The organism is Chamaesiphon sp. (assembly GCF_041737865.1).
GTDB lineage: Bacteria > Cyanobacteriota > Cyanobacteriia > Cyanobacteriales > Chamaesiphonaceae > Chamaesiphon.
Window position 1 is genome coordinate 1 of the sequence record NZ_JBGSQZ010000309.1, and the last position, 57,671, is coordinate 57,671.

Here is a 57,671-nt window from a genome sequence, read left to right on the forward strand (position 1 = left end):
CTGCGTAAGGTTCGATCTGTGTGGAGCGTGGTGCGGCATTCACTTTATTCTAGATTTTATTTCGAGTTTTTGGGCTAGGATGTAGTCTGAATAGATGTTCTGTTGATTTATCACTACCATAATTACGATCGCAATTACGGTGATGATAAATTGCTAACTTGCGATCCTCCTCGGCAATCGGGAAGATCGATGACTTCTAATTCGCCAACTTGACGCACGACTTTCCAGTGGGTGAGATCGCCTTCGCGCCAAAAGTCTAAGTCTACTTGGGCATCGCCGACGTGGATATTGGTAAGTTGTAGGTCTGGCAACCAGCTTGGTAGCATTGGTTGGACTTGTAATCGTCGATTTGGGGCATCAGCTTGTAATCCCAACATCGTGCTAATCAGCCAGGGCATCGATCCGGCTGCCCATGCTTGGGGGATGTTGGCATCGACGTAGGGAACGGGAAAGTTTTCTGGCGATCTCGCGATGCCGCCGAATAGTTCGGGCATCTGGTTGGATTGAAATGAACTAGCTGCTGCAAAAATTCCTTCGGCAATCTGGTTGGCTTCGGTGTGGTAGCCATATTGTTTGAGTCCGGCGGCGATGAATGAGTTGTCGTGCGCCCAAACACTGCCTGTGTGGTAGCCGATCGGGTCGTAGGCGGGATGTTTGGCTGAAAGTGTCCGAATTCCCCAACCGCACCATAAGTCGGGCTGAAACAATCGTTGCACCATTTGGTGTGCCCGCTCTGGGGGGACGATCCCCGACCAGAGCAACTGTCCAGCATTGGAAGCGATCGATCGAATCTGCTGTTTATTACTATCTAATCCCAGACAATAAAAACCCTCATCCTCCATCCAGAATCGATCGTTGAATCTGACGTAGAGCTGCTCGGTTTGCTGGCGGAGCGATCGAGCGCGGTCTGACTCGCCCAGCACATCGTAGAGATCTGCTGCCCTCAACCAAGCGTCATAGACCTGTCCTTGAGTCTCACACAGGGCAATCGGCGCATTCACGATCGTCCCATCTGCCGCCCGAATTGCATCTCCCGAATCTTTCCACCCTTGATTTTGGATACCATTTTTTGAGCGGCTGCAATACTCGACAAAACCATCGCCGTCGAAGTCGCCATATTTATCGATCCAGTGCAGTGCTTTTGCTAGCGGTTTACTACAGTCATCGAGCAGTTGCCGATCGCCCGTCCAATTATAGGTTTCAGCTAGAGTAATAATCCATAATAGAGTGGTATCGATCGCGCCGTAATAAGGTGCCGAAGGGATTCGATCGAGTTGTGCGAGTTCTCCCCGCCGCAGTTCGTGCAAAATCTTGCCAGGTTCAGCATCTTGCCAATCATTAAATTCGGCTGACTGTAATTGGGCTAATTTCAGCAGTGTCCCCTGGGCGAGATTTGGTGCGACAGACATCGTTTGCAGACTAGTAATCAATGGATCTCGCCCAAATATAGCGACAAACCAGGGAATGCCAGCGGCTGGAATCCAGACTGTGTTACCACCGCCATCGACTGGAATTCTCAATGCGGCTAGATCGGTTAGGGCTTGGTAATAGGTTTGCTCGACTTCCCGATTGGAAGAGCGTAGATGAGTTGCCACTTCTAGATAGCTAGCCATCTGTTCGCCTGCTGGAGTCGCATCGGTCTCCGCATCGGTATGTTTTGGCACTAGTTCTTCGCCATCTACCAAGGCGATATAGTTGATGCAGGTATGCCAGCTCTCACCAGGATCGAGGGCAATATCGAACACCAATCGACCATTAGAATAGCGCGGGGGCGAACTTGCGCCTTTGGATTGAATCCGCAGACCCCTACTAAACGAACCATTGCAGTAGGTATTTGTGAGCAGATCGTTTGCCCAAGTTGTCTCCATCCGACCTTCTGTATAAAATTCTTGGGCTTTAACCCGCGAAACATCCACAAAGTCCGAACGAATTGCCAGCATTAACTGAATTTCGACGCGTTCTTGATGATGATTGGTGACACTGATATCCTCGTGCATTCCACCCATAATGTCGCGCCTCAGACTGACTAGCAGTTTTTTGGCTGGTACGATCCCATGCGCTGTCAACAATTTGGGACTAGTAAACTCATACCGCGCCACTCGATGAGAGATCGCACTAGAAGTGAGTAGAGTCAGTGGTTTCCTGTCGATCGAGAGTCCGTAGTAAGAAATCAGGCGGGTATCGCGGACAAAAAATCCTTGAGCGCGGAGATCGTCGATCGAGCCATCCGCAGCCGTCAATAGAAACGAACCGCCATCATTAATCGTGATTTGTCCCGTTACCAGTGCAACTTTTGCCGACATGAATATTTGCTCCGTGTTACTGTTCGGCGTTAGTCACTTGACGGGCGGCTGGTAAGCCGTACCAAGGCAGAAAGGGATATTCGTGATGCTCCCAGTGATAACCAAAGTGATAGCAGGTTAAGAATGATAAAATCGGGTGATAATTGCTGCTGCTGGCGTTGTGAGAATTTGCCGCGATTTCGGCATCACTTGTGGAGCCACGATGTGGTAGATAAGTGCCAAATACAAATAACTGCATCGAGCTAAATACGATCGGGAAGATCCAAAACAAAAATAGGTTGGCGATCGGTACGTGAAATTTTAAATTAAGGGTATGAAATACCACCCCGATCCCAAAAAACAAGACGATCCGTTGTCTATTGTCTAGGTATCCGATCATGAATTTTAGATACCAGCGAAAGATACTGGAGTGAATGCCATCATGAAAGTCTGGATCGCCTACCCGCCCTGGCTGCTGATGGTGCTGCCCATGATTGAGAGCGAGTTTCTGATAAGGTAGTAACGCGTAAAGCATCAGCGCAAATTGTCCGATCCGTTGATTCCATCGTCGATTTCCTGGAACTACTACTCCGTGGATGGCATCATGGGCGACGATAAATAATCCCGTCTGGATAAACGTGCGCCCGACAATTGCCACTAAAATGAGCAAGGGTGTCAACTTGGTAATATCTGTAAATAAGAGGGATATCCAGCTACCGAGCCAGAGTACCACGATGATTGACGCAACTAGTAGTCCTGTTAATGGCTGCGATTTTGGTTCATGCTGCACGCAATTCTGTCTCGCTAAGTAATACCATTGTCTCTGCACCTACTCTACCAAAACTTGGTTCATCGCCCATTGGCATCTCCACCAGATACTTCCATGTTCCAGTTTCGAGTTTCAAATTTCGCACGATTCCTTCTCCACCCACAAATCTGACGCGTTGAGCTGGCTGAAATCTATGTACCTCGATCGCTATTGCAGTCATGGATGAAGACTTTCCAATTTACTTTTGATACCCTTAATTAAAGCAGAAACTCTAGGATATATTCTGTATCTTTCTATGTAAATAAATATAATATTATCTATAACTTTTGATAGAGGTAGTTCAAATTGGACTGCACGTCTTGCAGTGTTGGCGTTAGCCTTGCCTTTAGCATAGCGAATCCGTTGGTGCTTGCATAGACGCCCAGCATGTCAACTGGTGACTAATTTCTCATACGCATCACTCAACCGTAACGCAGATCGATCGAGTAATTTTTGTTCCTCAGCATTTAGTGGTAACAATAATGGACGTTCGATCCCCCGTTTGCCGATAATGCACGGTAAACCCAAGACAATACTTCGATCGATCTGATATCCAGGATGGGGTCTGACTGATACGGTAAAAATCTTGTTGGCGTCGCGCCAGATCGCATCGACGATCTGAGTCACTACCGTGGCAACACCATAGCTAGTATGACCTTTACGTTGTAAAATTTCGTAACCGCGTCTGCGGGTAGCTTCGGTGTAGCCTTGTTTGAGCGATTCGAGCGTTATTTCTGGAGTGAGAAAGGCGGTGAGGGGAATAGCCCCGATCGTCACGCTCGACCACACAATTAGTTCGCTGTCGCCATGTTCGCCAATTATATACCCTCGAACGTCTTGTCGATCGACATCAAATTGCTTACCGAGTTGATAGCATAGTCGAGCGGTATCGAGTACAGTTCCCGCGCCGATAATCCGGTGTTCTGGACGCAGGGATTCTTCAATGGCGATCCGCGTCAACACATCCACCGGATTGCTAACGATAATGACAATCGCTGTCGGTGCGACTCGATCGAGTTCCTGCATCACCGCCCGTAAGATCTCCGCGTTGCGCCCCAGCATCTCCAGTCGATCTTCCCCAGCTTGATTGGGTGCGCCAACCGTCACCACAATTAGATCCGAGTCCGCCAAATCCGCATAACGATCCGTAGGCACTACATCAAGATCGGCACAAAGCGGGATCGCATCTTCGATATCCCATGCTTCACCCTCAGCTTTGGACAAGGTGCGATCGAATAAAACGATCGTCACCCCGATCCTCAGTAGCATCAGCCCATACGCAAGCGTTGCACCAACATTACCCGCACCAACGATCCCAATTTTTGCCGCTTTTAGACTCATCAAATATTTCCCAATCAACAAAGAGTAGAGATTTCAATCCCAATCCTAAAACCTCAATTATCAATTAATTTAATAGCGTCCTCTAGGTTAATTGCTGTCTGGGTTCGACACCTGGATTGACGATTTGCGCCAATTCTTCATTCGACTCTTGGCTTAATGCCGCTTGAAGTTCTGTTGGTGTTAAGTCATACCCGTGCTCTTTGGCGATTTTGCTACAAGCCTCGACATCGCCTTTTACTGCTGTAAGTTTCGCCTTCAAACTCGGATCTTGTTTAATGGCATTTTGAAATTGAGTTGCTTTTTCGTTAGTCATAATTTTTTTCGGTTGTATATATTGAATCGATCGACTAGTCATACTCCCTGACCTCTCAAAAAATAGACAATCTCGATCTGTCATGTCGGTCGTCTATTCACCATCCACTATCCACCATCCACCCCTACACTGGATGTCTAATTTGTCACTAAAAAGAGAGTAGATAACTTAAACCCGATCGAACACCATCCACTCTTGAACGTTTGCAGCTTTGAGAATCGACTCAGCTCGATCGATATCGATGGCGGTACCTTTAATTACTACCAGGTAATTTCCTTGTGCCGATAGATCGGTGTAATGTGAGGCTTGCTCCTCGGATAAAGTAATCCCGATCTCGTTACTGAGCAACCCACCCGACACCACCCCATAAAAGGCTCCAGCAGCCATACCGAGCAAAACGACCGCCCCACTAAAAGCGGGAAACGCCAAGGTCGTCAGCCCAGCAACTACGCCACCAGCCGCACCTCCCACTGCCCCCGCGCCCACAGCTCCATGCCCAATCCGATCGATCGGTTTGTCACGGGTTAAATCTGCTGGAGATTCTACAACTGGATCTTGCAATTTGCCTACTGTCACATTGCCATCGGCGTGGGGATCGACAATTGAGACATTGTTCATGGAAAACCCATTCGCTTGGAGTTGACTCATGGCTGACTCGATTTGCTGAAGTTCTGGAAACATGCCCACTGCATTTTTACGTGCTGATGCCATCGCTGCTTTCTTAGATTAGGAGTCAATTTCTTATCCTAAAACTAAAGGTTTTGTATTTTATCTGTCAAAGTGAAGATAATCTTTAATCGACCCATATGCCTTTATAGAACACCTTTGAGATCTTTTCAGGGGGAATCGATCCACTTCAAATACTTCATTAGACAGATACGATCGTCAAACTAGCTCTTTAAAATCTAGAAGTTGCCGATGTTCCATCCCGCTATAGCCTTTAGTGACAAACAAAACATCTCCATTTGGCAACCAACATCGAGCAATTACACAACTAGCGATCTAGAGATATCCATCATGGACATTAGCAGACGAGATTTACTCAAGACGACTGCAACTTCAGGATTAATTGCTGGGGCGATCGCTTCGGAGGGACTTTTCAAACACCTGCTAGCTCAGGAAGAACCAGTCGAGCCATCGCTGGTAGCAGATTCATTATTAGCTAGTACCCCTGCCAGCACCAAAAAGGGTGAAATGCTCTATCGGCTGCTAGGAAGCACTGGACAGCAAGTTTCGGCGATCGGTTTGGGTGGTTTCCATATCGGTAAAATCAGAGAGGAGCAGGACAGCATCAAGCTAATTCGGGCGGCACTCGATCGAGGCATCAATTTCATGGATAACTCTTGGGACTACCATAATGGTCGCAGCGAACGTTGGATGGGAGCAGCTCTCAAGGGCGGTTATCGTCAAAAAGCTTTTTTGATGACCAAGATTGATGGTCGCACCAAAGGAGCCGCAATGATGCAAATCGACGAATCCTTGAAAGCATTACAAACCGATTATATCGATCTAATGCAACATCATGAGATACTACGGTTTGAAGACCCCGATCTCATTTTTGCCCCTGGAGGAGCAATGGAAGCAGTCGTCGCCGCTCAGAAAGCTGGAAAAATTCGCTACATCGGCTTTACAGGTCATAAAAACCCCTTAGTTCACCTCCAAATGCTCCAGGTGGCGGCTCAAAACAACTTTCGCTTCGATACGGTACAAATGCCGCTCAATGTCATGGATGCTCATTTTCGCAGCTTTGAGAAGCAAGTCTTACCCATACTTGTCAAAAACCAGATCGGCGTGCTGGGGATGAAATCGATGGGCGACCCATATATTCTCAGAAGCAACACCGTCACGCCGATCGAATGTCTTCATTATGGGCTAAATCTACCCACTTCGACCACGATCGCTGGGATCGATAGCATCCAACTGCTCGACCAAGCATTTGAGGCAGTACGTACCTTCAAACCCATGACTCCAGCCCAAGTGACTGCCCTGCTCGATCGAACTCGAACAGCGGCTGTCAACGGCAAGTACGAACTTTACAAAACCACCAGTCAGTTTGACACTACAGCTCAGAATCCAGCACTTATGGGCTAATCGAGCTACTCCTTTCCCACCCAAGGAATAGACATTTGTAACTCACCATTCACCATTCACCATTCACACTAAATGTCTAATTTGTAACTAAAAAGTGGAGTCAGAGCTGCTATTTCTGCGATCGCTCTTGCTCTGAGGTTGTTAGCGACCAGGATCGATCGGTAGATATATCTAAAATTGATTGGTGATAATCGCTCAAGCTTTCCCGATGTCCGACACTCAAAAATGTCATGCCAGAATCACGAAGCTGTTGATATAACTGTTTTTCGTTCTGAGCATCTAGGGCACTAGTTGCCTCATCCAAAACTGCATAACGAGGTTTATTAATTAATAATCTCGCGAAAATCAACCGTTGTTGTTCGCCCAAAGATAATACCTGCGCCCAATTTTGTTCGGTATCAAATCCGCCATGTTGTCGTTCTAAATCTGGTAAATTTACCTGAATCAAAATTTTACTCAAATAAGTATCTTCAATTGATTCGTCCATGTGTGGATACAGCAATTGATCCCGCAATGTTCCCAAGACCATATAAGGTCGTTGGGGTAAAAACAGCATTTGTGCCAATGGCGGGCGAATAATTTTGCCCGAACCTGCATCCCACAATCCAACGATCGCTCTGAGTAAAGAACTTTTCCCACAACCGCTCGGCCCTCTGATCAATAAGCCTTCACCTGTTGATAGCTCGACAGATAAATCTTTAATTAAAGTTCGTTCGCGGTTGGGTGTTTGCAGCGTCATGTGTGCCAACTCTAGCCGCTGTGCTGTCAGCGGTTCATCACTACCGATCGCTTCAGTCTCGATCGTCGTTGGTGTACCTTCCGCATTCACAACCGGAGCTTGGAGATCTAAAGACTCCAGAAAACTAGACAAACGTTCGACACCCGCACCAAAAGTAGTTAGAGATTGAAACCGCGCCACAATGAGATTGAGCGAGAAAAAGATCCGAATGAAAGCTCCTTGAGCTTCTGTAACTTTACCAACTTCTAATTCACCTGCGAAAATACCAGGTGCGACTACAATTGCAGGGAGAATAAAGGGAATAAATTCGTAGGCATTAGTTAAAATATTGAGATTTAATTCCCAAAATATTAAGCGTTTGAAGTTATCAAAAACTTCTGCAAACCTGCCTTTAATCCGATCGGCTTCGTATTGCTCTCCTTGATAAAAGGCGATCGCTTCGGCATTTTCTCGCACTCGTACCAAACTAAACCGGAAGTCAGCTTCTGTTTTCAGCCGCTCGAAATTCAGCCGCATTAACGGCTGTCCGAATACCCCCACCGTCGTGAGGGTACCAATAACCGCATAAATGACCAGAAACAAGATCAAAGGTTGGGAGATGCCCCACAATACGCTTGTAAACGCTACTATTGCCAGCAGCGAATCGACTACCGCCAGCAAGAGTGTCAGCGATTCGTGAGTAAAACTTTTGATATCTTCAGCAATCCGCTGATCGGGATTGTCGATATTGGCTTCGGCATAATTGAGATTGTAAAAGGCTCGATTCTGAAAGTAGCGATCGATCAGATTGCCAGTCAGCCATTGTCGCCACTCTACACCCAACCGATCGCGCAAATACACATAGCCAGCATAAAGGGGTGCATAAACAACTAATGTCCCCGTAAAGATGAGGATTGTTTGCCAGAATCTAGCTTCATCATGGGCAGAAAGAGCGGAGATCAGTACGCCTCGCTTGTTGTTGAGCAGTACACTCAATCCGGTGTATCCCAATGATAGTAAGATTACTGCTAATAATAGTCCCCGCGCCCTCCATTTATCCTCGCTCGACCAGTAGGATTTGGCGATCGACCAAAACTGTCTGAAGATGACTAAATTAAATCTTTGCATTGCTTTTGTCACTTACAGCCGCGATTATTTCTTGCATTGTACCGATTATCGATCGACTGCATCATCGATCGCTGGTTAGAAAAATTCGCCCTCTAACACAATAGACCTCTTGGGAAAGTCGGAGGTTAACTGTGATTAGAGGGTAGAGGGTAGAGGGTAGAGGGTAGTAAGGGGTAGGGGTAGGGATTCGCGTCCGCCTTTGTTCAATTACTTTCACAGGAGGTCTATTGCGATCGATTGGATCGTCAGCCCGATCCAATCGATGTGGCGGTTGCTACTGTAGAATAGTCTTCGACACAATTCTGGTTTTTTTCTTGTCTGCTTCCGAGAGATCTTCTCCGCCTTGAAGGATGGTGGCGTTGGATTGGAGCACGGTAGCAGCATTAGTGTCACCCATTTGGAGTGCAGTTTTAGCAGCAGTTTGGAGCAGAGTGGCTGCACCAGCGCGATCTCCTTGTTGGAGCTTTTGCTCGGCGAGTTGGGTTTGACGATATTTGGCTAGTGCGAGTGTCTGTTGTTGGACTTTGCTTTCAACTTGTGGTTGTGGATTGCGGGTGACAGTCACATTCACAGCTTGCGGTGGCGTCAGGAGATTGGTTAAACCTTTGGCAGGGTTGTCATAGCGGATTTGGAGAGTCGCGATCGCTTGTTCGCCTTCAGCTAGTTGTCCGATATAGGTATTTACCAGAATTACCCGAGACAGCCCCTTCATCAAGTCACCGAGGCGGACGATGTGAAGATTACCATCATCCTCGACAGCTAGTTCGATGGTATCGGGCGCAACTTGAGCGACTGGTTTGAGTTCGGCGAGTCGGACTTTGGGTTTTAATTCTAGTTGGAGATAAGCATTTGTCAATCCGACTGACTGCATCCGATTGAAGATCCGTCCAAATTCACTGACGGCTTGAGCTGCTTCGGCAATGTAGGCGAGGGTACCTGCGGCAGTATCGGCGATTTGTTCGAGGATATTCTGGTTCCAGTTTTCACCAAAGCCCAGGGTATTGAGGGTGATATTACTCTCGGTGGCAAATCCAGCTAATTTAATACATCGAGCGTCATCACCGTGTTCGTTTTCCCCATCGGTGAGGATAAATCCATGCGATACCCGATCCTTTCTACCTTCGAGTAGCTGGGTGATGCCCAATTTGATCCCAGCATCGATCGCAGTACCGCCAGCCGCTTGCAGTTTGTCAATCCGTGCAAAAATATCTGTAGGATCGGTGACTTGTTGACATGGGACAACAACTTCTGCCTGATGATCGAAAGCGACGATCGATAATCGATCTTCAGGTTTCAACCCGTTAATCAATTCCCGCGCCGCTTGTTTGACAGTACTCAGCGGTGTCCCTTTCATCGAGCCGCTATGGTCTAAAATCAGACATAAATTTAATGGTAATTGACGATCTTCAGGCTCCGCCAGGGCTGATACTTCGATCGATAGCTGACGTTGGGTGCTACCTTGGCTGATATCTACCTGCGGATCGCTGATTACAGTTTCGAGCGCAACTTGCATCGGATTCAACTCCTCAATGGTGAATGGTGGATGGTGGATGGTGAATGGTGAATGGTGAATAGTCAATGGAAAAACAGAGTTGGTGGTTAAATTTTGGGGATTTTGGATTTTATCTTTATTCAACTACATCCACACCTGAGTTGTATTAAACCTTATCCACCATTCACTGTCTTGAAAAGGTGCTCTACTTGGGGAGACCCCAAGACCGCACTTTTCGCCATTCACCATCCACTAATTTACAGTCCCTCCAGTGGTACACCCAAAAACTTTGCTAAATCTGCACCTTGGGTTTCTAGCTCAGTCAGTGAAATCGGTTCGCCGATACGAGTGAGGGGGATTTCCCGACGACCTTTGATTCGGACGTAGAGGGTACGGCGAGGGCTGAGTCCATCTTTGATATCGACTCTGACTGCTTGAGCGTCAGCCAGATCGCTCTTGAGTTCGATCCGACGATTTTTGCCTGGAAAACCATTCCGAAAAATCGTAATCTCGCCAGCCTCTCGATCGAACTTATTATAGCCGCCGCCGATATCGAGACTGATTGCCACCCACAGATAAGTGGCGAGCAGAGTACCAGCGACACCATAGAAAGTCAGTGCGATCCCTTGAGGAATGAATGAGAGGACGATCGGATTGCTGACAGGTAGCAAGTTAACTTTGAAATAGCTAGAGAGTCCAGCCAGTAGAAATCCAATCCCACCAATGGAGACGACTACCGCCCAAAAAAAGTTACTAAAACGGCGCGAACCCAATACTGGTTGGGATAAAACTGTCCGATTTTCGGTGACTGCTGTAGTAGACATTTTAAATAAATTAGTTTTGCTATCCGTCGTTTGCGCTGCCTGTGCCAAGCACAATTGCGAGTATCTCTACCTACTATTACCGATCGATCGGCAACTCGATCGAATTTACCCGCAATTTTTACGCTTCTTCATTTATCCCAAGGTAGGGACGATTCATCAATTGCCCCTACCTTGGCACACAATAGTCTAGACTCTTTCCCAGCGAAACTGCCGATCGGCTGCGGTAATTGGGACATCATTGATACTGGCAAACCGTCGCATCATCAGCCCATTGGGAGCAAATTCCCAGTTCTCATTACCATAAGCCCGATACCATTCACCAGCCTCATTGTGGTACTCATACTCAAACCGCACCGCAATCTTATCATCCATAAAACACCAAAGTTCTTTTTTGAGGCGGTAGTCCAGTTCTTTTGCCCACTTACGAGTCAGAAACTCTCTAATATTGGTGCGTCCGCTCAAAAATTCCGAGCGATTCCGCCACTCTGAGTCTTCGGTATAAGCTAATGCTACGCGTGCTGGATCGCGACTATTCCAGGCATCCTCAGCCGCCTGTACTTTAGCTGTAGCGGTTTCTAGGGTAAATGGTGGCAACGGTGGTTTAGTTTCCATCGGTTTGTTTTGGGGTAGGATTATCTGTGGTGGTGTTTTGGGAGCTATTTTCGAGCGGAGAGGCGATCGCAGTCTAGACTGAGAATGGCTTATTTCTGGAACCAATTGTGGCTAAAATTACTAAAAATCTGATTAAAGTTGATTCGCTAGAGTGGTGCTATCGGGAATTACCAGTCAGCGGGGAACAGCCGCAAACAGTCATCCTCCTGCATGGATTACCCGCTCAAAGTTTGATGTGGCGGGGCTTAATGCCATCATTAGCCGAACAGGGCATCAGGACAATTGCCCCAGATTGGATTGGCTTTGGGAATTCTTGTAAGCCAGAAAACCGAGATTTTGCCTACACTCCAGATGCCTTTGTAGCAGCTTTTGCTAGGATGGTCGATAGTTTGAGTATCGATCGCTTTTCGTTAGTCATTCAGGGCTTTTTAGGCACTGTAGGCATCCAATATGCGATCCGTTATCCCGATCGCATAGACAAGTTAGTAATTCTCAATGCACCGCTGACGACTGGTGCCAAGCTACCTTGGAAGTTAACACAATTGGGATTGCCGATCGCGGGAGAAATGTTAGTTCAAGATCCACTCTCAGTCGAGCGAACATTAGAAGCTGGCTCTAAATCGGCGATCGAGGATGAGTATCTGGAGATCTATCGTAAACCATATCTCAAAAGTTCTGCACCTGGTCGATCGTTATTGGCGACTATTCGCAATCTCAGACTAGCCCAATCCCTAACTGAAATTACGATGGGACTGCCACAATTAGATCTACCAATCCAAATTATCTGGGGAATCAATGACCCTTGGCTCGATCTCGCGCAAGCCCAAGCGAGTGTTAAATCCTTAAAGCAAGGTGAGTTGGTCACTTTATCAACCGCTGCACATTATCCTCAAGAACACTGTTATGCTGAGATTAAGGCATCACTATTGCCATTTTTGCACCGTCGTCAAAATTAGTAAATGTTCGGGGTTTGACGCTATTGGATTGGATTTCAATCCAAAATCCAAAATTATCTCAGTCAGGAACCAAGTATCGATGGTATATGGTACTGTCAATGAGAGTCGATAGTTTATCGCTACTAATTTTACACGCTCACTGCTATGTCTGACCTGCCTTTCACCCTGGATCAGTTACGGATTCTCAAGGCAATTGCTGCGGAGGGAAGTTTTAAGCGCGCCGCTGATAGTTTATATGTGTCTCAACCTGCGGTCAGTTTACAGGTACAGAATCTCGAACGTCAATTAGATGTGCCACTGTTCGATCGCGGTGGAAGACGAGCGCAACTGACGGAAGCCGGACACTTATTGCTCAGTTATGGCGAAAAGATTATCACACTTTGTCAAGAAACCTGTCGCGCGATCGAGGATCTGCAAAATCTTCAAGGTGGTAGTCTCATTGTCGGTGCGTCTCAGACTACAGGTACCTATTTACTCCCTCGGATGATCGGCGTATTTCGGCAAAAGTATCCCGATGTATCAGTTCAGTTGCACGTTCATTCTACGCGCAGAACGGCTTGGAGTGTGGCAAACGGACAGGTAGATCTAGCAATTATCGGTGGAGAGGTTCCGGCGGAGTTACAAGAATCTCTAGATATTTTACCCTATGCTGAGGATGAATTTGCCCTAATTCTACCCACCAACCATAGTTTTGCCCAGATGAAGAGTATCCCCAAAGAGGATCTCTACAAGCTCCAGTTTATTTCACTAGATTCCCAATCTACAATCAGAAAAGCGATCGATCGAGTCTTAACCAGATGTGGGATCGATCCCAACCGCTTGAAAATTGAGATGGAACTCAATTCGATCGAAGCGATTAAAAATGCCGTACAAGCAGGTTTAGGTGCAGCTTTTGTCTCTTCATCAGCGATCGAAAGAGAGATCGAAAATGGTACCTTACGGCGTGTCTATATCGACGGTGTAGCGATCGATCGAATGCTGTCTGTGATCGTCAATCCCAACCGTTATCGTTCTAAAGCTGCCGAAGCTTTTGCTCAAGAAATCTTGCCTGATTTTACTACATATGCTTGGGATGCAGGTAAACTTTTCTCCAAGCGAGTGAAACCAGAAATTGATATTGATGAAGATGGTTAAATTAATTGATAATTGATAATTGATAGTTTAAATATATTCCCATCACCTAAAGCCTAAAGCCTAGCTCTTGCCTAATGAGATTGACATGGAGCCAGCGACGACGAGAATTGCGCCGAGTAATCCGAGTGAAGTAATGCGTTCTGGTGTGACTAATCCAGGTGCTAGCCAAGCCGTGATACTCATCGATACAATGGTGAAGATTGGAGCTAAAGCCAAAATTGCACTGACTTTTGAAGCTTCTAAATGTTGCAGAGATTCAGCAAAAGCTCCATAGGCAATTACTGTATTCAAACCACAGAAAATCAGTGCTATCCACTCGATCGAATTAAGCTGAAGGAGAGTTTGGGGTTTAGCCATAGTCTGGAATAACAACCCACACGCACCATAAATCACCCACATAATGTGTGTAGAATCTAATTTAGTTAATAACTGCTTTTGAATCAATGCGTAAATCGCCCAACTGATGCCAGCGACGATTAACATGATACTACCACTAATATATCGATTCTCCAAAGGAGAGGCTCCGCCAACGCTTTCAGTGGCTAATACTTTCAGTTGCTCGTAAAAGAAGCCCATAAATCCAGCAATCAAAACGCCTACGCCCATCCATTGATAACGGGTATAACGTTCTTTGAAAATTAGTAGTCCTCCCAAACTCAAAAATGCACCTGCTGATTGAATCAAAACTTCAGCATGAGAAGGCGAAGTAGCTTTCAATCCCATCACAAAAAAGATATAGTTACCCGCCAAACCAATAATTGCGATCGCAAATAAATATAGTGGTACCGCTCTCAATCGCTCTAGTTTAGGTAAATTCCCTTGTTTTACTAGGTAACAACCTAGTAAAATAAATGCAGTAGCAAACCGAAACCAGTTAATTGTATAGGTATCTAACTTGTTGAGGACAATCGCTAGTGCAACTGGTACTAGTCCCCACAAAACTACAGTAATCAGTGATAATCCCAATCCCAACCGCCAGTTGCCCGTCGTCCGATGAAGTTCCATGAATCTAGGTATTAGTTAATAATTTCGATCCGATCGAAAATTATCGGATCGACGCAGCAGAAAAATAGATTAATGGATAATATAAATTTAATTAAAGTCATCACCAATCGTATTAATAATTGCCCACAGCAACGGATTACTTTTGCTGACTATATGACATCGGTATTGTATCATCCTCAGCATGGATATTACGCTAGCAATGCTGACAGAATTAGCGAAAGTGGTGACTTTTTGACATCGCCTCATTTAGCTGACGATTTCGGTGAGATGTTAGCAATTCAACTATACCAAATTTGGCAGATATTAGGGGAGCCACTGCTATTTAGTATCGTTGAAATGGGTGCTGGGCAAGGATTATTAGCCGCTCAAATCTTGAATTATACCAGTCGAGTACATCCCGATTTTTTTCAATCGATCGATTACATTATTATCGAAACCGCACCAGCGATGATTATAGCACAACAATCTAAATTAATAGATTTGCCCGTGCGTTGGTGTGAATGGACAGAAATAGCCGATCGATCGATCGTCGGTTGTTTTTTATCGAACGAACTAATCGACGCTTTTGGGGTACATCAAGTCGTAGTGGTAGAGGATAAACTGCAAGAGGTTTATGTGAGTATCGGCGATAAAGAGCGAATATTTAATGAGACAATCGATGAACTATCTACAGCTAAATTAAATGAATACTGGCAACTAAACCAGATCGACTTAATAAGTGGTAAATATCCAGATGGATATAGAACAGAAGTAAATTTAGCAGCATTGGAATGGTTGGAGCAGGTTTTTAAAAAGTTGCAACGAGGCTATATTATCTCGATCGATTATGGCTACACAGCCGATCGATATTACAATCCCATGCGTACTCAAGGTACTTTACAGTGCTACTATCAACATGCCCATCATCACGATCCATATATCAATATTGGCAATCAAGATCTCACAGCTCATGTAGACTTTACTGCACTTCAAAATCAGGGTGAGTTATTAGGATTACAAACAGTTGGATTCATTCAGCAAGGAATGTTTTTGATGGCATTGGGTTTAGGAGATAGAATCGCGACAATTTCTAGTAGTGGCGACGATATTCAATCCTTACTCCGTCGTCGTCAAAACTTACATCAATTAATCGATCCGATGGGGTTGGGTAAGTTTGGGATATTAATCCAAAGCAAGGGATTGATCCCTAAAGAACAAGAAATTTTATTAAATGGTTTATCTCCAAATTCCAGCAAGTTGGGTTAGTAGAAAGTAATTCCACTATTTACTACTCCCCCACGAGCTGCTGAACCTTATTCAATAATTCCTGACTCAGTTTGACAAATGCTTTAGAACCAGCCGAGCTAGGATTTTCGATCGCCACAGGTTGAAAACTATCGCTCGCTTTAGCGACATTTACATCCATCGGAATCCGAGTCTGAAATATTCTACTCGCATCAAAGTCTTGGGTGACGCGTTCCATCACTCGATCGTAATAACGAGCAAATAAAGTACTACCCGAAAGAATAAAAACTATCCCCAGCAAGCTACTTTCTAAACAATTTTTATCATCTTCGTGAGTTTCACGTAGCTTGTTAATTCGTCGTTCTAACAACTGCATTCCGACTAGAGATAGCGGTTCAGGGCGAGCTGGCATGATATAAAAATGACTCGCCATAATCCCACTTCTAGTTAGAAGATTGTAGCCAGGGGCACAGTCGAGGATGATAAAATCATAGTCATTAATTACGGGAGCCAAAATATCTTTGATCAGAGAACCCTCAAATCCATTCCAGACATCAATAAAATCTGTATTGGGATTATCGATCGTTTCTTGATGAAGTTTCTCGGATACTAGGAATTCATCATAGATATCGATATCTCCTGCTAATAAGTCCAACCCTTTGACCCAACAAACATCGGGAGTAATTAGATCTTTCGTATCAAATTTGTAGCGAGCATTTGGTTTGAGGACTTTAGCGATCGAATAACTAATCGTCTTTTTTTCGCGCCGAATTTTAGCAAAGTCTTGAGGTGTGACTAGGCTCAGAGTAGCACTAATCTGAGTGTCAAGATCTACGACTAGTACGCGCTTCCCATGCAGTTTGGCAAGACAAGCAGCTAGATTGACTGTGAGGGTGGTTTTACCGACACCTCCTTTCATATTGACAGTGGCGATGACTAGTCCCATGATTTATTAAAAATAGCTCCCTGACTTGAGTATGAGGTATAGGCATCAGCAAGTACCGCTAAATATGATAGTCGGTTTCGATCGCACTTCTACAGTTCGAGTTGACATAATTTTACCCAAACAGAGTGTCGATGGCAGACTAAATCGCCCCTACTTCAAGATTGTAGTAAGTTTTCAACGATCGTCGCTAACTTGTCCGCAGCACCTGCTTCGCCGCGAACTTGACGTAATGCCGATCGCATGGCGGCTAATTTTTCGGGATGTTGAAGATAATCGAGGGTGAATTCTGCTACGGTTTTGGCATCTAGACGACCAAATAATTCAGGGACAATCTCGGTTTTTGCCCAAATATTCGGCCATGCTAATTTACGATTGCTAAATTTGCGATACAGAATTGTGTTAACGATTTTGGCGATCGGTGTCCCCAACCAGGGTAGATTGACTAAGATCCCTAAGCCCCCATCCCAGGCACGCATGGCGTCTATTTGTTGGGTGGCGATCAGAACTATCATTGGTATCCCCAAGCCCCCTAATTCAGCCGTATTTGCCCCGATCGTGGTCAAACAGAGGGTACACTCAGATAGCAGGTCGTAAGCCGGAAAATTGGGGTGTAATCCTACAGTCAATCCTGTTGCTGTCTTCAAGTAAGGAGTAGTTGTGTCGCTCTGTTCTAAGGTAGCTGTGGCACCATTGACGAGGGCAATGATGGGATTTTTGGTAGGATCGGCATAGCTGGCGAGGGTATTAATCTCGATCGTCGGAGCGACGGGAATGACAAATTTTACCTGGGGATTAGCCGCTTGAATATGTTCGGCGATCGCCAGCATCAATGGCAACCCCATCCCCAATTTTGCTGCCTTAGAACCAGGTAATAAGCCGATCGTTATCGAATTATTTTCGGTTGTAGTTTGTGCTGGATCGACGGTAGTTTGAGTCTCAACCATTAAATCTCCAACTACAGTAAATCGATCGAGATATTGCGGCTTGACTGTAGACATAACTTCTTTATTCATCACGGCAAATCGATCGACCAAACTATGCCATCTCGCTGTCCATTCAGCATACACCACAGTTTGATAACCCAAACGTTTGCCAATTATTACCGGAAAAAACTGATCTCCACCGAGAAAAATAATTATCCCTTTTCCTCGCCAATCCCAGTTATCGGCAGTTTTACCCCATACCAAAAAGTTGGTAAAATGCTCGGCACCCTGAACTCGATCGATCTCTACATAAGTTTTTAAAATCTGAACTTCCTTACCACTAGCATTCGGACACGGTGACAAAATTGCGGAAATCCGCACGGACGATCGATCCACACCCAATTTAGCGCGTAAAGCCCGCACCACGGGACGCACCCAAGTCGTTACTTCTCCAGGGCCATTAGAGAGAATGATAATATCGATCAGCTGGATAATGTTCATTACTCGAATAGATGTGTCCTTATCTAAAAATTATACACAGATGGATAATTTCATAGTGCGTAGTTACGAAGATCCTCTGTTGAAATAGTAGCAGAAGGAACGAGTCGATAATGTTTTTCTTCGGCCACTCTAATCTCATTATCTTGAAGCACAAGTTCAAACATCGCAATTCTATCTCCGCTCATAAACTGTGCTGATATCGCTCTACAAATAAGATTTGGAAATTTCTCTAAGCAGTAAGTAATGTCCTGTTGTGTCTGAACAACAGCATGTCGATCGTTACCTCCTTTGGCTTGGACTGGAATAATAAACTGTCGTCCATTTCGATCTATACCCACATATATTTCATCAATTTCGATTTGCCCAATGCTCTTTACAGTCGTTCGTAAGTGATTTTGTAGTGAGAATGCGGTAACGCCTAAAAATATGTCTACAAGTCGGTTGTATCGTACTTTTGCTAACAGAGATTGTTCATCACTTAATGCGTATGCTGTGATGATTTCAGGTGTTGCATCAGGTATTTTAATGGTTATTAGTTCATCTCTTGGTACAATCCGATTTAATTTTACCTGAAGAAAACGATAACGAGCACGTCCTGTCCCCTCGATAATCCATTCGAGTCCCTCTGTTGCTGTATCTAGTATATTCTGTGGAAGTTCATTACGATATCGAAAATTGTAGATTACATCGCCAACATTTTTTGGTAATTCAATTGCCAATGTTTTTGCAATACTTACGAATTCGCTTCTAGTAAACTCAAACTCGGTGATGCCTTCTATGTAATGATTCTCAAACAAACGAAGAATAATCACTTGATAGCGATTCGGCTGTCGCTGTCTTAGTTCAGGCATAAACCTCTTCCTTAGCTCCTTCTTTTACACCTTCTTCCGTCACTGATATTTTGCGCGTTCTCTGTGCGATGGTGTCTCGGGGTACTTTAAAATAAACCGAGGCATTACTCATATCTAGAGATAATAAGCGAGTTTCACCCATGTCGAGAGTTTTTTTGGGCTTTGAAGGTTGGATTCCCTGTGCTTTTAAAAGTTCACTAGCAACAGCTCTTGCGAGTAGTGGCGGAACACTATTTCCAATTTGCCGACATCCATGCCATTTTGTGGTGTGAAGACGAAACCAGTCTGGATAAGAATGTAACCGAGCTGCTTCCCGCACAGTAATTACTCTGGCGAAAAAAGGATGAATCGGACGAGGTGATGTATGGGCACCTCTAGCACTATCTGTACCTGCCCGTAACGTATTACAAATACCGTTAGGTTCTAGTTTTCGGAATCGGCTAATTGATTCAGTTTTGCCTGGTTGTGTGGCTTCAAATCGACTGCGAGAAGAGTGAGTATGTTCGGTACGCAAGCTACATGTGAGTAAATCGGGCAAAAACTTGCGCTGATAGCTATAATCATCAGAATCGGGATCGAAACCTCTTAATTTCCGTGCATAGGAGCTAGTTGTTTCCCATTTTGTCAATATGGAATCTGTGCGATTAAGCTCATCAAAACTATCGGCATTAGGTAAATCGCCGATTGCCTCTTGGACGGTAATTCTATTGTGCTGTGGTTCTGGATAGTTGGGTGATTTTAAACCCTTTCGCGTACCCACTAAAAATAACCGTCGCCGATCTTGGGGTACTCCATAATCGGCTGCATTTAATACTCGATATGGTGTCAATACATCATATCCAGCATCGCCCAACGCTGTAATAAGTTCTGATAAAAACTGAGCGTGTTTACCAAGTGTCAGACCTTTAACATTTTCAAAAACACAATATTTTGGGTTTAGTTCTCGAACTATCCGCACATAATGAAATACTAACTGATTTCGGGGATCGTCAAAAACTCGTTTGCCCATCAGAGAGAAACCTTGACAGGGCGCACCGCCAAAAACCACATCGATATCTTTATCGCCTAAGTTGGCTCGACGACGAATTTCATCACCTGAGAGATCGATAACACTAGCGCAAATAGTAGCAGCATCAGGAAAATTGTACTCATGCGTTGCACAATGAATCGGATCGATTTCTACTGCTGCGGCAATATCAAAACCAGCCTGTTCAAAACCTAGAGACATCCCCCCAGCACCAGCAAAAAGGTCAATTCCGATAGGTCTGTTCATATTATTGAGGCTTTGACGGTGAGATTAATTACTGTATCAAACTATTCTAGCAGTAGTTAGGATGCCATTTCATAGCAATTTTTAGATTTCTCACGTCAATTCCTCGATCTGTGAGCTGTGTTTTTGAGATTTGGTATAATTCAAATTGTGTAAATAAAAAGTAGATGATAACTGAATCGATCGCGACACCTCAAGAACGGATGGGAATTATTCAGGGCGATATTACTAAATTGACGGTAGATGCGATCGTCAATGCGGCAAATAGTTCGCTCCTCGGTGGCGGGGGTGTAGATGGAGCCATTCATCGCGCTGCTGGTGAAGATCTACTTTCAGAATGTCAGCAGCTCAATGGTTGTCCGACAGGTCAAGCCAAGATTACTGGTGGATATCTACTTAGGGCTAAGTATATCATCCATGCTGTCGGCCCAACTTGGCGCGGTGGTAGATCGGGAGAACCCGAACTATTGGCTAGCTGCTACCGCGAGAGTCTCGTGCTAGCTAAGATGTATCAGATTCAGACGATCGCTTTTCCCGCCATCAGTTGCGGGGCTTATGGTTATCCAGTAGATCTAGCGGCGAAGATTGCATTAGAGACGGTGGCTACTTTCTTGACTCAAGATGCCTCGATTGCTGGGGTAAGTTTTGTTTGCTTTAGTGATGATGATTATGATGCTTATGTCGAAGCATTTGGAATACTATGATTTGATAATACTGCGTAATGAATCAAAGAAAGTCGGATAAGAAATAGAGGCAGCTTCAGCACGATGAATGGTAGTTTTTCCCTTTGCCATAATTGAGGCGATCGCGAGGCTCATGGCAATCCGATGATCGGTAAAACTATCCAACTCTGCTCCCATCAGCGATCCGCCACCAGTAATCTCTAAACCATCTGGTAACTCAGTAATTTTTGCACCCATTTTAGTTAACGCTGCTGCCATTACTTGCAGTCGATCGCTTTCTTTGACACGTAATTCGGCGGCATCTCTAATTATTGTCGTCCCTTGAGCAAATACCGCTGCTACTGCCAAAATTGGGATTTCATCGATTAAACGGGGAATCAGATCTCCGCTAATTTCACAAGCTTTTAAGTTGCTATGTTTTACCCGTAAATCTGCTACAGGTTCACCCGCAACTTCGCGCTGATGTTCGAGCGTAATATCAGCACCCATTAATTCTAAAGCGACCAAAATCCCCGTGCGGGTAGGATTGACGCCGACATTTTCAATACATAACTCCGATCCAGGCACGATCGATCCCGCCACTAGCCAAAATGCTGCCGAACTAATATCTCCAGGTACGATTACCCGTTGTCCTCTCAATGTCGGATAACCCGTAATCGTCGCACTATTTGTCTCTGGATCGACATCTATCTGCGCCCCAAACGCACGTAACATCCGCTCGGAGTGATCGCGCGATAATGCAGGTTCTGTCACCGTCGTGCGCCCATAAGTCATCAATCCAGCGAGTAAAATAGCCGACTTCACCTGAGCTGAGGCGATCGGGGAATGATAGTGGATCGGTGCTAATGCTTGTCCGCGCACGGCTAGGGGTGCGCGGGAATTGTGCTTGCGTCCCCAGATCTGCGCTCCCATCTCCACCAGGGGTGTGACAACTCGCGACATCGGACGCGATCGCAACGAGTCATCGCCAGTGACGGTAAAAAATCGATCGGGATGAGCCGCCAATATCCCCAACATCAATCGCATCGTCGTCCCCGAATTGCCCGCATCGAGGATATTTACAGGTTCCTGAATCTGTCCCAAGCCAATCCCTTTGACTGTCACCAGCTCGGTATTTAGCTCCGAAATCTCTGCTCCCATTGCGGTAAAACAAGCCGCCGTACTGCGGGGATCTTCACCTAGCAATAATCCCTCAATTGTCGTCTCACCTTCGGCTAAGGCTCCCAGCATCAAAGCACGATGCGAAATCGATTTGTCCCCAGGAATCTGCAATGTTCCTTGCAGGGATATTCCCGCAGGGGGAGGGGTAACGGTGAGGCTGTGATGACGATCGAGGGGTTGGAGGTCAATCATGACGAGTTTGGCAGATAGTTTAGATGTTTATTGTACGAGCGATCTCGCATGACACATCAATAATACAAAATATGGGTAGGCGCAATTCATCGATTGCCCCTACCCATATTCGATTTACGATGAGGATTAAACCAAACCCGATCGAGCCGGATTTGTTACAGCCGAACACATCTGACAAAGTTTGCTATTTGCCAACTTTAATAGTGACGCTCTGCTTTTGACCGATTTTCCCCAGCGGTTTGGGCGGTTGTAAATCGTGCGAGATGACTAATCCACCAGCATTATTGGTATTGATAGTTACTTGCTTTTTCGCAACCCAGTTAAGTTTCGTCCCAGCTTTGAGATTACCTGTAAATTTGGTAGTACCATCGATGCCAATTTGTGCCCAAGTCGGACTTTTGACAGAGATATTTACGGGAATATCTGGCAATTGACTCGGTTGAGGTGCAATTGCAGGCTTAACGACAGCGATCCCCTCTGCCTGAGGCGGTTTGGTGGCGATCTCCATCGGTGCAGATGGCGGTTTAATGGAATTATTAAGTAAACCAGAAGTCACCGCACTTATCCCCACCATAGCCACTGCATAGCCTAAATAGAGATAGAGTGGCTCGATCTGAATTGGCGCGTGGAAAGCTGTTGCCTGTAGTTTGGTAGTCGGCTCAAAGGTTGCAGCTTTTGGTTCCCAATTGGGCACTTGTTGGGAAATGGTCGAGCCATCCAAGCCTAAGCTATCTCCATAACGTTTTACCATCCCCTTGACATAGACACGTTCGGGGAGCATTTCAATATGACCTTCTTCGATCGCTTGTACCAATCGAGGCTGAATCCTTGTTCTAGCAGCGATATCATCGATCGACAACTGATGTTGTTCTCTCGATTGGCGCAGTTTGCCACCAATTTGTTCTAAGATTTCACTTGGGGTTGGCGGGACGATCTGGAGGGGATCATTTTCAATCGCAACTGGTGTTTTTGGTCGGAAATAATCCAGGGGAGATGCCGCAGTAAAAATTGACAGTTTAGAAAATTTGAGAGCAGTAAGCTTGAGCGGTGCCAGTAGAGTCACGGTCGCTGATTGTGGGGTAGTGGTAGGATGACGGGGTTTTTTTTAATCTGGGCTTTGGGTTGGGTGGGAGCCGCTCTGGGCAACACAGATGCGGCTTCCGGCTCCCCAGATTAGAGGCTTTGAAGTTCTACTAATTGCAAATGACGGTGAGCACCACTCGCTAACGATTGGCTTTGTCTCTGGTGTGGAGATGTTCCGTCAATGCTAATGTTGCCAATTCTGGTACGATGAAGCTGCAAGACTGGGTAGCCTAGTTGAGCTGCAACCTTTCTAATCTGTCTAGTCCGACCCTCTGTGAGAATAATTTCGAGCAAGGTGCGATCTACTCGATCTTCGATCTTCACAACCCGAGCAGGCAATGTGTATTGCCCCTCCAAGTCGATCCCGCTCCGCCAAGCAGCTAATGCTGTGGTTGAGGGCTGACCTTGAACCCATACCTGATAGGTCTTACTAATACTGTGGCGCGGGTGAGTCAACCGAAAGGTCAGATCGCCATCATTGGTGAGTAACAACGCGCCACTGGAATCAATATCTAATCTACCTACTGGATGAATTCCTTCATATTCTCGCAATTGAGGCGGTAATAGTTCCAACACTGTCGGACGACCTTGTGGGTCAAAACAAGTTGATACTACACCAACTGGTTTATTCAGTAGGAGGTATACAGGCTCTGGTCGGCTCTGCATTGCGATTAGTGTACCATCAACTTCTATGCGATCGGTAGTCGGTTCGGCTGTTTGTCCTAATATTGCTACTTCTCCATTTACCCGCACTCGTCCAGCCAAAATTAGCTGCTCCGCACGCCGACGGGAAGCAATTCCCCATTGAGATAAAATTTTCTGGAGCCTAGCATTCATAATTGAGTTGACAGTTGACAGTTGACAGTTGACACTATGCCTACGGCAGGCTAACGCCAACAGTACAAGCAGTTGACAGCTAGCCATAGGCTGGGCAATAACCACCAGCTAGATTTCAGGCAATCTTCACAATAGATATTTTAATTGTCCTGCTTAATTATTTGCGCCTTACTCTAGTATTCACTCACAATTGGCTCCTATTTACATGTAGACTCTTTTTCAGAAATATTACAAGGATAGATGAGAATTGACAAATCAAACTAGAGGAATTGTGGGTTCGGTACTAGCTCCTGCTTGTCGGGTGTGGTTACGATCGCAAGTGTCGCAGGTAGATTCCCTCCAAGTGGATATTCAGGGCGGAAGTCGGCAAATTTTGGGGGGGACGATTCCACGGGTGGCTGTGGTTGCTGTGGGGGCAATTTATCAAGGACTCTCACTCGGATCGATCGATTTAGTTGCAAACAATATTCGGATTAATCTGCCACAAGTTGTCAAAGGTCAACCCTTACGGCTGCTAGAACCGATTGCTGTCATGGTTGAGGTCGAGTTTAGAGAAACCGATTTACAGGCTTCTCTAGCTGCACCACTACTATCCCAAGCGATTACCGATCTTCTTACCCAGATTTTAGCAACATCGCACCAAAATCAATGGCTCATTGACTGGGATCGGGTGCGGATTGCCCCACATACGCTAATTTTACAAGGAAATTTGACGCTTGACGGACAAACGGTACCGATCGAGATCTCGATGGGGATCGCGGTTCTTGATGGGCATATTCTCGACCTAGATCCCCTGACTATTACCTGCTCGATCGATCTCCCTGGTAGTAAAATTAATAGCTATCAAATCGATCTCGGCAATGATGTCAATATTACCCAACTCCAACTCACCACTGGTAAGTTGCGCTGTCAGGGACGCATTCAAGTCAACCCCTAATTAAATCGTTAGATTGCCTGTGTCATGCTATCGCCCACCTCTTCGCCGTCTACTGACAATTAAAGATCTCGCAATTCCTATAAATGAGCGGAGGGATTGAATGCGATCGAGAGTGAGTAATTGTTGTCGATAGATCTGGCGAAGCCGCAGCATTTGAATCCGTGTGGCAGCAATCGATCTGGGCGCATCGCTCAAGAGTAAATTACAGTCACTCTCCCATCGATCGCACCATGTGCCCAATCCAATGATTTGCTTGCGTAAGCGCACGATCCATCCGGTGACGACTAAAGCGACAATCGCGATCGCACAATTACAGCAGCTAACAGCAATGACTAAATCCATAATCCCCAGCAGATCGGGTAAGATTGCTAGCGATTTTCCCTCGGTGAAGATAGCCGCCAACAATAAAATAACACTTTCTCAATTTACCCTAAAAAAAGCTTGAAAAGATACTTGCCAAGTTGAGAAACATGATGGTATGATAGACAAAGTGTGAAAAGCACTAAGACATAATCCTCGGTAGCTCAGTGGTAGAGCGATCGACTGTTAATCGATTGGTCGCAAGTTCGAGCCTTGCCCGGGGAGTAAGCCACATCCATTAAATATTTAGAAAGGTGTTGCTCTTATCGAGTAGCACCTTTCTTGACATCAGTAGAGATCCAGCAGACGGAAACAATCTATTAGTTTAGTAGTCGTTAGATACGATCGTTAATTAATTTTAAGCATAAATTATCAGTCGGTAGTATAATTCATCCTAGAAAATACTGGCAGCACCAGCTTAAATAGATCGATTGAGATCGTCAAAAATACTAGCTCCTTCTAAATATCATCCAATGTACAAATCATTAATTATCCCGATCGCCATCTTAGGCATGAGTGTCCCGCTCATATCGATCTCACCCCTCCCAGCTCAGGCTCTACCAGAAGCAAAAATTGTCGAAAAACTTCAGAAAGTACCAGTTTTTACGATTACCAATGGAACGGGTAATTTTTTGCAACAGAGCGTTACAGCTAATGGAAAAACCCGATTGATTACTCCAGTATATATGGAGTTAAAAGATGCAGCATCTTTTTTGAAAAAATTGAAAAAAGACCAGCCCAAGCAGAGCAAGGTTGCTCAAATCACGGTTGTACCGCTGAGTGAGGTTTACAAGCTCCAAATGGAAGCGCAAAAGAAATCAGATAACATGAGCTTTGTGTTTTTCCCAGCAGAGCAACAACTCAAAAATGCTGGACTACTCAAGAAGCCTTTTCAAGCTAATGCTTTTTATCCAGTACCGTTATTTATGATTGCAATTAAACAGCAGGATAAGTATGTGACAGTTCAGGAAAATAATTTGACTCCATTATTTTTGGGAAAAGAACAAGCTCAACAGTGGTTGGATAAAGTCAAGAAAAAAGATCCTAAATTAGCAGCTAAAGCCGAAATTAAAGTTAATTATCTTCATGTTGTACTTAAAGATTTTCAGAGCCAAAATTATCCAGCGCAACAGCAACTAGTGCTAGTCCCATCGACTGAGAGTGTCGAGAGTATTCGCAAATTACAAGCGGCTCAACCCAAGCCTAGCGCGACACCTGCAACTACCGCACCCAAAAAATAAGTAATTTTGGAGTTAATTACTAGTAAGGAACTATGGGAGTGGCGCATCTGGGCGATAAGTATTGCCACTGACGATATTAGCGATCGTGAGGTTGATTGGTTGCTACAATCGGTTGCTAATGTGGATAGGCTCACACTGCGTCTAGAATTGTTGGCGGATGCGAAGGGAACGAGAACCGCAAATGGCAGATCGATCGAGATTTCGATGTCACTCGATCGATTGACAGCATTATGGCTCGATCGAGTACAGGAGCGCAAGCCAGTTCAATATTTAATTGGGACGACATGCTGGCGAGATTTCGAGCTGGTGGTTTCACCTGCGGTACTGATTCCGCGTCCCGAAACCGAATCAATTATCGATATTGCCCTGGCTGCAACTGACAGCATTCAACAGCAGGGAATTTGGGTGGATTTAGGGACGGGTAGCGGGGCAATTGCGATCGCGATCGCGAGATCTTTACCTGCGGCACAGATTTATGCAGTAGACTCTAGTTCTGCGGCATTAGAAATCGCTCAAATGAATGCTACTCGATTGGATGTACTCGATCGAATTAATTTTAGCCACGGCAGTTGGTGGTCATCCCTAGCACATCTCCAGGGTAAGATAACAGTCATGCTTTCTAACCCACCATATATTCCTTCCCAAGAGGTGCTGCTGCTCCAACCTGAGGTAGCCCAGCACGAGCCACATCTTGCCTTAGATGGCGGTTTGGATGGCTTGGATGCGATTCGGGTTTTAGTCGATACAGCACCTGAATACCTTCAAGCTGGAGGAATCTGGTTAATTGAAATGATGGCAGGTCAAGGTGCCGCTGTCGTAGCTTTATTAGAGCAGCAGGGGAGTTATGATGATATTGAAATTATTAACGATCTGGCGGGACTCGATCGATTTGTATTAGCAAGGATGTGTCGATAAGCAGAGATCTAACGGTACCTATGAAGCGGCGTTTTTATATGGGGAACCCCCTGATAAAAAAACGACAAGACATGGCACCCCTACACAATTAACCTGTAGGGGTGCCCTTTATGGGTACCCTTCATCGATGCGGGGTAAGCACAAGGCATTACCCCTACAAAAATCTTTGTTGCGTTTCATACCTCAATTCAGCAACGCCCTAAATTCAATATGCTAAAGTTTCCAGCGTTTCGCGAAGATATCGTTGCACGCGCTCGTCGAGATTGAGAGCTGCTTGTTCTGGAGGAGATAGTTGTGATGCCCAGTGCTGAAACCCCGAACTAGCAGAAATCGCTTGTTTGAGGCTAGTCCAAACCGAGGTATCGTTGGCGGGAGCAGGTGAGGAGATACTCATTGGAATATGCCAAGAAATGGATGATTTTGGTGTGACCAGAAGTTTTAGTACAGCTCTTGTCACAATTTTAATCATAACTTAATTTTCAAGGCTGTCCAGTTGTCTAGTATACAGAAGACACCAACACTCTGACGGTTAGAAGTGTCCTGTCGATCGTTTAGTCACCATTCACCATCCACCATCTACCATCCACTATCCTAGCTATCTAATTCGATCCACGTCAGGGAGTAATTGCAAGATATTATAAACATTGAGGGTAAACAGTTCCAGCCCAAAGCATCTAAGTTATAATGGCTAGCTACGTATATTTAATTGTCACTCAGCAGCAAAAATATTGTTGAGCGCATATTCATAACTGTAAATCGGTATCGTACTTACCCAATTGTAAGTGTCGATCGGAATTATTATTTACTGGTGTCAGAGCCTAAAGAGGAAAAAAGCTGTGAGTGGAAACGAATCTCGGAGTCAAGCAATTTATCAAATTACTAACAGAGAGCCAATGCCTCCCAAGGCTTCCAAGCGGTTGGAAGATCTGTGGGCGTGTGATGTCTTCACCTTGAGCAAGATGCAGGAAAGTCTGCCCAAGGATGTATTTAAATCTGTCAAAAAGACGATTCAAACTGGTGAGCCATTGAATATCGCCGTTGCTGACTCTGTAGCAGTCGCGATGAAAGATTGGGCTATTTCTAAAGGCGCACTCTATTACGCCCACGTATTCTACCCGCTGACCAATGCCACTGCTGAAAAGCATGATGGTTTTGTCTCTGTGCAAAGCGATGGCTCCGTCATCTCTGAGTTTGCAGGTAAACTGCTCGTCCAAGGCGAACCCGACGGTTCTTCTTTCCCCAATGGTGGCATCCGCTCCACCTTTGAAGCGCGGGGCTACACTGCATGGGATGTTACCAGTCCAGCTTTCATCATGGAAACTGACAATGGTGCCACACTGTGCATTCCCACAGCGTTTGTATCTTGGACTGGAGAAGCATTGGACAAGAAAACGCCCCTACTGCGTTCCAATGCGGCAATGAGTAAGGCGGCGATTCGAGTCCTGAAGATTTTGGGCAACACTAGCGTCGCTCCTGTCAACTCTAGTTGTGGTGCAGAGCAAGAATACTTCCTAATAGATACCAACTTTGCTAATAGCCGTCCCGACTTGCTGCTGGCAGGTCGCACCCTGTTTGGCAAACCACCTGCAAAGGGTCAACAATTTGACGACCACTACTTTGGCGCAATTCCAGAGCGGGTTCAAGTCTATATGCAGGAGGTAGAAGAAAGACTCTACAAACTCGGCATCCCTGCCAAAACCCGCCACAACGAAGTGGCTCCAGGTCAATTTGAAATCGCGCCCTTCTTTGAAGCAGCAAACGTGGCAACCGACCACCAACAACTGCTGATGACGATTCTGAAGATTACTGCCAAAAAACATGGCTTCATGTGTCTGCTCCATGAAAAACCTTTTGCCGGAATTAATGGTTCTGGGAAACACGTCAACTGGTCGGTGGGGAATGCTACCCAAGGCAACTTATTAGATCCAGGCGATACTCCTCACTCCAATGCCCAGTTCCTGGTCTTCTGTGGTGCGGTAATTCGCGGCGTTCACAAGTATGGGCCACTATTGCGGGCAGTTGTCGCCACAGCGAGTAACGACCACCGTCTGGGTGCCAATGAAGCTCCTCCAGCAATCATCTCTGTTTACCTGGGTTCGCAATTACAAGACGTATTCGAGCAAATCAAACAGGGAGATCTGAAAGGATCGACAGCGCGGGGGATGATGAATATTGGTGTAGATACCTTGCCAATACTACCGAAAGATGCTGGCGATCGCAACCGAACTTCACCTTTTGCCTTTACTGGCAATCGCTTTGAGTTTCGGGCAGTCGGTTCGGGACAGTCGGTAGCTGGGCCATTAGTGGCAATGAATACGATCCTGGCAGATTCGCTCACCTGGATGGCTGATAAATTAGAAGGTGAAATCGCCAAAGGCACCGAACTAAATACCGCGATTCAGACAGTGCTCAAAGAAGTCATCGATACTCATGGTGCAGTGGTATTCAATGGCAACGGGTATTCTGAAGAATGGCACAAAATGGCAGTGGAAGAGCGCGGTTTACGCAACCTGCGGACGACAGCAGATGCCCTACCCGTGCTGACTGAAGAGGCGATCGTACATCTGTTCGACAGTCTGGGAATTCTGTCTCCAGTCGAACTAGCCAGTCGGTATGAAACCTACGCAGAACAGTATATTCTGTCGATCGAAGTTGAAGCTAAACTAGTAATTAGTATGGTTAAAACTATGATCTATCCAGCCGCAACTCGTTACCTAACTGACTTGGCAACTACTATTGCTGGACTCAAAGAAATCGGGGTTGATTTCGATGCTGAAAGTGTTCATAAGGTCGCTGAATTAACTAAATCGATGATGGAGTTAGTAAGCAAGTTAGCTGCGGCATTAAGCAACCATGATTTTGATTCGACTGAAGCACATATGCAATATTTAGTCAAAACTGTTCGTCCGTTGATGGATGAGGTTCGCAAATATGCAGATGGACTCGAAAGCGAAGTCGCCGACGATTTATGGCCGTTGCCTACTTATCAAGAAATGTTGTTTATCAAATAACATCTAAATAGTTGATAGTTGATAGTTGAAAGCTTGAAAAGACCGTTCTAAGCGAACGGTCTTTTTTTTGGATTCAGTTAAGAAGTAGGGGCAATTCATGAATTGCCCCTACTTCTCAACTATCAACTATCAACTGTCAACTATTGAATCATCTTCAATATTTAAAAAGTCAGGACGCACAGCTTGATTATTTGATAATAAGTCCTTAATTTTCGTCCATTCTTTGGATTCGATCGAATCAATGATACTGTCCAATCGATCGCGATATTGATACAACGATCGCAATAAAGCATCCCGATTATACTCTGCCATCATCATCCCCATTTCCGGATTACCGCCACCGACCCGACTGGTATCCCTAAATCCAGTACTGGCGAACTTTTTGGCAAAGTCCAGAATTTGAGGATCGGCTTCATCTAGACAAGCACCAATCAAACTAGCACTCACGATCATCGGTAAATGCGAAATCAAAGCCACTGCGAGATCGTGTTGAGCAGGGGTAGCATAATGAATAATACAATCGATCGATCGCACCAAGTCCGCCACTCTCTCTAGAGCTACAGGCGCAGTTTCGGGGATGGGAGTCAAAACATAAGGTCGAGCGGCAAATAGCCCCTTTTCAAAGGCAGCAATCCCACTCTGGGAGTTCCCAGCCATCGGGTGTCCACCCACAAAATTTGCCCATAATCCGGTGGCTCGATCGACGATCGCGGCTTTGACAGATCCGGCATCGGTAACGATCGTCTCTGGCTGGAGATGGGGGACTAGTAACTCGACTGTCGGGACAATTGCCGCGATTGGCGTACAGATAAAGACGATCTCAGTATCTTTGAGGCTAGCCAAATCGCCACTGGCTCGATCGCAAATCCCCTCGCGTTCGGCAAGATCGCAAGTAGCTTGCTGACGACCGATCCCAATTACCTGATGTCCCAGTTGGCGAAAATCCCACCCTAACGACGCGCCGATTAATCCTATCCCTACGATCCCGATCTTCACAGTTGGCTGTTTTTGATTATTTGTTATATTGTGCCATGCGATCGGGTAGTGAAATTTATTTGCCTGGGTTCGATCGTTGGCGCAGCCTACCGGAGGTAATCGGCAAGTCTGCCTGATTTCTCAGACTTCAAGATTTTGGCTCGATCGGTACAGAATGCGAAATATCACAAATTATTAATTGTAGTTTGTAACCAAAATATGAGCGATCTAGTGGCTTTTGGCGGATTTTTAGTGCAGATTCAACAAATTTTAGAGCCAAGTATAAATAATTACAATTTTGTGGGAAGTATATAAGTGTGGTACTAAATCACATTATCCAGACACAAGAAAAATAATCATGAAAGTTTCGTTCAAATTCGCGACTGGTTTAGTTTTAGCGGCTGTGTTAGTTGCAGGAACCAATCCTGCTCAAGCTGGTGAAGGTGGTGCGGCTGGTAGCGTCAGTATTCGCTTCGCTGGAACTACTGGTGCGATCGTCGATCGGTTGTCTAGTTCCGTCGCTGTTGGTAAAGGTTTTGCAGCAGCTACAGCTCTGACACAGACTGGAGCTAACGGAACAACTGCGACTTCCGCGGTTGGTAGTGGTGGTGGATTTGTACTGACTGATGCTAACCAAGTGGGTGCTTCTTACACTGCTATTGCTGAAACAACTACAGCTACTGCTCAAGCAAATAGCTTCGTAGGTGGTACACCAGCTAGCCTCCGTCCTGGTACTGGCGTTATCCTTCCTTAATAATTTAGAGCCAACTGTGGACTTGAAGATCGATACCTGATTCGATCTTACCAAGAGTTGCACAGGCTCAGATCTAGTTTCAGCCTAGTTGCTTAGAACTATGGCGGCTAGTAACCACACAGATCGGCAGCGATCTTCCAAACACATCACGTATTAATCAAGGAAAAAATCATGAAAGCTTCGATCGTCTTTGCGACTGGTTTAATGTTGGCGGCTGCTACTGTAGCTGGCTCCATCACTACTGCTCATGCTGGTGAAGCTGGTGCTGCTGGGAGTATCTCCGCTCAGTTCACTGGGCTTATTACCAACGGACTGACTGCTACTGCTGGTTCAGTTGCTGTTGGTAAGGCAGCAGCTTTTACTACAGCTCGTACTACTGCTACTGATATTTCTGCTGTTGCCGTTGGTACTGGTGGTACATTGCAAGTAAGTGGCATCAACGACGCAATTGCTAATTACACAGTAACAGGTGAAACCGCTCTTGGGCTAGGAGTCGTACAAGGCAACAGTTTTGCTTCTGCACCTAGTCTCCAAATTATCCCTGGTCCTACTACCGGAGTTACCCTTCCTTAGGAATGGTTGAAGACGATCGATCTCCAAGATCGATCGTCACTGATGGATCTGACGAGGATCTCAAGATCCAGTCAGATCCACCGTAGTTGAGCTAGATTGGAAAACAATGAAAATTTCGCTTAAATTGGCAATTGGTTTAATGTTCGTCACTGTTGTAGCTAGATCGGGATCGATCGCCTCTGCCGACCAAACTCGTGCGGTTGGGGTGGTAGCGATTAATTATAGTGGCACGACGATTACTAGTTTGTCTAGTGCGATCGCGGTTGGCAAAACTTCGGCGTCGGGGACAGCCAGTAGTAATGGTGTTGAAACTGCTGCTTCGGCAATTGGTGGAGCGGGTGTGTTGAGAGTAACTAACCCCAATAGCACGAGTGTTGCCTATGAGATCGATGCTGAATCAGTCGTCAGTCTTGGTACTACGCCAACAGCTACGCCTAGATCGCAACAGATAAGGATCGACAATACTGATGGGACTAGATCTGTTACTGTGCTGATTCCCTAACGTAGTATAAATTTAGCAAATTGAATTAATCAGTTAACGATCGTCGAACAACCTTCGTAACTTTGATGCGATCGACCGTTGATATCGATCGATCTAATTGGTTGTGCGATCGTTAGATCTTCTATAAATAAACATCTTTGTCTACCTAATTTAATTACCCATCGTACACACCGATCGAATCAATTGGGGTCACTTGCTCAAAATTTCAACGCGCGATCGATATGCTAAAACTTTGGGTGACTTCTGCAAATTTAATATCTTACCATTCCATTAGTAAACTTTTATTGCAATCGCCACCAGCAACCGCTGTAAGAGATAATCGCTCGATCTTTATTGTTTATCTAATTATTTTAACTACTTATTTTCTCTTAGATGTAACCAAACAATCGGTAGCCGCTAATCCAGACATTATCAGTCAAGGCAGCGAACAGCCTAAACCAAGTTTTATTCAAAGTACGTCGATCGCGATTAACGAGCGCTGTTTACTAAATTTAGAGCCTAAATTTGAGAGCTTAACGCAGACTAGCGAAGTACCATTAGCAAACGGTCGAGAATCGTGTAGGGTCGATCGTCAAAATAGATCTAATCCAGATATCGCAATTGCCGATGCGATCGAGTGGATTTTAACCGCTCAAGCATTCGACCCAAAAATTCTCGATCTGCTCAAGCCTGACGATCTATTTTTGCTCCCAAGATTTGTGCCCAGGCTCTTACCTCCAGTTCCAACAGATCGCCCTTTTATCGCGCCGACACCACCAGTTAGCCCAGTCTTACCGCCACAAAATCGAGATCCAATTCAATTACCCAAAATCAAACCATTACCAACCGCCATTCCAGATCCGCGCTATCTAATTGCGCCCCGCCTGCTAAAACTCGGACAATTTAACCCAGCTCTGACTCTCATCGCGATTAACGATGTCGCCCTCACTCATCGCAGTCAAATTGAAGTCACTAGTGGGATAGAAACAGGAGATCGTCGCAGTACAGATATCGGGTTAAATGCAACTAGGTTATTTAGTCCACAAGTAGAAGAGAGCGTCTCCAACAAACGCGTCTATCGGCTCGACTATTGGAGTAACTATAGTCAAATCCGCACCCTGCGGCAGCAGCGAGAGATTACCACCAAGATAACTACCCCAGAAACCCTATTTGGGATGCGCCAGCAAATCTCCTTTACCGGAGATTGCCTAGCGGGGATGAATAACGGTAATTCTGCCTCTCCCACAGGTGAAAAACTCATTTGTAGCTACCTTCCAGGACTAAAAACCGATGAGAGTAGTATCGACACTCAAAAACTGATTCCGACTCAGATTCCCAGCACATCTTCATTTGGGGATGTGGTTAGTCCTGACTCTCTGCTGGCGATCCAAGCTAGCGGATTTCAAGGCGGTGCGAATGGGCAACTCATGGGTTTGGATCTCTATTTTCCGAGAATTGGTGCTCAAAGTGGCAACTCTCAGGCGCAAGATAGTAGTTTCGATCGATTTGAATCAAATACTACCGTCCCTATGGTAGCTGTCGGTCGTATCCATCAGGTAATTCTCGCTAATGGTACCGAAACTGCCATTGCTCGCACGGTGCGCGGTTTTAATTATATTTTAGGGGATGTGAATACTAGCCAGATTGCGGTGATTCAAGCAGCTACGGAATTATTGCCCGATCTCGAACCATCCTTACCCGACGGCAAAAAAGGCGGTTCGACAACGGTAGATCGAAATTTAATCTTGGCTGCTAATAATAATCGCACGCCTGAAAATAGCTTGACCGCTTATTATAGCGGCGTTGGCAGAGGCACTACACCCAAGGATGAGCGGATTAATAGTGCCAACTATCATGGGCTGTGGATCGGGTTTTCGCCAGTAGTCGATCGCCAAGTCGCATTAATCGGGCCGATTTACAAAATTCTCGGCCCCGAACGGATCGCGCTGTTTGCTGGGGGTGAAGGTGGGATCGATAGCAATACTAATGTTACAGCTTTACTAAATCAAAATACTTTTGACTCATCGGCAATTACCAATGGCTACGTGCAAGCGTACATCACTAGATACGAACGCGAAGTAAATACGCTCTCAAGCACGACGATCCGCGAACGCACCAATTATCATCCACATCTGAGTGCGACTGGTAATATTACAACTCAAGATTCGGTCTTGCGTTACTACACTGGGCTAATTATTAATCCCAATTTTAGCAGTGGAGCTAGTCACAAAGGCTACTTGGGCGTAGATTTTACCAAAGCCGAAGGCGGATTGAGCTACAACCTCGCAGCAATCGGCTATCTCAACCCCGATACCGAGTACTACAGCAAACTTACGGGTACTATCTCCAAACAGCTAGGTTTGGGCAGAAATCCCGCCAATAATCTGAATCTTTCTGCTGGCGTTAACTATGCGATCGATGGTACCAAAATCTTTGATGCAGTGAGTTTTCGATCGGCTAATAGTTACGTTAATGTAGGTGCTAGAGCTAATTTAGGCAATGTCGCTGTCGGGACTACTTACTATCTCTCCACTGGGATGCCCAATTCGATCGGCAATCTCGTCTCTACCAATGCCAGTTGGAAAATTAGCGATGGACTCGTTTTATCAGGCTACTACACACCAGTAAATGATAATGTTGCTCGATCGCCTTTCGGTGCCAGTGCCAGCATCCGCTTAGGCTCAAATATTTATAGTCCCACTCTCTCACTAGGTTGGAATCGGAATGAAATCGATCTAGGCACCAAGTCCGACAATACGCGATCTGGAGTTGCTGACAATGTTTTTTCGATCTACCTCCGCTTTGACGCACCCCCAAATTCTTTTTAATAATCCTCATGCTTGCCCTACTGGGAGGATAAATGAATGCGTCAATTTTGTGACCTCGAAACCCGATCGCAACCCCTCGATCTTGTCTTGACCTAAATCGAGGGGTTTGAGAGTGCGGGGATCGTGTAATTAGGTGCTCACATGGCTGTATTGACGCTGTGTTCGGACTGCGAAAACTAGGACGGCAAAAGCACATAAACCTGCAACATATAGCGGATAAGAGTAGCTGTAATAACTATCTAAACTAACTGCTACCCCAGTTTCTTTCGCTACTTTTTCAGCAGCTTCGATCGTCGTCTTATCGACCAAAAGTGCTGATAGGACTGGCCCAATCCCCGTAGAAATACTTAAATAAGCAGCATTGAGACCCGAAGTCATCCCCTGTTCTGATGGGTGAGTATTGAGCGAAATCAGATTACTAATCATCGGCTGGATCAGCGAATTAAAAACTGAGAAAATTAAACTTACCACGACAAAGTAAACAACATTGGGAACGATCGGCATCAGTGCAAAGCAAGCACTACGGAAAAATAGCCCGATTAACATAATTCGAGTAGCACTAAGTCTTTTGGTCAGAAACTTAATACCTAGAGTTTGCATCAGTGCCCCCAAGATCCCAAAGCTAAAAAACAACAAATCGAAAGAAGGCAGATCTTGGGCGAGGACTTTGAGGTAATAAGCCTGAAAGCCAAAAGTGAACATCCCAAAAGTAGTCCCAGTCAAAAAAGTCACCATCAGCAATGCACCGACACCAGGAATCGCGAACCCAGAAATAATTCTTTTCAGTCCTAAGTCGAAAATCTTGTCAGTTTTAGGAGCAGCTTCTTTAAGTGTTTCTGGTAACAGCCAAATAGTGAGGATGAGGGCGATCGTAGCTAAGATCGAGGAAGCTAAAAAAGGTGCGCCCAAAGATATCTGAGTGGTAAAGTAGCTAATTAACGGGCCTACTACAAAACCCATCCCTAACGATGCCCCAAACAAACCAAAGGCGCGGGCGCGTTCTTCCGGTTTGCTAATATCGGTAATAATCGCTTGCGCCACGGAGATATTTCCGCCAGTAATCCCATCCAAGAACCGAGCACCAAATAACACTGGAGCGGTGCTAGCAGTGCCGACAATTAAATTTGCGACAACTGTACCCGCCAAACTGATTATTAATAATGGTTTGCGACCAAATCGATCGGATAATTTACCGATCGTTGGTGCGGCGATAAACTGTGAGAGCGAATAGATCGCAAATAAAAAGCTGGTTTGGAAGTCACTCAAGCCAAAATATTTACCATAGTTATAGATATTTAGAATCAGTGCGATCAGGCTCAGGGCGTTGACAAAATTGATAAACAAGACAATCCGCAAGGTCGGATTTGATAAGTCGAGAGCTGCTGGCGATCGATGTTTTGGTTTTTCTAATAACTTAATTGCCATTTACAACACCTCCACAAGTAAGCTCCCCATTTTTATACGGAATCTCTGTATGAGATCCCGTGGACTTTGAAGAAGAACGGTCTATCGACGTAATCTCGGCTGTAATATATTTGGTGATTGAGATTGTTGAAAATTTTCGACGGGGGGGATTACTGGGAGCGATTGGACAAAGCCCACATTTCGTAAACGATTTATCTATCTCTAGTTTGGTAAACACGATATTTTTGAACATAGATAGACGGCATATTTTCTGATCTTATTATTCCCATATTTATCAATTAATCTACAATAATGATTTTGTGGCGCACGGAAAATTCAGGAGATCGATCCATCCCAAAAAATTAATCAAACTATTTAATCTAACAGCAGTAATCGTGGAGATTATGAGGCTTCATCGTTCGAGCGATCGCCAAATCTTAATTTGGGATCATCGCCACCTTGATCACCTCGCGATTTTTCATATCCTCGAAAGTCTGGGCTAAATCTGTCAGGGGACGACGATCGCTAATTAATAATTCAAAGGGGATTTGCTTGCTTGCTAGCAATGCTAGAGCCGCTCGGACGTGCTGGGGCGTATTATGGAAGACACCTTTGAGGGTAAGTTCGCTATAGTGAAGCCTGTCGGTATTGACACTAATCGTCGTATCCTTGGGGCAACCACCGAAGAGATTAATTGTCGCACCTGGACGACCACAGGCGATCGCAGTTTCCCAGACACTCGGTACACCTGTCGCTTCGATAATGATATCTGCACCCCACCCCTGAGTTAGATCCTTGACAGTGCTAGGGATATCTGACTGATGGTAATTCCAAGTCCGCTCGGCTCCTAGTTGTTCGCCTACCGCTAAACGGCGATCGTTACCGCCAAATAACCACACAGATTGACATTGACTCGCCATTACGGCTACAAACATCAACCCGATCGCACCGTCCCCAATGACGACTACTCTAGAGTCAGCGGTAAAGTTGCTCCGCGCGATCCCATGCAAAACACAAGCCAACGGTTCGGTCATTGAAGCTAGCTCGGCGGCGAGATCGGCTGGAATCAGTAGCAAATTGTGCTTGACGATCGGTGCTGGGATGCTGAGATACTGAGCGAAAGTACCGTTATTCCAAGTTAAATTGGGACAGAGAGAATATTCTTGATGTTGACAAAAAAAGCAATTCATGCAGGGTGCAGAATTATTGGCGACGACTCGATCGCCAATCTGCCAATCGGTGACACCCTCGCCTAGTGCGACAATTTTGCCCGCCGCTTCATGTCCAAATCTAGTCGGTGGCTTGAGCATTTTCGCGTGTCCACCCCGCCGCCAGACTTTGAGATCTGTCCCGCAAGTAGTCGCGGCGGCGATCTCGATGACAACTTCACCCGCGCTCGGTGATGGGACAGAGATAGTTTCGAGGCGGAGATCTTCTCGACCGTAGAGGAGGGCTGCTAGCACAAAATCACCAGTTACAATAGTTGCTCAAAAGCTATTCCAGTATAGGGAACTTTGCGATCGCAAATCCAGTGCTGGGAGGCGATCAGAGTAGCAATTGCGATTGACCAAAGTATCATAGACTACAATTATTTAGGTTGAATTCTCATAATTAGGCGATCGAGATTGCTAGTTGCGATCGGAATTAACTTTTTGCACTGGGGACGACAGTATATAATATAGTGTTGTAGATTTCTGAGCAGCGATTCTCTTTCAGGGAGGCTGTGCCTCCGGCAGGCTACGCCAACGAGTGACTCAGACCAAATCGGCTCCAATCGAATCAAATTTCTCACTACCTGACATTATTATGAACGAAAAAAAAGTAGAAGATCCTAAATTAGTGATAGTTTATTTTGCCAATGGTACAGTCCAGTGGGTGAAATCTGGCAGTACCAATAAATGGTCTAGAGATGGTGGTAGAGTAAACAAATTTTTTGAAAGTAGGGTATATCACACTGCCAGCGGAGATAAAATTAAGATCAAGCAACATTTTAAACTATTAAATACAGTTTTTATGGATGTAGGAACTGGTGCATTTCTAGACACAGTTCGCGAAGATCTGCTCGGCTTGATTCCCGATCCTAACGATCTCATCCAGCACTGTAAATGGTGGGATGTCGATTGGTCTTGTCCGATCGTCTTTGAGCCGAAACCAGAACGGAAGCCATACAAAAGTCCAGTCATCCGAGCTAGTAATTAAATCGATCGGATCTAGATCTATTTTAAACCAATGCTAATGTCTAATTAGGCTGCAACTGTATTGAGATAGCGATCGACTGTTTCTGTACCACTACCAGTAAACTTTATCTGCCCGCGATCGAGCCAAATTGCTTTGTCGCAAGAAGTGCGAATAAAATCCAGATCGTGGGAAACAACTAAGACAGTGGTATCACCATTAAGGAACTTGTCGATGCGGTGCTGGCATTTATTTTTAAAGTTCTGATCTCCGACAGATAGAACTTCATCTAGAATTAAAATATCTGGCTGGACATCTGTTGCGATCGCAAAACCCAATCTCGCAACCATCCCTGAAGATAAGCCTTTGACTGGTACTAATTCATAATCATTTAACTCAGCAAAATCTAAAATCATCGGTGTACGCTCTTGCATTTCTCGACGAGAAAATCCGATCAAAACGCCGTACATAATAATGTTATCGCGGACGGAGATATTGCCATCAAATCCTGCTCCCAGTTCGATCAGCGGCGCAATATTGCCTTTAACTCTGACTTTACCAAGAGTCGGTTCGAGAATCCCAGAAACTAACTTGAGTAAGGTTGATTTACCAGCTCCATTTCCGCCGATAATCCCAATCTTTTCTCCCGCATGAACGACCAGATTGACATCATCAATTACTAGTTTTTTAGCAGGTACTCGATATTTGCCCGAAACGATCGAGAAAATAGTTTGTTTGATATCATAAGAAAACTCTTCCTGAGTACGCCGCCATAACGACACGCGATCGAAACTAATAACTTCCATCTAGCCTAAATATAATTAAATACAATGAGTGGTGTGGAGATTGATAAAGGTAAAGATAATAATCAAATAAAGCTGTCTACAAAAGATCCATGAATTTTGGGCGAAGCCAATTGAAACAAACCCAACCAATTGCTAAAATAATTATCCCACTCAATAACGATCTAAACATCAAAGTTGGATCGGGTAAATCACCTGACAAGACAACTTGCCTCAAGCTCTCAATTACTGGATACAATGGATTTAGATCCAAGTATTGACGAATTTTTGCAGGAACGAACTCCGCTGGGTAAAAAGTTGGACTACTCATCAAGATCACAAACTGTACTAGCTCATACAAGAAAGGTAAATCTCGAAAGAACACATAGAGAGCACTAGTTAAAAATCCAATTCCAGCAGATATTAATATCAATCCTAATAATGGGATTGGAATAGCAATAACGTTGACAAGAGTTGATGAATGTGGTGATAAAAATATGGTTACTGTTATCAACAGTGGTAGCATCCCAATCAAAAGTTGAAATGTATTTGCTACAATGACTGAAACTGGAAAAATACTGACTGGCAACTTGACTTTGTTTAACAATGAATTGTTACTGACGATACTGGCTAGCGCTTGTGATGTCGAACTATTATAAAACTGGATAACAGTTAATCCAGTGAAAGCAGCTAGCGCATATTCCCAGAGCGAATCATTATAGTATTGCTTCTTGAAACCACCACCAAAAACGATCGCATATAAACCAGTCATCATTAATGGATTGAATAGCGACCAATATATTCCTAAAAAGGAGCCACGATAACGAACTTTAAGTTCGCGTCTAGCCAAAACAGATACTAATTCCCAATAACGCTCGATCGTAGATAATCTAGATTTTTGCTCGATTGATTTAGGTATATACATAGAAGTTATTTAAATATTTAACCAGTATTATGTGATAAATGGTGTAGTGAATTGACCGAAGAGAATCTATTCTCAGCGGATTAACACTAGATCTATAAATCCATCTTTATCTGCTAAACATTCATCGAATGTTATCGATTTAATCATTGAATCATCATCTACATAGTTGAGTGAGAATCCAGCTTTGACTATTTCCGTCAGAAATTCTCTTGGATCGTAGTAAGTCGGACGGTAATTAGCAAATTCTAGAATTATAGTCAACTTGAGATTTTTTGATAGAGTTTCCTGCATACCCTGCCAAATTAACCATTCGGCACCTTCAGCATCGATTTTAATAAAATTGACATGACTCCAATCATCAACTAATTCATCAATTGTCGTGGTGATGATTGAGAAATATTGAGAGGATGTATTTTGTAAGTTTGACTTGTCTGGATAATGAATTGTAGAGTCGCCCAGAAGTCCATTAGGCACACAAAGTTGAATGGCGTCACCTACATGATTGGATGCAGCTTTGTCACTGACTTCAACATAAGACTTAAACCCATTGACCCGAACAGATCGATCTACTAGGCTTGCTAATTTTTGGTTTGGTTCTACCGCAAGCACCCGACCAGAACTTCCAACGAGATCTGCCATCAGTAGCGTATAATATCCACAATTTGCACCGATGTCAATACAATTCCAGCCAGGTTCGATCGTGCGCGATAGTAGCTGTGTGATCCATATTTCCCAATAGCCATTTAACAACAAGTGGGGGGTTAAGCTAATATCGGTAGCATCAACATAGCAGAAATACTTGGTTAAAACCCGACATAAAAGTGTATCATCTCCCAGATAAGAGGATTGAAAAGCCTTGCGACATGACGATTCAACCACGCTCCTACTCAAGTACCCAATTGCTCGAATGTCATAAAATATGTCTTTCTCAGTCTTTAGTAATTGACCGATCTCCTCTAGCTGTGTCAGTACAGCTTTCAATTCATCAACAGGATCTGATTGTTGACTTGTGACCTTTTGAATATTTAGTTGTGATAGCAAAGCTGCTAAGTGGATATTCTGGCGATCGAGCGCTGGTAAATCTTGGTGATTAGAAAAAGTAATAAATACTGAATTTCCGTGAACTGGATTCATCTCAGTCAATACTCTTTGGATCAGCATATTATCGATCTTGTCTATCCAGCCCTTATGCAGCACAAACCACTGAAAATTAGTAGACCGGTCGATTAGCAAACAATTGAAACAATTGTTAATCAAATATTTAAATTCATGTGGCGCAACTATTTTGTCATTATCTTTAAGATGCGCTTGAATTAACTCCGCAACTTCTAACCAGTTTCGATCGCTAGTTGGAAACATATTTATTTTTTATATTTAAGTTGAATTATATTCGACATCCTAAAATTTAGAGTGTGGCAAATAGTAAAAATACCGCTTGAATGAAACTATTATTCTCCTCTTGCTAAATTTCAAAAGCCTTAATCGACTGATTCAAACGTGTCTGAATCCATGATTCGTACAGCTCATCGATCGACCTCATCCGCATCTTTTCATCCAATTGAGCTGGAAAATATTTTTCTAATCTTACTATTATAAACCAATTCGCGATTTGCAATGGGAGAGATAATTGTCCCTGTTTTAGCGATCGCAACCGATCGGCTAAAATTGGATGTGGAACAGACAATTCATGAGGGCCTTTCAATCCGTTAGTTTCATCTGCTTGCCCTTTAGAATATTGCTTGATTAATTCTAAAAAATCTACTTCTCCATCTTGAACTTGGAGAAATAGCTCTTGAGCAAGATGAAAGCTTTTGACTCCCAAAACGTAATAACTCGCTCGATCGAGTTGACTTTTACGTTGGAGGAAGTAAGAGTCAACTTTACTAGCAAATGTTTCTCGTTTGAATCGATCGAGCTTGAGTGTTCTAACGACAAAATGTTCAAATTGAGGTAAAGTAAGATGATTGCATTCCAACCAATTAGCTCGATCCTCATCTGAATTAATCTGATGCTGTTGGTAAAAAGCTTTGTAACCACCAAAAATTTCTTCGGCGGTAAGCTCGATCGATTCGATCGCAGTATCAACAACTAGTTCTCGCTGTAATTGTGAGATGATGCCGTATTTCTGTAAGAGTCCAACCACCTCCTCTCCAGAAATTCTATTTTGGCATAGTCTTGCCAGCGGGGAATTTAGTTCGATCGTGTCTGTAATAGTTTCCATTACAATATTGGCATCTAACGGGTTTACACTTATCTTAATACTAAAGGAGCAGAGTAATTCATACATTACCCTACTCCTTCTTCTAACTATATTACTTCAGTAACGTCAGCAACTAGCCTAGATCCAGCCACCCCAGACCGAAGCATCAACATTATTGGCTGTCATAAACGCAGCCAGGTCAGTTTTGCTTTGATAGTTGGCATACTGAATATTGCCATCCTTAAACATCAAGGCGCGTAGTACCGCACTCCCATCACCGAGCTTGAAGTACAGGTCTTGGAAACCATCCTTATTATAGTCACCCGCTGCTAGCACTCGCAAATTATTATTCCTCAAATCATTTTGGAAGCGTCTCTGGCTATCAAATGGGCCACCAATATTTTGAGGACTATTCTTGAGGGTAGGATCGATATACAGCGGTTTGCAAGCATTTGGGGGACACTTTAAATATTGAACCTAATCTCTAAAAAAGCTTTGAAGAATAGCTGTCCCGCACCAACCTGCAAACCGCTGTAGATGCCGACGACACGAGTATCACCATTCAAACCATATCTACTAAAATCGACATTACCATTGGCAGTACCAACGCTAGCAAACCGACCGATCGCTGGATTAACTAAAATACTTTCGAGATCGCCATCCCCCTGAATATCGACATCTCCGAGCAATTTCCAAGAGCTAATACCACCTAAATTATTGCCATCGTAGTCTCGAATTGACCCCATGTATTTAGTAGTATCTTTTTTGAAGTCAGTTAAAGGTACTGCGCTCAGAGGTATACCTATAGCTAAAGCGGTGATGTCACTAATAAAACTATTTAAGTTAAGTAGGTTGACATAATTAATTGCACAGAATTTTGCCTAGATGCCTTTCTCATAAAGAATTTGAAAATATTGAGTGTGCAATTAATTCTGTCTAAGTACTTAGTGGAAGTCAGCCCAGTACTAGGACTGAGGTAAGCATAATTAGTTTGATTCGTTTGCTGTAGTGCAAAGTTTCCTTTATAAAATGGAGAGGAAGCATAGTCACTAACAACCTGCTCGTAGGTTACAGAAACACCAGTGCTGTCAACAATTTTTTCAATTCGATTCGCTGAATTTCGCCAATCAATGATGACGGCAAAACCATTGGTAGCGGTATCACCAATGACGAAATGTCGATTGTCAATAGTGTACAAGTAACCAGTACTTGAGGTACCAGAGAATGGGAATATTACACTATCAGTACCGCCACTTTCGAGAATTATTGCGCCTTGTCCTTAAAAAATACCGATCGCTTGATTAGTATACAGATAATACTTTACCTACTAGTAGCAAATTCAGCGATAGTTTCTTGATAAACTGCCAATGTTTCGCGAGCACAACGATCCCAACTAAATAATTTATTTTGAGCCAACCCCAATTGGCTCAGACTAGCTCTTAAAGACTCATCATGAGCGATCACAGTAATCGCTTTGCAAATTTCTTCGATCGATAAAGGATCGACTTTAATCGCTGCATCGCCAGCAATTTCTCGGATACAGGGAATATCGGAAGTAATTACCGGACAACCGCAAGCCATTGCCTCTAGTACAGGTAGTCCAAATCCCTCAATTAAAGAGGGGAGCATTAGTGCTTGGGCATGAGAGAATAATGCTGGTAGTTCATTGGTTGGCAAATAACCTGGGTGAATTAAAATTTCGGCGGCGATCATTTCCTGCATCAGCTCTTTAACATCATCAAATCCCCATGCTGCACTACCTACCATTACTAGCTTACAGCCACGTCGATCGCGCATCGAAAATTGCCGAAAAGCCAGCAGTAACCGCTTGACATTCTTTTTCGGTTCGATATTGCCTACAAAAATAAAGTAGGGAATATTGGCTTGAGCGGTACTCAAACCGAGTTTACTCAAAATCGGTCTGGCTATCTCAATATTAACTGGTTGAAATTCTTCACGCGCTGCTTCATAGACTACTGTAATTTTCTCTACTGCTACTTGACAATAGTGTACTAAATCATCTTTGGTAGCTTGCGAAACGGCGATAATTTTGGTGGAATTCCGCAGATTTGCTTTGAGTAACTCAGCAAAAACCAACACTAATTGGCTGCTTACCAACTCTGGTCGAATTAATGGTACGATATCATGAATTGTAGTCACCTGAGGTAAATTTACTACTGTCAAAGGGCTGAGGTGAGTACAATGAAAAACGTCATAATCTTTGGCTAGCTGACGAGAATGAATACGATTAGGTATCAGCCTAAATATATTCCTCAGCATTAAAAAATTGCGGGAAATATTTACTAAGTACGGTTGATGGCGGGCGAGAAAATCATAGCTCACAAAGCTATCATTTAAAATTTCGGTCAGACTAGATTTGAGTACTGTCGGAAAAGAAAAAGCCCTGGGCTGTAAAAAAAAAGATAGCGGTAATAAGCTACTATCTACAGATTTCTTGAATATATTGACAACTTTATTGATCCAGCTATTCGATCGATTGTTTCGGCTGATATGAGGATAGCGTGTTTGAAATAATTGTGATAGTAGCTTGGCGTAGCTTTGAATATTTTTTAATTCTTGCGAACTACTCAAACCAAGGATTGGGATATTGAGTGACTCATCTAACAGCAATAGTAACCCAACACTATCATCGCGGATCGCGTCAATGCCTTTGAGTAGATTCACAGCATAAACATAGATACCCGTACCATTTTTGAGCGTCAGGGGGTAAGCTTCAAATAAAATTTTGGGATGAGCTGGACTCGATTTATTAGTAGAGCGATTTAACTCGATAATTGATTCATCTAGTTGTGATATTTGGCCGTTATTCATCGATCTATTGTTTTCTAATAAGTCTCGCGTCAGATTCATATTGGATCGAGCCATTTCTATAATTTAATTTTCTTTACTGTTGCTTGCTAGATGCCTCGCTTCAAATAGCTAGTTAGACATCAGGAATTAATACCAATCATAATTACCCCTAACATTAATATATAGTAATCGCCAAGGCTGTTAGGACACAACAATTGTGTCTTGTCGCGCTAAACCTGGAGGAAACCTCCAGAGCGCGCGCCGCAAATCGTCGCACATGAAGCAAAGTCCGGTTGTTGCCGCGAGCGGCAAAAGCCTGCCTACGCGGACTGAATCTAGAGTGTCCTAAGCGATCTGGCGACTGCTATATTATTTAATTATTAGATACCAAAGGCTTCAGTTGCGCTTTCGATCGGTTACATAAGTATAGGACGAAGACGATCGCAGTCGTCGTATATCGCTTTTCTATTGTATACATTAAACAACAAAATACATCATATAAGTATCTAAAATACCTCGAAAACTGGAATTAAATTGAAACCTGTAGCAACATCTTTTCCATCTACGGTCGATAGTTTTGAATTTGCTTGCCGTCTGCACCATAGACTTCTATGGGTAGTTTAGCATTCTGACTAATAATTTGAAGCGCATTACCGAGGGTATTGACATGGTTGAGGATGCCAGCTTTAGCATTGCTATCGCCTTGAGTAGATGCTGCCATCGCCGTCTCTCTCAATGTCTGAGCATAGAGCGACATCAACCTTACTACGATGGTCTTATTATTTACTGTATAGGTACAAATCTGGGGATCGCCAGCACAAGTTCGTTGCAGATCTTTATTTGCTAAAGCGATTTTTTGGGTAGTTCTGAGTTTGTTTTCTACCTGTTGAAAGTTTTTAGTGTACTCAGATACTAAAGGTTTTGCTTGAGTATAAACATCAGTAGTTTGGGGAATACTTTGAATAGCTACTACGGACTGATTCCACTGCGAGAGTGCTTGAGGTAATTGATTATTTTTTTGAGCTAGTTTAGCTGACTGAGCAAACTTGACAGCCTTCTGATAGTTTTGGGTGGCTTTGTCTTCTTCAATAACTTTGTCTTGGGCGGTGGAAATTTGGGGTTGATAGGATTTGAGCAATGCTTGGGCTTGAACGTACGCAGTTGTAGTCACAGGAATACTAGCAATCCGATCGTTCACAGTGTCCCACTGAGTTTTGACTCCTCGCCATTGAGCTAGGGATATGGCTTCGGCTTGGGATTGGGTCGCAGATTTGGTACCATCTACCGCAGATTTCAGTTTTTGATCGGCAGTAGTTTCAGCTTGAATGCGTAGATCTGCATCTGCTACTCTTGCTTGATAGTCAGTGAGTTTTTGATGAGCGAGGGGATAGAGTTGGCTGGTGGTGGTGACTTTGCCTAGACTAGCGATCGATCCTGTCCACATCTGTTTGCTCTGTTGCCATTTGAGCAGTGGTATCGGTGGGGTTTTGACGTTAGTTGCGGCTTGATATGCTGTGTTCATTGCCGCTACTGTGGTGTCTAAGTCGGCAACTAGGGGTACTGTCGATTGAAGGGACTTTTGAGCTGAACCGTAACTACCAGACCAAAATGGAATAGATTCGAGATCTTCAACACTTCGATGGAGTTGCTTTTGGGCGGTTAGGATCTCTTGTCCGGTGACGTCTGGATTTTTGAAAGCGGCGATCGATGACTGAATTACCTGTGTGGCGTTATTGAGCTGCGTACAGACAGAAAAGACACAGGGACGCGTCCCCATATATCCTGCCCCCGAACCGATCGCTAGTAGCCCCAGACCGCCGAGAATGGGCACTATTAACTTCCTCTGGGGTTTAGCTGGTGGATAAGTCGAATGGTAATTATCTTCTTTGCTACTGCCAAAGGAATGCTCGATATTTGCAGCAAAGGCGTCGGCATCAAGTTTGACGATCCGTTCTTCGGGACGATTTTGCTGGGAAGTGCTATTGACGATCGCCAGTGAATTGTTGGGTACTATTTCTGGAACTGTTGATGGGGTCGAGTCTGAGTTATCCATGTGATTATCTGAGATATGGAGCGGTTTCCCCTGTTCGAGATCGCGACGTTGACCGAATCGTTCAGAGTGAGTGTCACGTTCTAATCCCATTCTGTCTTCACCGCTACCAGTCATTTCTGGGGCTGCTTCACCTGGTACGGTTTTTTTGACGAGAGGGTACACGGTAAAGCTTTGTTGACTGTAGGGACGTTGATTTCCCTCCGATCTCAAGTACAATTTTACCGCCAAAGGGGTCTTTGGCTCTTCTGCTTGTAAAGCGCGTTCCAAAACTCTAAAGATATCGGGAATATCAATGACTACATCAGCGGGGTGTTGGGCGAGTACCCAGAGGGTATCGTCTTTGTGCAGACACTGCACCCGAAATGGGACAATTCGCCCTAGGTGAGCATGAAGAGAGTTTTGGAGGAAACACTCTAAAATTTTGAGGTCATCCAGTCGCGTCGCTGAGTGCATAGGTTAACCGAAAGTTATAGCGGTTCTTAGTTAAGTTGGATGTGTACTTAGTTTGACTACTATCTTTAGTTGCAAATTATTACAGGATAATATCCTAAAATCTTAGCAGATTAATCGATCGAGATTTGAGATTGTGCTCGATCGCCAGTCAGATATCCACAGAAAAAATTCATGGTAGGGGCAATTTATGAATTACCCCCACCATGAATTTTGACTCTCAAACGGTCAAACCCAATTTCATAGCGAGCTTTGGGTTTTACCTGCCTACTTATTTAAGTACGACTTTACCGCCAGCTTCCTCGATTTGCTTCTTAGCATCTTCAGCGGCTGCTTTGGGTACGCCAGTGAGGACATCTTTAGGTGTGGATTCAACCAAGTCTTTAGCTTCTTTCAAGCCCAAGCCAGTGATCGCGCGAACAACTTTGAGGACGGCAATTTTCTTGGTGTCATCAGACAATCCTTCCAGCACGACGCTAAATTCGGTTTGTTCAGCTTCAGCTTCAGCAGCAGCCGCAGGTGCAGCAGCAGCTACGCCCACAGGTGCAGCCGCACTGACGCCAAAAGCTTCTTCGATTTGCTTGACTAGTTCAGCCGCTTCGAGCAAGCTGAGGGTTTTTAACTGTTCTAAAATTGTATCGGTTGCAGCAGACATGTGGAAATTCCTAAATGTATGGGTGGAAATTGGGACAAATGTTGGTAGCTTTGTGCTCTAACCTTTGTCAACGTGAGCTTGTAGACTCCGAGCGATCGAAGCAGGTACTTCTTTAACACCGATCGCGATTTTCGCGGTGACGGAGTTGAGGGCACCAGCAATTTGCGCCATTAGTTGTTCTTTGGATGGTAGCTCGCCGATCGCTTTGACATCAGCTCCGGTGAGGACTTTTCCTTCCATTACCCCACCGTGGAGTTCGGTTTTCTTGGTGGCTTTTTGGAATTCATGGTAAGCCTTGATCGAGCCACCAATGTCATCTTTGAGCAACAAGAAAGCCGAAGAACCCTTGAGTAAAGGTTCTAATGCTTGCCAGTCAGCGTTACCTTCGATCGCTTTACCCATCAGGGTATTTTTGGTAACTGTACAGAGTCCGCCTTTGGGACGAATCCGTCTGCGTAAGTCGGTGATTTCTGCCACGGTTAAACCTTGGTAGTTAATCACCGCCACCATGGTGGTTTCACTCAAGTCTTTCTTGAGATCGGCGACGATCGCTTGTTTGTTTGCTAGGGTTCTCCCCATATAATGCTTACCTCTCGATCGATCGAGTTTTGGGTGTGAATGGGGACGACAACAGGCATAAAATTAACCCCGACACTTGGTGCCGAGGTTGTCATTCAGTCGCGTGAGCTACTATATATTAGTAACAATCGATCGTCTCTGTTTGCGTTAACCTCGGCAGGGAATTAAGCTACGCGCTCCTGCTGTCTGTGGCTGGCTATTAAGTTTTGGTTAACGCAATTTTGTCGCGACTGAACCTCAAATACTTATAAATATCTAATTCTACGGTTAGACCGCGAATAAGCCTTACGCAGTATATCACCATTCGATCGATCCTCGCAACTAATTCAAAATCATCCCTAACTAATTGAGTACCTTTCGCAAAAATACCAACCGTTCCCTGACGATTTGATAATAGATCCAATTGCCTCTGCGCTCCTTGGTCAACAAACCCGCCTGATACATCACCTTGAGATGGTGACTCACCGTTGGCTGAGATAACCCCAAAGACTCCACCAATTCGCAAGCACAAACCTCTTGACTCGGCTGCGCGGCAATTGCACTCAATAACATCAGTCGCGCTGGTTCGCCCAATACTCGAAATAATACCGCGATATCATTAGCTTCAGCGGCAGTCAGATTGCCTGCTAGCAAAGGCGGACAGCAAAAAGTAGCGAGTGGTAAAATTGTCATAAATTCTATATTGACATAAATCGATGTAGATTGGTATAGTATTAATGCTCATCTATATCGATCGACATCGATATAAATATCCGCCACTCCCGCGAATTGGCATTCATCGGTACCTTCGTGCCGATCGTTGCTGGGGCTGGAGTGGTGACGCTCGATCGAATCAGCAATGGTGCAGTTATCCATCTGGGTATTAGTCTCGTCTTTGGTACGGCAGTCACGGCATTAATCTATAGCCTCGGACTATTGGCGCACACTTTAATCTAGCAGTGACGCTGGCATTTTGGAGCAGTGGCTTTTTTTGTTCTATTTATATAGATAAACATCAATATAGATCTCTGTAAATATAAAGATTCGATCGCTTAAAACAAGAGGAAAACAAATGACAGTTCGGGTAGGGATTAATGGATTTGGTCGAATTGGACGGCTAGATTTGCGGGCTGCGTGGGGTTGGTCGGAATTAGAATTCGTACATGTCAATGAAATCAAAGGTGGGGTCGAAGCAGCCGCCCACTTACTCAAGTTTGATTCCGTCCACGGTCGGTGGACACCAGATGTAGCCGTCGAAAACGGGAAGATGGAGATCGATGGTCAGTCCTTGACTTTTAGCGAACATTCCCAACCTGGAGACGTACCTTGGCAGGATTTGGGTGTCGATTTGGTGCTGGAATGTTCTGGTAAATTTAGAACACCTGAAACCCTCGATCCTTATTTTAAAGGCGGTGTCCGTAAGGTAATTGTGGCGGCTCCAGTGAAAAAAGAAGCTCTAAATATCGTGATGGGGGTGAACGATGGGCTGTATGAACCGGATAAACATCATCTCCTCACCGCCGCCTCTTGTACTACTAACTGTCTAGCTCCGGTAGTGAAGGTAATTAATGAGGGTTTGGGAATCAAGCATGGCATGATTACCACCATCCATGACAATACCAATACGCAAACGATCGTCGATGCACCACACAAAGATTTGCGGCGGGCTAGAGCTACTAGTTTATCCTTGATTCCGACCTCAACCGGATCGGCAACCGCGATCGGCTTAATTTATCCCGAACTCAATGGCAAACTCAATGGGTTAGCCGTGCGCGTGCCCTTACTGAATGCTTCGCTGACCGATTGTGTATTTGAAGTAATGCGATCGACCACAGTTGAAGAAGTGAATAGCCTGTTCAAAACCGCCTCCGAGCAGTCACCGCTCAAAGGTATTTTGGGCTATGAAGAACGTCCATTAGTCTCGATCGATTATAAAGACGATCCTCGCTCTGGGATCGTTGATGCACTCTCGACAATGGTGGTAAATGAAACCCAAGTAAAAATTCTGGTTTGGTATGACAACGAATGGGGCTATGCCAACCGAATGGTCGAACTCGCCCGTAAGGTAGCTCTGAGCATGAGCTAGGAATTAATTCTCATCTTAATTTTTTAAATTAAAGCATGGATCTTTACCCCACCCCAGCCCTCCCCTTATAAAAGGGAGGGAGCAAGATAAAGCCCCCCCTGCAAGGTTGCGCTGTCTTGTCGTTTTTTTATTCGGCGGCGTTTTATGCGGGGGGAACCCTAGACATAAAAACGCCGCTAACACTGTCAACTGGTTATTTCTCCCGAAGCGACGTTTTCGGGGGGTTGGGGGGAAAAATCTTCGCAGCAACTCAAATAACCTGCATGTACCTACTACCCCTATTAGCGCATGGATTCTACAACAGCTTCTAGTACCAATTTCAAGCACTATGTGCTAGTGACACTAGCCTACTGGGGCTTCACCATCACCGATGGTGCCCTGCGAATGCTGGTGCTGCTCTACTTTTACAATATTGGCTATACCCCCATCCAAATCGCATCTCTCTTCCTGTTTTACGAAGTATTCGGTGTAATTACCAACTTTTTCGGCGGTTGGATTGGCTCCCAGTTTGGACTGAAGGTAACACTGTACACGGGAATTGGACTACAGGTGATTTCTTTGGTCATCTTGTCATTCCTCAATCCAAGTTGGTCGATCTGGATTGCCGTCCCGTATGTGATGGTTGCCCAGGCATTTTCAGGAATTGCTAAAGATCTCACCAAAATGAGTTCCAAGAGTGCGATTCGGCTGGTAGTGCCGCAAAATGCCCAGTCATCGCTATTTAAATGGGTGGCGGTGCTAACTGGTTCTAAGAATGCTCTCAAAGGAGCTGGTTTCTTTTTGGGTGGTGCCCTACTGACTTCAGTTGGGTTTATTTATTCCCTGTGGATCATGGCAGGGGGACTAGCTGTAATTATGTTCTCTGGGTTGTTGCTGCCCAAAGGGATGGGCAAAATTAAGAAAAAGGTCAAATTTAGCCAACTTTTTTCTAAGAGCCGCGAAATCAATATTCTCTCGGCTGCCAGGTTTTTTCTGTTTGGTGCCAGAGATGTCTGGTTTGTGGTGGGGTTGCCAGTATTCTTGCGGGGACAGTTAGGCTGGTCTTTCGCGCAGGTGGGGGGCTTCTTGGCGTGTTGGGTGATTGGTTATGGCTTCATTCAATTTTCGGCACCAGCCTTACTCAAACGTTTTGGTTCGGGACAGCCGCCTGGAGCGAAGACGATCCAATTCTGGACATTTACGCTAGTTGGAGTACCAGCAGCGATCGCACTCGCACTTCAACTAAATGTCCCGCCAAATATTGCGATCGTCGGCGGACTCTGTATCTTCGGCGTGGTATTTGCCTTCAATTCAGCGGTGCATTCTTACCTCGTCTTGGCATTTACCGACGACGATAAGGTGGCGTTGAATGTCGGGTTTTATTACATGGCAAATTCTGGCGGACGGCTGGTAGGAACGGTGTTATCGGGGTTGGTTTATCAGTTTTACGGGCTGGTGGGTTGTCTGTGGACATCAGCATTCTTTGTGCTAGCAGCAGCAGTGGTGACGCTGAAGCTACCCGATCCACAGCCGAGTCAAGCGATCGCTTGGAAAGCTGGCGACGGCGATTAATTTCGAGTCAGCACCGCTGTACTCAAAGTGGTTGAAACCACTCCTCGTGATACAACCCACATTCCGCACTTCGGAAAAGTAGCATCAAAAAAGCCTAAATTTGCGTCACGGCAATCAGTGAGTTATGATCGGTAGCATCGTCAAACTGTCGAGTCTTCGTGACTAGTATGTGTCGTAAAAGTTGAAGTGCGGAATGTGGGATACAAAGTCCGCCTGCGCGGACTCAATAAACTAGTCCGCGCAGACGGACTTTGCATCATTAGCCGCGACTTTAGTCGCAAACTCAGAGATCGAGATTTTTCAAGTGACATAAATATAAGTCTTAAATGGAGATGAAATCGATGAATACTATAGTTAAAAATTTAGCTTTAGCCTTGGGAATCTTCGCGATCGAGATCGGTTCTACTGCCACAGCCAATACATCTAACCAAACCCAACTATTGGCACAGGCGACAACCCCAACTATCAAGATTGATGGTTCGAGTACCGTGTACCCAATTACCAACGCGATCGCCAAAGAGTTTCAAGCAGATCCAGCAAATAAAGGGCAGGTTGAAGTAAAAATTTCTGGTACGACAGGTGGGTTTGAAAAATTCTGCGCTGGCAAAACTGATATCAGTAATGCCTCGCGACCAATTTTGCAAGCAGAGATGGAAACCTGCAAGAAAAATGGGGTGAGATACATGGAATTTCCGATCGCCTTCGATGCACTGACGATCGCTATCAATCCTCAAAATGATTGGGCAAAAGATATCACCGTAGCCGAATTGAAAAAGATGTGGGAACCTGCTGCCCAAGGCAAAATCCTCCGGTGGAATCAAGTCCGCTCGACTTGGCCCGATCGACCATTAAAGCTATTTGGGGCGGGTGATAAGTCTGGTACTTTTGACTATTTTAATGAAGCAATAGTCGGGAAAGCCAAACTCACTCGCAAGGATTACACGCCTAGTGAAGATGATGAAGTTTTGGCAAATGGAATTAGTAAAGATCCCAATGCTTTAGGTTACTTTGGTTATGCTTATTACCAAGAAAATGAAAGTAAATTAAAACTATTAGCAGTTGATAATGGTAAAGGTGCAATATTGCCATCGACCGAGACTGTCGAAAAAAATCAATATCAGCCACTTTCTCGACCTTTATTTATTTATGTTAATTTGCGTTCTAGTACGAATAGAAAACTGCTAAGTAAGTTCGTATTACTATATATTAACAAAGTCGCTAAAATTGCCGATTCTGTTGGCTATGTTCAGTTGCCAAGTGCAGTCAGAGATATTAATTATATTAACTTTAATAAAGGCAAAACTGGGACGGTATTTGGTGGAAAAGCAAGGATAAACAGTAAAATTTCAGATTTATTACCGAAAAAACCTGTTTATTAGGCCCCTGGAATTGAATCGGCGTGAACATATCCCTTACTTGTGGCTAGCGATCTAAATCGCTAGCTCACCGATCCGATCGATCGGATCGGTGTCGATCGCTTGACAAATAGCCAGCAGATCTTTGATAATAAGTAGCTGGTTGAAAAACCATAACTTTGCGTGACTGGCGGAATTGGTAGACGCGCTAGATTCAGGTTCTAGTGTTCGCAAGGACTTCCGAGTTCGAGTCTCGGGTCGCGCATATATTTAAAGTTAATTTCGGTAAACAGTGACACTCGATTGTCATTGGTTGCCGAATTTATGCTGTCTCGCTCGTTTTGACTATGTTAACTAGTACTCAGAATCCACTCATCAAGCAAATCAAAAAGCTCCAGAATGCCAAAGAGCGGAAAGAAACGCAGTTATTTTTGCTAGAAGGAACACATCTAATTCAGGAAGCTTGCGCTGTCAATTATCCATTGCTGACTGTCTGCTGTACCGAGATCTGGCAAGCAAATCATCCCGAACTGTGGTCGAGTTTAGAGGAAAAATGCGATCGGCTAGAATTAGTCAGCGATGAAGTCATCAGATCGATCGCGACTACCGTAAATCCAGATGGGATCGTCGCCAGGGCACCGCGCATGGCTCTAAAAAAGCCGCCGATTCCCGCTAGTTTAACTGTTGTGCTTTCCACAATCCAAGATCCTGGTAATTTAGGGACGATGATTCGAGCGGCGGCGGCGGCGGGTGTCGATGGGTTGTGGGTGAGTAGGGATAGCGTCGATTTGGACAATCCCAAAGTACTCCGCGCCTCGGCGGGGCAATGGTTCCGGCTACCAATGGGCGTCAGTGACAATCTCGCCGAATTAATTGCCAGTTATCAGCAGCAAGGAGTACAGGTAGTTTCTACTACTTCGCAGACTAAAACTAGCTACTGGGATGCCGATTTGCGATCGCCGACGCTGATTTTACTTGGTAATGAAGGTGCGGGCTTGAGCCAAGATCTGGCAGCATTAGCCGATCTTCAGGTCAAAATTCCCATGGCACCAGCAGTAGAATCACTAAACGTCGCGACGGCTGCTGCCTTGATCTTGTTTGAAGTCCGCCGACAAAGAAGTTAAACAGTTGACAGCGATTCGCTCCACCCTCTGGACATCAGACGGGAAATAGCGGAATTGGTAGCAGAGGACGTGAAGTTGATTGAGAATGAGCTGGTGATTTCGTGGCTAAAATTCGCTCGATCCTCACATCCAGACAACGTGAGGGTACTCTGAGAATGTAAGTCAAAATTATGAGCTATTTCTGACAGATGCTTTTGTAGACTGTCAACACCTCAACTGTCTACCAATCTACCCATGCAATTTCACATTCAAACTGAAAGCGAAATCCCCGTCTCCAAGCAACTTTACGATCAGATGTTGTTTGCGATCGCAAGTCGGCAATTTTCACCTGGGCATCGATTGCCGAGTACTCGTCAACTAGCCATGCAAACAGGCTTGCACCGGAATACAGTCGGTAAAGTCTACAATCAGCTAGAAAATACCGGATTAGTGGAATCTGTCCCTGGTTCGGGGATATATGTCAAGTCATTGGGACATGAAAGCAATCATCCGATCGCTAATGCTCATATGGATCTGAGTCTGTCCTCACTCGATTTAGTTTCTCAAAGTCTCAATACCCTGCTAGCACAAGGTTTTTCGCTCAATCAAGCTAGGGAATTATTTTTGACAGAGATCGATTGGCGATGGCGGTGTAGTGCTAGAGTACTTGTCACTGTCCCTAGAAACGATACGGGTGCAGGAGAATTAATGCTTCAGGAGCTACAACAATCGCTCGGAATTCCCGTTCAGCTTGTCACATTGGACAAATTGGAAGCACACCTAGTTGAATCCCGTGGCGCGACTGTCGTTACCAGTCGCTATCATATCGGCAGTGTGGAGTCAAAATTAGCAACTAGTGAATTAGTGCCACATCGATCGATCCGCGTTATTCCGGTCGATCTCCAAGACTATGAAAAAGAGCTAGCCCTAGTCAAGACTCTACCCAAAAATAGTTATGTGGGGATTGTTAGTCTCAGCGGGGGCATTCTCGCTGTCGCTGAAATGATGGTAAATAGTATGCGCGGCGACGATTTATTGGTGATGGCTTGCCAAACCAATGATAACTATAAACTCAATGCCACAATCCGCCGCGCACATACGATTATCAGCGAT

At 44.7% G+C, this 57,671-nt stretch carries 54 protein-coding genes, 2 tRNA genes, 1 pseudogene and 1 other annotated feature (1 of these 58 running past the window's edge); of the genes and pseudogenes, 23 read left to right on the top strand and 34 right to left on the bottom strand.

Annotation, left to right across the window (positions count from 1 at the left end; translation table 11 throughout):
* Positions 1-134: 134 nt before the first annotated feature.
* The 6 genes from ACEW9J_RS23865 to ACEW9J_RS23890 form a co-directional block, all read right to left on the bottom strand.
* Positions 135-2,303, bottom strand: a complete 2,169-nt coding sequence (locus ACEW9J_RS23865) for a glycogen debranching N-terminal domain-containing protein (protein ID WP_373547565.1) — start codon at positions 2,301-2,303, stop codon at positions 135-137.
* Positions 2,304-2,319: 16 nt separating this feature from the next.
* The gene (locus ACEW9J_RS23870) at positions 2,320-3,072 is read right to left on the bottom strand and encodes a fatty acid desaturase (RefSeq protein WP_373547566.1); all 753 of its coding nucleotides are present in this window, start codon (positions 3,070-3,072) and stop codon (positions 2,320-2,322) included.
* Entirely contained in the window at positions 3,062-3,271 is a 210-nt protein-coding gene (locus ACEW9J_RS23875; RefSeq protein WP_373547567.1) for a hypothetical protein, read from the bottom strand. The genes ACEW9J_RS23870 and ACEW9J_RS23875 overlap by 11 nt, the downstream gene beginning before the upstream one ends.
* A gap of 209 nt (positions 3,272-3,480) precedes the next feature.
* Positions 3,481-4,431: a malate dehydrogenase gene (locus ACEW9J_RS23880; protein ID WP_373547568.1), complete on the bottom strand. Its 951-nt coding sequence runs from the start codon at positions 4,429-4,431 to the stop codon at positions 3,481-3,483.
* 82 nt (positions 4,432-4,513) lie between these two features.
* Positions 4,514-4,744, bottom strand: coding sequence for a Nif11-like leader peptide family natural product precursor (locus ACEW9J_RS23885; protein ID WP_373547569.1), 231 nt, complete (start codon positions 4,742-4,744; stop codon positions 4,514-4,516).
* A 168-nt stretch (positions 4,745-4,912) separates the two neighbouring features.
* Complete coding sequence (locus ACEW9J_RS23890; RefSeq protein WP_373547570.1) at positions 4,913-5,455, bottom strand: hypothetical protein; 543 nt, start codon at positions 5,453-5,455, stop codon at positions 4,913-4,915.
* A gap of 306 nt (positions 5,456-5,761) precedes the next feature.
* Here ACEW9J_RS23890 and ACEW9J_RS23895 point away from each other — a divergent pair, with 306 nt between their 5' ends.
* Positions 5,762-6,835 carry an aldo/keto reductase gene (locus ACEW9J_RS23895; RefSeq protein WP_373547571.1) on the top strand — a complete coding sequence of 358 codons (1,074 nt, stop codon included), beginning with the start codon at positions 5,762-5,764 and terminating at the stop codon, positions 6,833-6,835.
* A 109-nt stretch (positions 6,836-6,944) separates the two neighbouring features.
* Here ACEW9J_RS23895 and ACEW9J_RS23900 read toward each other — a convergent pair whose 3' ends face one another.
* The 3 genes from ACEW9J_RS23900 to ACEW9J_RS23910 all read right to left on the bottom strand — a co-directional run bounded on the left by ACEW9J_RS23900 (position 6,945) and on the right by ACEW9J_RS23910 (position 10,997).
* Positions 6,945-8,681, bottom strand: a complete 1,737-nt coding sequence (locus ACEW9J_RS23900) for an ABC transporter ATP-binding protein/permease (RefSeq protein ID WP_373547572.1) — start codon at positions 8,679-8,681, stop codon at positions 6,945-6,947.
* 274 nt (positions 8,682-8,955) lie between these two features.
* Positions 8,956-10,194, bottom strand: coding sequence for a VWA domain-containing protein (locus ACEW9J_RS23905; RefSeq protein ID WP_373547638.1), 1,239 nt, complete (start codon positions 10,192-10,194; stop codon positions 8,956-8,958).
* A gap of 236 nt (positions 10,195-10,430) precedes the next feature.
* Complete coding sequence (locus ACEW9J_RS23910; protein ID WP_373547573.1) at positions 10,431-10,997, bottom strand: photosystem I assembly protein Ycf4; 567 nt, start codon at positions 10,995-10,997, stop codon at positions 10,431-10,433.
* 16 nt (positions 10,998-11,013) lie between these two features.
* Between ACEW9J_RS23910 and ACEW9J_RS23915 the strand changes: the two genes are divergently transcribed.
* Positions 11,014-11,187, top strand: a complete 174-nt coding sequence (locus tag ACEW9J_RS23915) for a hypothetical protein (protein WP_373547574.1) — start codon at positions 11,014-11,016, stop codon at positions 11,185-11,187.
* Here ACEW9J_RS23915 and ACEW9J_RS23920 read toward each other — a convergent pair.
* Entirely contained in the window at positions 11,184-11,609 is a 426-nt protein-coding gene (locus tag ACEW9J_RS23920) for a DUF1348 family protein (protein ID WP_373547575.1), read from the bottom strand. The genes ACEW9J_RS23915 and ACEW9J_RS23920 overlap by 4 nt on opposite strands.
* A 107-nt stretch (positions 11,610-11,716) precedes the next feature.
* Between ACEW9J_RS23920 and ACEW9J_RS23925 the strand changes: the two genes are divergently transcribed.
* Together ACEW9J_RS23925 and ACEW9J_RS23930 are read left to right on the top strand one after the other, a co-directional pair.
* Entirely contained in the window at positions 11,717-12,565 is an 849-nt protein-coding gene (locus tag ACEW9J_RS23925) for an alpha/beta fold hydrolase (protein ID WP_373547576.1), read from the top strand.
* Positions 12,566-12,709: 144 nt separating this feature from the next.
* Positions 12,710-13,699 carry a LysR family transcriptional regulator gene (locus tag ACEW9J_RS23930; protein WP_373547577.1) on the top strand — a complete coding sequence of 330 codons (990 nt, stop codon included), beginning with the start codon at positions 12,710-12,712 and terminating at the stop codon, positions 13,697-13,699.
* Between the two features lie 60 nt (positions 13,700-13,759).
* Here the strand turns inward: ACEW9J_RS23930 and ACEW9J_RS23935 are convergent, their stop codons facing one another.
* Positions 13,760-14,704, bottom strand: a complete 945-nt coding sequence (locus tag ACEW9J_RS23935) for a DMT family transporter (RefSeq protein ID WP_373547578.1) — start codon at positions 14,702-14,704, stop codon at positions 13,760-13,762.
* Positions 14,705-14,776: 72 nt separating this feature from the next.
* Here ACEW9J_RS23935 and ACEW9J_RS23940 point away from each other — a divergent pair, with 72 nt between their 5' ends.
* Positions 14,777-15,949: a class I SAM-dependent methyltransferase gene (locus tag ACEW9J_RS23940; RefSeq protein WP_373547579.1), complete on the top strand. Its 1,173-nt coding sequence runs from the start codon at positions 14,777-14,779 to the stop codon at positions 15,947-15,949.
* Between the two features lie 22 nt (positions 15,950-15,971).
* On the opposite strand, the gene ACEW9J_RS23945 is transcribed toward ACEW9J_RS23940, so the two are convergent.
* The 4 genes from ACEW9J_RS23945 to ACEW9J_RS23960 all read right to left on the bottom strand — a co-directional run bounded on the left by ACEW9J_RS23945 (position 15,972) and on the right by ACEW9J_RS23960 (position 20,422).
* The gene (locus tag ACEW9J_RS23945) at positions 15,972-16,874 is read right to left on the bottom strand and encodes a ParA family protein (protein WP_373547580.1); all 903 of its coding nucleotides are present in this window, start codon (positions 16,872-16,874) and stop codon (positions 15,972-15,974) included.
* A gap of 155 nt (positions 16,875-17,029) precedes the next feature.
* Positions 17,030-18,298 (bottom strand): lipid-A-disaccharide synthase, encoded by a 1,269-nt coding sequence (locus tag ACEW9J_RS23950; protein ID WP_373547581.1) that lies wholly within the window; start codon positions 18,296-18,298, stop codon positions 17,030-17,032.
* A gap of 50 nt (positions 18,299-18,348) precedes the next feature.
* A complete protein-coding gene (locus ACEW9J_RS23955; RefSeq protein WP_373547582.1) occupies positions 18,349-19,149 on the bottom strand; it encodes an endonuclease in 801 nt (266 codons plus the stop codon).
* Positions 19,142-20,422, bottom strand: coding sequence for a DNA cytosine methyltransferase (locus ACEW9J_RS23960; protein ID WP_373547583.1), 1,281 nt, complete (start codon positions 20,420-20,422; stop codon positions 19,142-19,144). Before ACEW9J_RS23960 ends, ACEW9J_RS23955 begins: the two co-directional genes overlap by 8 nt.
* Positions 20,423-20,586: 164 nt before the next feature.
* Between ACEW9J_RS23960 and ACEW9J_RS23965 the strand changes: the two genes are divergently transcribed.
* Entirely contained in the window at positions 20,587-21,123 is a 537-nt protein-coding gene (locus tag ACEW9J_RS23965; RefSeq protein WP_373547584.1) for an O-acetyl-ADP-ribose deacetylase, read from the top strand.
* Here ACEW9J_RS23965 and aroA read toward each other — a convergent pair.
* From aroA to ACEW9J_RS23980, 3 genes are all read right to left on the bottom strand, one after another.
* On the bottom strand, positions 21,118-22,455 hold the full coding sequence (gene aroA, locus ACEW9J_RS23970; RefSeq protein WP_373547585.1) for a 3-phosphoshikimate 1-carboxyvinyltransferase: 1,338 nt from the start codon (positions 22,453-22,455) through the stop codon (positions 21,118-21,120). The genes ACEW9J_RS23965 and aroA overlap by 6 nt on opposite strands.
* A 184-nt stretch (positions 22,456-22,639) precedes the next feature.
* On the bottom strand, positions 22,640-23,518 hold the full coding sequence (locus ACEW9J_RS23975; protein WP_373547586.1) for a helix-turn-helix domain-containing protein: 879 nt from the start codon (positions 23,516-23,518) through the stop codon (positions 22,640-22,642).
* Between the two features lie 110 nt (positions 23,519-23,628).
* On the bottom strand, positions 23,629-24,375 hold the full coding sequence (locus ACEW9J_RS23980; protein WP_373547587.1) for a pseudouridine synthase: 747 nt from the start codon (positions 24,373-24,375) through the stop codon (positions 23,629-23,631).
* Positions 24,376-24,622: 247 nt separating this feature from the next.
* On the opposite strand from ACEW9J_RS23980, the gene ACEW9J_RS23985 reads away from it, so the two are divergent.
* Entirely contained in the window at positions 24,623-25,312 is a 690-nt protein-coding gene (locus ACEW9J_RS23985; protein ID WP_373547588.1) for a DUF2993 domain-containing protein, read from the top strand.
* Positions 25,313-25,339: 27 nt separating this feature from the next.
* On the opposite strand, the gene ACEW9J_RS23990 is transcribed toward ACEW9J_RS23985, so the two are convergent.
* Positions 25,340-25,714 carry a hypothetical protein gene (locus ACEW9J_RS23990; RefSeq protein ID WP_373547589.1) on the bottom strand — a complete coding sequence of 125 codons (375 nt, stop codon included), beginning with the start codon at positions 25,712-25,714 and terminating at the stop codon, positions 25,340-25,342.
* Between the two features lie 111 nt (positions 25,715-25,825).
* On the opposite strand from ACEW9J_RS23990, the gene ACEW9J_RS23995 reads away from it, so the two are divergent.
* The 3 genes from ACEW9J_RS23995 to prmC all read left to right on the top strand — a co-directional run bounded on the left by ACEW9J_RS23995 (position 25,826) and on the right by prmC (position 27,828).
* Positions 25,826-25,897, top strand: a tRNA-Asn gene (locus tag ACEW9J_RS23995).
* Between the two features lie 248 nt (positions 25,898-26,145).
* Positions 26,146-26,913, top strand: a complete 768-nt coding sequence (locus ACEW9J_RS24000) for a Tic22 family protein (protein ID WP_373547590.1) — start codon at positions 26,146-26,148, stop codon at positions 26,911-26,913.
* 6 nt (positions 26,914-26,919) lie between these two features.
* Positions 26,920-27,828 carry a peptide chain release factor N(5)-glutamine methyltransferase gene (prmC, locus tag ACEW9J_RS24005; RefSeq protein ID WP_373547591.1) on the top strand — a complete coding sequence of 303 codons (909 nt, stop codon included), beginning with the start codon at positions 26,920-26,922 and terminating at the stop codon, positions 27,826-27,828.
* Between the two features lie 205 nt (positions 27,829-28,033).
* Here the strand turns inward: prmC and ACEW9J_RS24010 are convergent, their stop codons facing one another.
* Entirely contained in the window at positions 28,034-28,222 is a 189-nt protein-coding gene (locus ACEW9J_RS24010; RefSeq protein WP_373547592.1) for a hypothetical protein, read from the bottom strand.
* A 442-nt stretch (positions 28,223-28,664) separates the two neighbouring features.
* Here ACEW9J_RS24010 and ACEW9J_RS24015 point away from each other — a divergent pair, with 442 nt between their 5' ends.
* Complete coding sequence (locus ACEW9J_RS24015; RefSeq protein ID WP_373547593.1) at positions 28,665-30,839, top strand: glutamine synthetase III; 2,175 nt, start codon at positions 28,665-28,667, stop codon at positions 30,837-30,839.
* 129 nt (positions 30,840-30,968) lie between these two features.
* Here ACEW9J_RS24015 and ACEW9J_RS24020 read toward each other — a convergent pair whose 3' ends face one another.
* The gene (locus tag ACEW9J_RS24020; RefSeq protein ID WP_373547594.1) at positions 30,969-31,835 is read right to left on the bottom strand and encodes a prephenate/arogenate dehydrogenase; all 867 of its coding nucleotides are present in this window, start codon (positions 31,833-31,835) and stop codon (positions 30,969-30,971) included.
* A gap of 337 nt (positions 31,836-32,172) precedes the next feature.
* On the opposite strand from ACEW9J_RS24020, the gene ACEW9J_RS24025 reads away from it, so the two are divergent.
* The 4 genes from ACEW9J_RS24025 to ACEW9J_RS24040 all read left to right on the top strand — a co-directional run bounded on the left by ACEW9J_RS24025 (position 32,173) and on the right by ACEW9J_RS24040 (position 36,450).
* Positions 32,173-32,568 carry a hypothetical protein gene (locus ACEW9J_RS24025; RefSeq protein WP_373547595.1) on the top strand — a complete coding sequence of 132 codons (396 nt, stop codon included), beginning with the start codon at positions 32,173-32,175 and terminating at the stop codon, positions 32,566-32,568.
* Between the two features lie 171 nt (positions 32,569-32,739).
* Positions 32,740-33,141, top strand: coding sequence for a hypothetical protein (locus ACEW9J_RS24030; protein ID WP_373547596.1), 402 nt, complete (start codon positions 32,740-32,742; stop codon positions 33,139-33,141).
* A gap of 106 nt (positions 33,142-33,247) precedes the next feature.
* Positions 33,248-33,643: a hypothetical protein gene (locus ACEW9J_RS24035; protein WP_373547597.1), complete on the top strand. Its 396-nt coding sequence runs from the start codon at positions 33,248-33,250 to the stop codon at positions 33,641-33,643.
* A 221-nt stretch (positions 33,644-33,864) separates the two neighbouring features.
* Positions 33,865-36,450: a hypothetical protein gene (locus tag ACEW9J_RS24040; protein WP_373547598.1), complete on the top strand. Its 2,586-nt coding sequence runs from the start codon at positions 33,865-33,867 to the stop codon at positions 36,448-36,450.
* 129 nt (positions 36,451-36,579) lie between these two features.
* Here the strand turns inward: ACEW9J_RS24040 and ACEW9J_RS24045 are convergent, their stop codons facing one another.
* Both ACEW9J_RS24045 and ACEW9J_RS24050 read right to left on the bottom strand, forming a co-directional pair.
* The gene (locus ACEW9J_RS24045; protein ID WP_373547599.1) at positions 36,580-37,875 is read right to left on the bottom strand and encodes an MFS transporter; all 1,296 of its coding nucleotides are present in this window, start codon (positions 37,873-37,875) and stop codon (positions 36,580-36,582) included.
* Positions 37,876-38,291: 416 nt separating this feature from the next.
* The gene (locus ACEW9J_RS24050; protein WP_373547600.1) at positions 38,292-39,317 is read right to left on the bottom strand and encodes a zinc-binding dehydrogenase; all 1,026 of its coding nucleotides are present in this window, start codon (positions 39,315-39,317) and stop codon (positions 38,292-38,294) included.
* 343 nt (positions 39,318-39,660) lie between these two features.
* Here ACEW9J_RS24050 and ACEW9J_RS24055 point away from each other — a divergent pair, with 343 nt between their 5' ends.
* Positions 39,661-40,053: a hypothetical protein gene (locus tag ACEW9J_RS24055; protein ID WP_373547601.1), complete on the top strand. Its 393-nt coding sequence runs from the start codon at positions 39,661-39,663 to the stop codon at positions 40,051-40,053.
* A 44-nt stretch (positions 40,054-40,097) separates the two neighbouring features.
* Here ACEW9J_RS24055 and ACEW9J_RS24060 read toward each other — a convergent pair whose 3' ends face one another.
* The 11 genes from ACEW9J_RS24060 to ACEW9J_RS24110 form a co-directional block, all read right to left on the bottom strand.
* Positions 40,098-40,835 carry an ABC transporter ATP-binding protein gene (locus ACEW9J_RS24060; RefSeq protein ID WP_373547602.1) on the bottom strand — a complete coding sequence of 246 codons (738 nt, stop codon included), beginning with the start codon at positions 40,833-40,835 and terminating at the stop codon, positions 40,098-40,100.
* Positions 40,836-40,911: 76 nt separating this feature from the next.
* The gene (locus ACEW9J_RS24065; protein ID WP_373547603.1) at positions 40,912-41,736 is read right to left on the bottom strand and encodes an ABC transporter permease; all 825 of its coding nucleotides are present in this window, start codon (positions 41,734-41,736) and stop codon (positions 40,912-40,914) included.
* 72 nt (positions 41,737-41,808) lie between these two features.
* Positions 41,809-42,897 (bottom strand): FkbM family methyltransferase, encoded by a 1,089-nt coding sequence (locus ACEW9J_RS24070; protein ID WP_373547604.1) that lies wholly within the window; start codon positions 42,895-42,897, stop codon positions 41,809-41,811.
* A gap of 301 nt (positions 42,898-43,198) precedes the next feature.
* Positions 43,199-43,957, bottom strand: a complete 759-nt coding sequence (locus ACEW9J_RS24075; protein WP_373547605.1) for a peptidylprolyl isomerase — start codon at positions 43,955-43,957, stop codon at positions 43,199-43,201.
* Positions 43,958-44,074: 117 nt separating this feature from the next.
* Entirely contained in the window at positions 44,075-44,293 is a 219-nt protein-coding gene (locus tag ACEW9J_RS24080) for a hypothetical protein (RefSeq protein ID WP_373547606.1), read from the bottom strand.
* A gap of 107 nt (positions 44,294-44,400) precedes the next feature.
* Positions 44,401-44,682: a hypothetical protein gene (locus ACEW9J_RS24085; RefSeq protein ID WP_373547607.1), complete on the bottom strand. Its 282-nt coding sequence runs from the start codon at positions 44,680-44,682 to the stop codon at positions 44,401-44,403.
* Positions 44,683-45,256: 574 nt separating this feature from the next.
* Positions 45,257-46,822, bottom strand: coding sequence for a glycosyltransferase family 4 protein (locus tag ACEW9J_RS24090; protein ID WP_373547608.1), 1,566 nt, complete (start codon positions 46,820-46,822; stop codon positions 45,257-45,259).
* Positions 46,823-47,309: 487 nt separating this feature from the next.
* Positions 47,310-49,253 (bottom strand): hypothetical protein, encoded by a 1,944-nt coding sequence (locus ACEW9J_RS24095; RefSeq protein WP_373547609.1) that lies wholly within the window; start codon positions 49,251-49,253, stop codon positions 47,310-47,312.
* 268 nt (positions 49,254-49,521) lie between these two features.
* Complete coding sequence (gene rplL, locus ACEW9J_RS24100; RefSeq protein WP_373547610.1) at positions 49,522-49,905, bottom strand: 50S ribosomal protein L7/L12; 384 nt, start codon at positions 49,903-49,905, stop codon at positions 49,522-49,524.
* A gap of 57 nt (positions 49,906-49,962) precedes the next feature.
* Positions 49,963-50,484 (bottom strand): 50S ribosomal protein L10, encoded by a 522-nt coding sequence (gene rplJ, locus ACEW9J_RS24105; protein ID WP_373547611.1) that lies wholly within the window; start codon positions 50,482-50,484, stop codon positions 49,963-49,965.
* Between the two features lie 51 nt (positions 50,485-50,535).
* Positions 50,536-50,694, bottom strand: a sequence feature (ribosomal protein L10 leader region).
* A 132-nt stretch (positions 50,695-50,826) separates the two neighbouring features.
* A complete protein-coding gene (locus ACEW9J_RS24110; protein WP_373547612.1) occupies positions 50,827-51,156 on the bottom strand; it encodes an ArsR/SmtB family transcription factor in 330 nt (109 codons plus the stop codon).
* Positions 51,157-51,210: 54 nt separating this feature from the next.
* On the opposite strand from ACEW9J_RS24110, the pseudogene ACEW9J_RS24115 reads away from it, so the two are divergent.
* The 7 genes and pseudogenes from ACEW9J_RS24115 to ACEW9J_RS24145 form a co-directional block, all read left to right on the top strand.
* Positions 51,211-51,455: pseudogene (locus tag ACEW9J_RS24115) on the top strand (aquaporin); the annotation flags it as partial.
* Positions 51,456-51,535: 80 nt separating this feature from the next.
* Entirely contained in the window at positions 51,536-52,549 is a 1,014-nt protein-coding gene (locus ACEW9J_RS24120) for an ArsJ-associated glyceraldehyde-3-phosphate dehydrogenase (RefSeq protein WP_373547613.1), read from the top strand.
* Between the two features lie 288 nt (positions 52,550-52,837).
* Positions 52,838-54,100, top strand: a complete 1,263-nt coding sequence (arsJ, locus tag ACEW9J_RS24125; protein ID WP_373547614.1) for an organoarsenical effux MFS transporter ArsJ — start codon at positions 52,838-52,840, stop codon at positions 54,098-54,100.
* 341 nt (positions 54,101-54,441) lie between these two features.
* Positions 54,442-55,479: a PstS family phosphate ABC transporter substrate-binding protein gene (locus tag ACEW9J_RS24130; protein WP_373547615.1), complete on the top strand. Its 1,038-nt coding sequence runs from the start codon at positions 54,442-54,444 to the stop codon at positions 55,477-55,479.
* Positions 55,480-55,636: 157 nt separating this feature from the next.
* Positions 55,637-55,720, top strand: a tRNA-Leu gene (locus tag ACEW9J_RS24135).
* Positions 55,721-55,802: 82 nt separating this feature from the next.
* The gene (locus ACEW9J_RS24140) at positions 55,803-56,579 is read left to right on the top strand and encodes a TrmH family RNA methyltransferase (protein WP_373547616.1); all 777 of its coding nucleotides are present in this window, start codon (positions 55,803-55,805) and stop codon (positions 56,577-56,579) included.
* 234 nt (positions 56,580-56,813) lie between these two features.
* On the top strand, positions 56,814-57,671 hold the 5' portion of the coding sequence (locus ACEW9J_RS24145) for a GntR family transcriptional regulator (RefSeq protein WP_373547617.1). It continues 141 nt past the right edge of the window; 858 of the gene's 999 nt are visible here — the first part of the coding sequence; it begins with the start codon at positions 56,814-56,816; its stop codon lies beyond the right edge, outside the window.

Bases quoted from the DNA above. Each gene is read 5' to 3' on its own strand.
- ACEW9J_RS23880 (WP_373547568.1), bottom strand. From the start codon at position 4,431: ATGAGTCTAAAAGCGGCAAAAATTGGGATCGTTGGTGCGGGTAATGTT.
- ACEW9J_RS24060 (WP_373547602.1), bottom strand. From the start codon at position 40,835: ATGGAAGTTATTAGTTTCGATCGCGTGTCGTTATGGCGGCGTACTCAG.
- ACEW9J_RS24075 (WP_373547605.1), bottom strand. From the start codon at position 43,957: ATGGAAACTATTACAGACACGATCGAACTAAATTCCCCGCTGGCAAGA.
- ACEW9J_RS23875 (WP_373547567.1), bottom strand. From the start codon at position 3,271: ATGACTGCAATAGCGATCGAGGTACATAGATTTCAGCCAGCTCAACGC.
- arsJ (WP_373547614.1), top strand. From the start codon at position 52,838: ATGGATTCTACAACAGCTTCTAGTACCAATTTCAAGCACTATGTGCTA.
- ACEW9J_RS24030 (WP_373547596.1), top strand. From the start codon at position 32,740: ATGAAAGCTTCGATCGTCTTTGCGACTGGTTTAATGTTGGCGGCTGCT.
- ACEW9J_RS23945 (WP_373547580.1), bottom strand. From the start codon at position 16,874: ATGGGACTAGTCATCGCCACTGTCAATATGAAAGGAGGTGTCGGTAAA.
- ACEW9J_RS23885 (WP_373547569.1), bottom strand. From the start codon at position 4,744: ATGACTAACGAAAAAGCAACTCAATTTCAAAATGCCATTAAACAAGAT.
- ACEW9J_RS24035 (WP_373547597.1), top strand. From the start codon at position 33,248: ATGAAAATTTCGCTTAAATTGGCAATTGGTTTAATGTTCGTCACTGTT.
- ACEW9J_RS24040 (WP_373547598.1), top strand. From the start codon at position 33,865: ATGCTAAAACTTTGGGTGACTTCTGCAAATTTAATATCTTACCATTCC.
- rplL (WP_373547610.1), bottom strand. From the start codon at position 49,905: ATGTCTGCTGCAACCGATACAATTTTAGAACAGTTAAAAACCCTCAGC.
- rplJ (WP_373547611.1), bottom strand. From the start codon at position 50,484: ATGGGGAGAACCCTAGCAAACAAACAAGCGATCGTCGCCGATCTCAAG.
- ACEW9J_RS24000 (WP_373547590.1), top strand. From the start codon at position 26,146: ATGTACAAATCATTAATTATCCCGATCGCCATCTTAGGCATGAGTGTC.
- ACEW9J_RS24025 (WP_373547595.1), top strand. From the start codon at position 32,173: ATGAAAGTTTCGTTCAAATTCGCGACTGGTTTAGTTTTAGCGGCTGTG.
- ACEW9J_RS24065 (WP_373547603.1), bottom strand. From the start codon at position 41,736: ATGTATATACCTAAATCAATCGAGCAAAAATCTAGATTATCTACGATC.
- ACEW9J_RS23960 (WP_373547583.1), bottom strand. From the start codon at position 20,422: ATGAACAGACCTATCGGAATTGACCTTTTTGCTGGTGCTGGGGGGATG.
- ACEW9J_RS24085 (WP_373547607.1), bottom strand. From the start codon at position 44,682: ATGGGGTCAATTCGAGACTACGATGGCAATAATTTAGGTGGTATTAGC.
- ACEW9J_RS23980 (WP_373547587.1), bottom strand. From the start codon at position 24,375: ATGAATGCTAGGCTCCAGAAAATTTTATCTCAATGGGGAATTGCTTCC.
- ACEW9J_RS23965 (WP_373547584.1), top strand. From the start codon at position 20,587: ATGATAACTGAATCGATCGCGACACCTCAAGAACGGATGGGAATTATT.
- ACEW9J_RS24130 (WP_373547615.1), top strand. From the start codon at position 54,442: ATGAATACTATAGTTAAAAATTTAGCTTTAGCCTTGGGAATCTTCGCG.
- ACEW9J_RS23900 (WP_373547572.1), bottom strand. From the start codon at position 8,681: ATGCAAAGATTTAATTTAGTCATCTTCAGACAGTTTTGGTCGATCGCC.
- ACEW9J_RS23935 (WP_373547578.1), bottom strand. From the start codon at position 14,704: ATGGAACTTCATCGGACGACGGGCAACTGGCGGTTGGGATTGGGATTA.
- aroA (WP_373547585.1), bottom strand. From the start codon at position 22,455: ATGATTGACCTCCAACCCCTCGATCGTCATCACAGCCTCACCGTTACC.
- ACEW9J_RS23950 (WP_373547581.1), bottom strand. From the start codon at position 18,298: ATGAACATTATCCAGCTGATCGATATTATCATTCTCTCTAATGGCCCT.
- ACEW9J_RS24090 (WP_373547608.1), bottom strand. From the start codon at position 46,822: ATGGCTCGATCCAATATGAATCTGACGCGAGACTTATTAGAAAACAAT.
- ACEW9J_RS24140 (WP_373547616.1), top strand. From the start codon at position 55,803: ATGTTAACTAGTACTCAGAATCCACTCATCAAGCAAATCAAAAAGCTC.
- ACEW9J_RS23890 (WP_373547570.1), bottom strand. From the start codon at position 5,455: ATGGCATCAGCACGTAAAAATGCAGTGGGCATGTTTCCAGAACTTCAG.
- ACEW9J_RS24045 (WP_373547599.1), bottom strand. From the start codon at position 37,875: ATGGCAATTAAGTTATTAGAAAAACCAAAACATCGATCGCCAGCAGCT.
- ACEW9J_RS24120 (WP_373547613.1), top strand. From the start codon at position 51,536: ATGACAGTTCGGGTAGGGATTAATGGATTTGGTCGAATTGGACGGCTA.
- ACEW9J_RS23905 (WP_373547638.1), bottom strand. From the start codon at position 10,194: ATGCAAGTTGCGCTCGAAACTGTAATCAGCGATCCGCAGGTAGATATC.
- ACEW9J_RS24010 (WP_373547592.1), bottom strand. From the start codon at position 28,222: ATGAGTATCTCCTCACCTGCTCCCGCCAACGATACCTCGGTTTGGACT.
- ACEW9J_RS23895 (WP_373547571.1), top strand. From the start codon at position 5,762: ATGGACATTAGCAGACGAGATTTACTCAAGACGACTGCAACTTCAGGA.
- ACEW9J_RS23920 (WP_373547575.1), bottom strand. From the start codon at position 11,609: ATGGAAACTAAACCACCGTTGCCACCATTTACCCTAGAAACCGCTACA.
- ACEW9J_RS24055 (WP_373547601.1), top strand. From the start codon at position 39,661: ATGAACGAAAAAAAAGTAGAAGATCCTAAATTAGTGATAGTTTATTTT.
- ACEW9J_RS23955 (WP_373547582.1), bottom strand. From the start codon at position 19,149: ATGCCTGAACTAAGACAGCGACAGCCGAATCGCTATCAAGTGATTATT.
- ACEW9J_RS23865 (WP_373547565.1), bottom strand. From the start codon at position 2,303: ATGTCGGCAAAAGTTGCACTGGTAACGGGACAAATCACGATTAATGAT.
- ACEW9J_RS23940 (WP_373547579.1), top strand. From the start codon at position 14,777: ATGGATAATATAAATTTAATTAAAGTCATCACCAATCGTATTAATAAT.
- ACEW9J_RS24095 (WP_373547609.1), bottom strand. From the start codon at position 49,253: ATGCACTCAGCGACGCGACTGGATGACCTCAAAATTTTAGAGTGTTTC.
- ACEW9J_RS23930 (WP_373547577.1), top strand. From the start codon at position 12,710: ATGTCTGACCTGCCTTTCACCCTGGATCAGTTACGGATTCTCAAGGCA.
- ACEW9J_RS24110 (WP_373547612.1), bottom strand. From the start codon at position 51,156: ATGACAATTTTACCACTCGCTACTTTTTGCTGTCCGCCTTTGCTAGCA.
- ACEW9J_RS23910 (WP_373547573.1), bottom strand. From the start codon at position 10,997: ATGTCTACTACAGCAGTCACCGAAAATCGGACAGTTTTATCCCAACCA.
- ACEW9J_RS24070 (WP_373547604.1), bottom strand. From the start codon at position 42,897: ATGCTGATCCAAAGAGTATTGACTGAGATGAATCCAGTTCACGGAAAT.